We start from the raw sequence: 50322 nt of genomic DNA, 5'->3' as shown, positions 1-50322 counted from the left end.
CTTGCGTTGTGCAAACCGGTCGATTCCTCCCCTAACAAGCATAACCTGTTCTATAAAAACACGCTAGAGGTCGTACCGTATCCCATTTTGATATTTGGTGCAACGACGGTTCCGGTCGTAACTCATTATATTGAAATTTACAATGCAAAGCCGATGCACGCCTATACTGTGAGTACTGAAATATTTGACTCAGAAGGCAGGTCGATACGGAAAAAAACCAAACAGAGGACTTTCAAGCATAAGGATTCAATCGAAGTTGGTACAACCCCAGTTACTGCATACCAGTCTGGGAAATACAACTTTCGGTTTTCACTTTTGGATAGCAGTGGAAACGAAGTCATCAAGACCGATAAATACTTTTTCATCTACAATCCCCATTTGCATGCCTTATTGGATCCCCTGGCTCACAGCAAAGCAAGTTTTGACAGTTTATCCGATGAACAGTTGAATCATGAGTTTGAAGTGGCTCGTTATGTCGCTACGGAATTGGAGATGGAAATGTTCAAGCAGTTAGAATCAGTTGGAGCAAAGAGTAAGTTTATGTATGAATTTTGGCTTAGGACCGCTGAAGGACGCGGTGAATTTCCTCCGATTATGCGAAACGAATACCTGGCACGCGTGGAGGGCGCCAACGCGAGGTACCGCTCCATGGGCAAGGACGGCTGGCAAACGGACCGGGGGCGGATATTCTTAATCTATGCCCAACCGGACGAAATTGAACGCATTCCCAGCGAATCTGACAGCAAACCCTACGAAGTTTGGCGATATTTCAAGATCGAGAGTGGTGTGGAATTTGTCTTTGTTGATCGCGGGTACAGTGGATTAGAGTTGGTGCATTCGACCAAACGTGGCGAATTCATGGATGATGGCTGGCGGCGTTATCTTCAATAGTGAATTTACGTGTAAGTTTTAACTCCAACAAAGTTTAGAGGTAAGTTATGCAATCTAAATTATCACCACTCCTGTTTGTAATAAGTTCTGTTTTTCTTCTAACTTCAATTTCTTTATCTCAAATTAACCGGAAAGTCAATTTACAGAATATTACTATTTCCGGTCAGATTCGCGATGAAAATACATATAAAGAAGTTAGCAGAGTTAATATTACTATAGAAGGTACTCAAGTTGGCACTACCAGTAATCATGCCGGTAAATTTACTCTTACAATATCTTTACAATATTCAAAAAGCAACATCATTTTCCAACACATTGCATACAATAAAGTAATTTTATCAATGGATTCCCTTACAACCCTAAAGTTCGTTTATTTACAGCCCAGGGTCATTCAACTACAGGGAGTAGCAATTGAAGAGGAAGGACCCAGGGGATTGGAAATTGCCAAGGATTTACCGCAACCCATAGCTATTATGAATTCTAAAGCGTTCGAAATCCGTGGTTATGTAGATGCTGGTGATTTATTACGGACTGATCATAGTATCCAGGTTGAAGAAGAACTCAGCGGCAGGAAAACAATTTCAATTCGTGGCGGCAATTCGGATGAAGTGATTGTTCTTTATAATGGCATTAAAATGAATAGCAATTATGATAACATTTTCGATTTATCTCTCATTGATCTTGAGGACATAGATCGTTTTGAAATTATAAAAGGCAGCAATACAGCCCTTTATGGGCCGGAAGCTTTTTCCGGGGTTATTAATATTGTACCTAAAATCCAACAAGATTATACAATCAGGTTTCAGCAACGGTTGGGAACATATCGGTCCGGCAATTGGGGGTTACATCTGTATCAAAAATACAATAATTTGCAAGGAGGCTACAGTTTTAAACAAGGCGGCGCCAAAAGGGAATTTGTTGATCGTGAAGGGGATGATGATAGTGGTCTTGAGAATAAATCAACGCACCACACAGCAAACTTAAGTTACAGCTTTGCAGAGCATGCAGATGGTAGACCAGCAAGCTTATTGAGTTTTATGTGGATTTCAAGTTCTCTCGATTATGAAAATTTACGAGATAGTGAGTTTCTGGACAACAATCATCAAATGGGTTCATTAAAATATACGCAACAAACCGGGAAATTAAAAGGACTCGATATCTCTGCATCCTATCGTAAACTTGATGAAAACCAGGTTCTATTTGTTCAAGGAGAATTAGAGCGCTCCATAGATGATCAGTCAATCTATTTCGATATTGAGAAGGGAACTAAATTTGGTCTGGTTGAATTTCTTTCTGCCTATCAATTTCGAATCGCTAATCTCGATTTTACAGATAAAATCGATTCCCCGAATTTGCAGCAGATTGGCCTGGAATCTGCAGATCTAAAAAGACAACATCATGGATTTGTATCGATTCTAAAATTACATGACGAATTAAAATCTGGTTTCCTCAAAACTTTTAATATGGATGTAAGTTTTCGACACGATCGTGTAAGAGATGAACAAGAGAACCCGATATTTAGAGGAGAAGACAATTCACAAGAAGATGAAATCGGTCAATTTAATGGAAATAAATGGAATGAAAATGTTTTTAAATTTTCTATCGCTTTGTCCGGATATGAAGATTTTCTGTCTTTTGATAGTTATTTAAATGTTGGTTCTAATGTCAAATTTCCGACACTTTTTCAACAGATCAGTTCACCCCTGTCCTTAACTTCAGCTAGGTTTCAACCAAGCCTTGAACCGGAAAAAAATCGGAGTATTGAAGTGGGATTCAATGTGGCAAGAGAATTTCGAGGTTTGCCGGTTATCTATGGCTGGAATATATCCGGTAATTATTTCAGTAATAATTATGAAAATAAATTTCGATTGTCAGTAACACCGGGAATTCCAGTTACTTTTTATGATAACGTTAAAAATGCAGATATTTCAGGTCTTGAGGCTGAAGCCAGTGTTTACATGTATAAAAAGAAAATTACATTGCAGTACGGTTTATCTAAATATAAGATTTCTGAAAAGGCAGCTTTTCCATTTAAATCGGATTTTAAACACACTTTTAATTTAATTATAGACCATATGGGCTATTCTTTTCAATTGCATTGGTTTAAAGAGGGGGAACAAATTGGGTGGTTGCGGCTATCGACCAGCGCTCAACCTGCTGATCCAAATCAACCGGGATTTGGTGAAATCGCTTTACCCTCAAATTCAAACTTAGATCTGCATTTGAGTAAACAATTTGAAATTGCCAAATTGAAGTTGTTTGTTAATGCAAGTGGCCGGAATTTATTGAATAGTGAAGATGTTATTTTAGAAGGATTGGCAATTCGTGATCGGCGCTTCTATGTCACGATGGGAATGCAATATTAGGTTTTTTCATAAAAAACTTCTTAAATGCTATTGATAAACTTAAAAAACATTCCAAAGAATTAGTCCTTATTATAGGCAGATTTTGTTAGAATATGTCACAAACCATGAATCGAAAATATCATAAAACATATTTTTTGCTTTTTCTATGGATGGCTATTTGGATTTTAAGTTGTTCGGACAGCCCATTTGGTGAAGAAATTAAAGAGAATTCATCCGAGACGGTAGAAGGAATTGTAAAACTATCGGAAAATGAAAATCCAGGTGGAGTTTATATTTGGCTTGAAGATACTCAATTAAATACTTTTACTGATGGAAATGGAGAGTTTAAACTCATATTGCCGCAGTCAAACTCATTAGAAAATGGGATTTTCAGACTATTTTATTATGTTGCTAATTATAAATTATCTTCATCAAGTCTTGTTGTGAATAAAGGAAAATTTATATTATCCAGGGGCGATTTAGATAATAAAGGCAAGTTAGTTGGAACCAAATCTTTAGTAAAGTTACTTAGAATTAAAACTGATGTAAACCCGGATACTGTTGACAGAAATTATGAAGGTCCTATCCAGGTTTTAGTAACTCTTCAAGCAATGCAAGATTCGGTACAAGTGGTTTTACCAAAATCAATAGAGGGATCGCGTAGTGCAATCATTTTTAGTCGCGATGGTCAAGTTAATCCGATTGTATTAAATAATAATAATAGTTTTGTGTTATCAAACCATAAAATTGGGAATGAGGAAGAAATCTTGAAATATGGATTTACCCTTTCATCAGGGTTACTACCCAATGGTACTTATCAAATTATACCTTATTTTTTAATTATTCAGGATGAATTACCGGTGGAATTAATTGCGAGTATTGATTCAGCAGCTGAAACATTTGGCCCGAACTTTCTTAAAATACCCTTCAAAAGAGAAGGAGGCATGTTTGTAATTATTCAGGAATTGTAGTAGATTTACCGATTATAAGCAATAACATTTATAGGTGTTGTTATGAAATTTGATAGACTATTTCTAGGGGTTTTGATCATTGGGTTAGTTTTTAGCTATCAATTAAGTTGTACGAAGTCACCCTTTGAGGCTGATATAGCACCCGAACCTAGAATTATTAGAGGATCAGTAGATTTATTGAACACATCGCCTGATGATAATATATTTGTTTGGTTAGAAGGTTTTGATTTAAGCACCAGAACTGATGAGTCGGGGGTTTTTAGTATTGAGATACCAAAAGAATTAAGTGAATCTACATCAAGTTTAAATGGGATATTTAAACTTTATTTTTATGTAGCTAATTATGAAATAAAAACTGTCAGCATACCTGTAAGAAATGGATTGTTTTTATATGGCGAGGGAGACTTAAATAATCAGGGTTCTTTAACACATACAATTCAAATGCATAAGATTTTGGATATATTGACTTTGGTAGAACCGCAATGGGTGCCTAATTGGTATGAGGGACAGATTGATGTGCAAGTCACTCTACAAGCAACTTTCGATTCAGTGACTGTAATTTACCCCAAATCAATTGGAGGTTTGTTGGGTGCAGTCCTATTAAGGAATCGGGAAACTCAAGAAATTTTTGTTGATATTCCGGATATTGGTGCATCAACCAGGGCATACGATGTTATTGGAACTGAGCCTGAAAGCCGTCGGATGATTTTTCAACTTAATGGTACTAACTTTAGAGAATTATTTTTACCTCTTGGGGCTTATGAAGTCATTCCGTATTTTTTGATAGAGCACGATAATTTACCACAAGAATTAATTAAGACGATTGCGGTCGACGCTGAAGTTATCGGAAAGAATTTTTTGAAAATACCTTACAGGCGAGTGGGTGGCGATTTTCGAGTCCTTGATTATCCAAAAAAAGACTAACGAATAATTAGTGTTTGAGCGAAAACTCCTTGCGTATGCCACATACTGTCATTTCGATCCCGCTAGACGGGAGAGATATCTTATAAGTTTCTATAATTCTGATGTCTTAACATGTTTTTAAAGAAAAGATTTTTCCTTGTGGAGTTTATCCTGAACGCAGCCCAAGGGCTTTGTCGAAATGACAAATGATGAATTTTCGTTCAGACACTCATTAACCTGACCTATTCATAAACCTTATAACTGTTATCTGATAAAAGATCATTTCACCCTATTCTCATGATTAACATTCTGCTTTTTCATATGTATGGAAATGGATCCCGTCGAGCGACGGGATGACATAATTGGAAGTTTTAAGCTTAAAAATATGATTCATGAATTATCCAGGTTAATTTACATTTAAACGATTTGCTACCAGGTTATTTAGAAAATCAATAATTGTTGGATCATTTGGAATGAGTTCCAACCCCAATTTTAATTTTTCGATTGCAGATTCCATATCTCCTGAGTTCAGATAAGCCCGGGCTAAAGAAATATGAGTTTCAGGATTCACTGGTTTAACATCGGTTGCTTTTTGAAATGCATCAAATGCTTTTTCTTTTTTCCCCTTTCGTTGATAAGCGGATCCCAGGTTAATTAAAGCGGTTTCATAATCGGGTTTAATTTCTGACGCCTTAATAAAACAGTTGATTGCTCTGTTTAGTAATCCCCTGTTGCCGTAAGAATTGCCCAGGTTCACCCAAATAAAGGGATCATCCGGGGTAATTTCCAACGCTTTTTTATGCATTTGGATGGCTTTGTCAAATTGGTTTTTTTGAGCATACACGGATCCGAGGTAATCCATAGCTAATGCCCAACGAGCCCTAACAGCATGCTCTTGCCCAGTTTGATTTTTTAATTGATCTTTTAGATAATTTCGTATTTCCGGTTTAAAACCGCTCGTCATATGCAGAATCATTAATGCAAGAGATTTAATATCCAAATCCTTATTATCAACCAATTTCTTGAGTCTATCAATAATTTCATTCTCAAGGTGCGGCATATCGGGAGAAAGAAATGTTTTTACAAAATAACTAAGGCCGATAGTTTGTGCCATTCGGTGATTCCCATTTACAAATAGCAGCTTTTCAGCACCTTTTTTTCGGTCGTTAATTGTATCCAAATCGAATAAATTTGCAATAGATTCTTTGTGAGGTTTTAGCTCGCCATACCACTCATCTACCTTTGCTTGAAGCCAATCGATACTTTTATCCTTATGACATTGATGACATGCATCTTCAATACCTATACTATTATCAAAAGAAGGCCTCGGAATAGGTATTGTATGATCCGATCTCGTAAAAGTAATATGCTCGCCAACATTTTTATGCTGAAGAAAAGGCATATGGCAAGTAACACACAAATTTCCTTTTGAGTCAGGCTTGTGTCGTGAGTGAGCCTCTTGTTTTTCTGTTTTGCTTGGATGGCAGGATAAACACTGGCCATTAGCGAATTTTCCGATAAGCTTTTGACCATTTATGTCACGATACTGATTAGAATGTGGACTATGGCAATCCACACATGTCATCGAACCATTGAGATAGCAATCGCTGAATAAATGATTCTGTTGGTATGCAAAACGCCGTACACGCCCATCTTCAAAATAAGGATTTGACGCAAGGATAGGCAGTTTTAATGAGTAATATTCCTCCAGGGCTTTTCCCGGTAAATAATTTGGTTTGATGGGATCTTTGACGGCATGGCACTGAAAACAAATGTTTAAGGACTCGTCCTTTGTGATGGTTTTCAAAGATTCCAATCCGATATCTTCAAGCTCATTCGCAGTTTTTGAATTCATCAAGTCAATATGCCTTTTACCGGGACCGTGGCAAGATTCGCAATTGATTTTGAGGCTTGTGAACTTTGTTTCATATTTTTTCTTTTTCAGATTGTAGTTTACCATAATTTGGCTGCCATGGCAATTTTGACAATTAGTGAAGCTGTTTTCGGTTCCCAGAATGCGCTGTGGTGGCCAGTCACTCAATTCAGCAAGAAAGAGCTCGCCATTGACCGGAAACCAATTGTTATTTCTCCTGATCTGGCTGAACCAGAGGTCTTCCTGCTTGCTAAAATCGAACGGAAGGAATCTGTAGCTGCCATCCGGGAATTTTGAAAAATAGCTTTGGGTACCTCCTCCTACCATATGACCACCACCGATTACTGCATCAATATTATATTCTATTCTCTGACCGTTGCTTAGTTCTATCGTGAATTTATGGTCTTGTTCGTTGGAAGGAGTAACGATTGCGTCACCATAGGTTAAGGTTGTATCAAATGAGCTAATGATTTTTACTTTATCTGGCGTTCCTCCCGCTTTACCATGAGTGGAATTATACCATAAATTATACTGTTCCTTGTGGCATTTCATACAAGACTCTGCTCCGGTAAAATCTTCAAACCTGGGTCCTTTTGTTTTTGAAGTTTTTTGCGGATCTGGAAAATAATTTAAATCATCTAAACCGGCAATTGAATTGCCAAATTCACCTGTGATTAATCTTTTTAAATTAGAAAAGTCAGAAATTAAAAAAGCAGAAATAACGATTATGATAATCACACCGACGATTATTGTCGTTTTTTTTAGATTAGTTAGTTTAACCTTTGGTTTTACTTCCCGGGGTTGAACTTTTTTAGACTGAACTAACTCTTTGGATTTTTTGTGCCGTATTCTATTTTTTTTCATTTCCTAATTTGACTTGTTTTGTATTAACTTGATCTTACAGGATTCTCGTCACTCATCTTCATATGTAAAAAAAAATAATAGTTAATTTCTTGTTTTAAAACAATAAAATTAGTAGACTTATTGACTTACGAAAATAAGGAAAATTAATTATACTGGTTTTTATCTTGATTCTGGCCTCGGATAGTTAGCATTTTATGACAATACATTTGTTACTCCTTTGAGAAAAATTGGAAATTAAAAGCTATAAGATTATGGATTATTGATATGCCTATTTATGAATATAAATGTGTAGAATGCCAAAAAGAATTCGAGATATTTCACACATCTTCCGGCTTGGATTCGGTTGAATGTCCGAAGTGCAGATCAAAAGAGACGAAGAAGCTTTTTTCAACATTTGCTTCTACATCTTATGAGTCAGCCAGCGTTGCTGGTAATGGTTCGCAAGGATGCTGTGGCGGCAGTTGCGGTTGTAATTAATTTACCGATTGATCAAATATTTACACCCACCAGTTTCAAATTAATTAATTCGGAAATTTCGTTTCTATTCAAAGTTGTTAGGATCAAGGAATTTTATCCTATGCCTACGCTTAGCCGCGGCCTCCTTGCAACTTGATATCGAAATTCATATAATTCATAAGCTTTTAGTCAACCAATCATTTGAAAATTAGACAGATGATAGAGATCATAACAAAATCACTGCGAGAAAGCCTGGAAATCAGCCTATATATATTTTTAATGATGGTTGTTTTGGATTTGATTAATATTCGCTCCCGGGGAACCTTGCATAATATGATTCAAAAGAAAGCATGGAGGCCATACGTATTTACTTCAATGCTTGGCGTAATTCCCGGTTGTTTTGGCGGCTTTATGTCTGTATCTATGTATATCCATGGGATTGTTGGAATTGGCGCTTTGACTACTGCTTTGATCGCTTCAAGTGGTGATGCTGCTTTAGTTATGATCGTCAAATTCCCTTATGCTGCCCTGGTTTTATTTTTTTGTTTGATTATTATCGGGTTATTGGGCGGCGGGTTAATTCAATGGATCATTACTCGTTTGAAATTGCCAATTCAAACTGAATGCCAACTACAAGAAGTACATGAAGATGAAAGAAGTGTTAAACATTATTTTTTCGATCATATTTGGCATCATATCGTAAAAAGACATCTATTCAGAATTTTTATCTGGATGTTGGGTGCATTTTTATTCCTTAATTTTGCTTTTCATTTCTGGGATGTCGATTTGTTTGTGAGGGAGAATAAGCTTTGGGTTTTATTCCTGGCATCATTAATCGGTCTTATTCCTGATTCCGGACCTCAATTCATTTTTGTTTTTCTTTTTGCGGATAGTACTATCCCGTTTTCCGTTTTGCTTGCCAATACAATAAGCCAGGAAGGGCATGGCATTTTACCGCTTGTGTCTTACTCTATTCGAGATGCGTCTTTAATCAAACTGTACAAATTTATTTTGAGCATAATTATTGGTGGCTCTGTTTATTTGTTTGGACTATAATTGAATATGGTTTCATAAGTTATTTTAATAAAATTAATCAGCAAAATTATGAGGATGTAATGAATATTGGTATTTGTTGTTACCCTACCCATGGTGGAAGTGGAGTATTGGCCACAGAATTAGGAATTGCACTTGCGAACGAAGACCACCATGTTCACATTATAAGTTATTCAGTCCCATTCAGACTCAGACAATTCCATCCAAATCTATTTTTCCATGAAGTGAATTTGATATCTTATCCTTTATTCAAGCATCCACCTTATGAGCTTGGATTGATCAATAAAATTGCGGAAGTTGCGAAATCAGCAAAATTGGATATTGTTCACTCGCATTATGCAATTCCACATGCATTTTCCGCCTATGTGGCCAAGCAAATGCTAATGCCTAATGAACCTAAAATAATAACAACCCTTCATGGAACAGATATCACTTTAGTGGGAACTGACAGTTCATATTATGATCTTGTTAAATTCAGTATCGAAGCTAGCGATGGAATAACGGTAGTTTCTAATTTCCTAAAGGAAAAAACAATAGAACAATTTAAGATTCAACATCCAATCGAAGTCATCTATAACTTTGTGGATACTGAAAGATTTTCGCCCAATTCGGAAAATCATTGCCAATGTTACACTCCAAATAAGGAAAAAATAATAGTCCATATATCAAATTTTCGTCCACTAAAACGATTGCCGGATGTGATTCGTACCTTTGCTATGATTCAGAAGAAAATACCATCCGTATTACTCCTTGTCGGGGAAGGACAAGATCGCAATGCGGCAAATGATGTTGCCATACAGTTAGGCGTCCAAGACAAAGTTCACTTTCTAGGAAACCAGGATTATGTAGAAAGCATTTTGGCAGATGCCTGTTTGTTTTTGCTCACGAGTGAAAAAGAAAGTTTTGGTCTGGTTGCTTTAGAGGCTATGAGTTGTGGAGTCCCGGTAGTCGGAACAAATGTCGAAGGAATCCCCGAAGTGGTTGAACATGGAAAGACAGGATTTCTTCATCGGGTGGGAGATATCGAAGCCATGGCGGAAAGTGCCATTCGCTTACTCGAAAATACGGAATTACATCAACAATTTAGTCGAAATGCTCGAAAGGTTGTCATAGAAAAATTTTCCTCAAAAACTCACATTTCACATTACCTGCAGTACTATGAAAGAATTCTGTCAGGTAAGGAATAGGATTTTTATCCTATTTTAAAAATCTAATTGAGGTAAATGGTTTTAAGGATGTCCCGAGGGGTATTAACAGGCATTTTAGCATCAAAATAAACTTTTTTCATGTAATTTATGCCGCTGGAATATTGTTCGAAATTTGTATGAAGTTGTTCGAAAATGCCGGCTTTGGGTTTTGAAATACTTTTATCAAATTCGTATACTTGCTTGTAAGAATTCCTACCTTCGTGAAAGTATAAATCTAAAATTCCGATTTTTTCAATATATTCTCTGAAAATGCCGGTCATAAACAATGTATAATCTGCTACATGTTTACGGATATTTCTTTCTCCAAATGGATCAAAGCCCGGTTCTGATGGTTGACTTTTGTCCTCGGCCTGGATTAGCATTTCGACAATAGTATTTGATTTCAATTGTTGTAAATTCTGAATTTTATGGAGTATTTCAGAATTGGCAAAATGACCCAATATTTCTGCTATGTATAAAACAGCATTTCTATCAAATATTTGAACATCTGAAAAAGCTTCTGTTAGCCAACGGGTAAAAAAACTTGTCAGCATTTCATTAGGATCTTTATTTTCCCTAAACATCGCCACTTCCTCTTTTTATCCAATACAAGATCATTATAGTTTTATATTCGTCATTTGTGTGTATTTCGTTTAATACCATTTTTTCATCTGGAAAAGTTTTCTACTGTTTATCAAACTCATTTTTGTTTTTGATTGAATAGGCCTTGTCAAAATTCGTCTAATTCGTTAATTTAATGAGGCTATTAAAAAACCATTGAATAAAAGGAAATTGAGCTGGTATCAAATTTGACAACTGAAAATACGGTCTTTGAAAAACTTGATGATCAAAGACTTATATCTCTTACTAAGTCAGGGAACAAACAGGCTTTTGGTATAATAGTGAAAAGATATATGCAGCGAGCTTATTATGTTGCACTGGGATTTGTCGGATCTCATGAAGATGCATTAGATATGTCTCAAGAAGCATTTGTAAGAGCTTTCCGGGCAATAAAACGTTTTGAGTCCGGGAAGCAATTTTTTACCTGGTATTATCAAATTCTACGCAATCTTTGTTTCAATTTATTGAGAAACCGTAAGAAAACGGCTTATAGTTTCTCCGAATTACCAGAACATGAAATTACCTATATGAGTGATGACAAACTTGGCCGTCCGGATGAAGTTTATGAACAAAAGGAGTTAAAAGAGTATCTTTGGAGCGCAATTTATAACTTATCGGAAATGGATAGGGAAATTATAATTTTAAGAGAATTCCAAAACAATAGTTATCAAGAAATTGCAGAGTTGCTTAATTGCCCGGTTGGGACAGTCATGTCTAGATTATATTATGCCAGAAAAAAATTAGCAGAAGAAATGCGCGGTAAACTATGAATGAAAAAAATATTGATGAAAAAGAAAAGTGTCGGCTCCTAATGATGGCGTTAGTCGATGGAGAATTTACTACTGAAGAAAAAATAGAGTTAGACACCCTCATCAATAAATATCCGGATTTACAGAAAGAATATAAAGAATTCTTGATATTAAAGGAGGTGACGCAAACCATGAAATTAAAAGAACCTGATCAAGAAATTTGGCTAACTTATTGGCAAAGTATTTATAATAGAATTGAGCGTAACTTTGCTTGGCTACTTTTTGGAATAGGAGCATCAGTACTATTGACATATGGACTATATGCCTTAATTATTAATATTTGGGAAGCCACCGAAATTCCACTTTTGATAAAATTCGGTATTTATGTAGTGATGCTAGGAATGGTCTTGTTATTTATTTCAATAATTAGAGAAAAGCTATTCCTATGGCGAAATGAACGATATAAGGAGGTGTTGAAATGATTTGTTCTACCACACATTCAATTGACACTAAAAAGATTGTCAAACATTTAGGGTTAGTGCAAGGGAATACAATACGTGCTCGTCATATTGGTAGGGACATTGCGGCTGTCTTCAAAAATATAATCGGTGGAGAAATCGAAGATTATACAAAAATGATGGCTGAGGCCCGTGAGCAATCGCTGGATCGCATGTTTGAACAAGCCAGAGAATTAGGTGCAAACGCAATTGTTGGAATTCGCTTTGCAACGAGTTATATGATGTCAAGTGCTTCTGAGATAATGGTATATGGTACTGCAGTTGTGGTAGAGTAAGGGGGTATTTCCCTTTATGAGATATTAATAAGGTTTGTGAGAATCTTTCTTGGTAGATAGTGGTATAAAATATAATATTTTCATATAAATCGTTTGCGTTCTAAATCTAATAAAGGTATAAGAACCTGAAACTATCTTAATGAAAAATTACCTCACATCTATTCAGACATACCTCTTATTCTGTTTGATCATTTTGTGTCATCAGAGTTTTATTGTCACAAGTTTATACTCTCAGGATATTATCCCTGGAACTAATCAATCCGAACAAGATTCGGTTATCATACAATCTAGTTACGAAAATTTATTATACAGATTGTACCTGGCCAAATTTGATTTATTGAAAACCATGCAGAATCAATCAGACCTTGGTTTGAAATTTAATACCAAGGCACTTTATTTAAAGCAGTATGAAGCGTTATATCCTATCTTTCCTGAGCTTTATAAATCGAAGTTGGAAAAGTCGTTAGACTTAAGATCAGGCGGTGGCAGTCAGAATTTGTTGATTTCTCCTGCACAGATTTTATCACAATTTCAAAAAACTTCCGATTGGGAAAAAAAACAAGGCTTCCGCTATAATTTGATCCCAAGTAATTTGCAGCTAGAAGTTCTAAAGAAGCTTTGGGGAGAATCAACGGCAACAAACCTGAAGTTATATGCTTCTCTTGATTCAACATACTTAGTTACAGCTGAAAACTTTGGCCGGCAATTGAGTAGGATGGTAAATTTGGGGATGGTTGAAAGAAAGATAATTTCTCCTCAAAATTTGTTTTCATTTATAACGCCATTCAATGTATTTCAAATTGAAATGAGTGGTTTAAACAGAAGGAACAAAGTTTACCTCTACAGAACCAAAGTAGATAAAGAAAAAATATTGCAGATATTACTTGTTAAATCTTATCAACTTAGAAATGATGAAGTCGGAAGTGAATCTGAGGTAAAAAGAATTAATAAAAAACTTAATATTGTATTATCGGGTTCTTAGTAAAGTTTATTGTAATATTTATAGCCATCCATTCTCCTTATACCAATCTACAGTTATTGCAATCGCCTGTTTAGTCGTTAATACGGGTCTATACCCCAATTCTTTGGTTGCTTTTTGACTGCTTACCACCCAACGAGTTTGCTTCATTTCCTTTAATTTCTCCTTATTCAGTAACACAGCTTTCTTAAATATCTTGCTATAGACTTCATTTATACCGACCATAATAATAACTATCCAATTCGGGATTTTTATTTTTATTGGCTTTTTATTAAGCTGATCAGCAATCATTGAGGAGAACTGGTCCCATGTGTAATCTCCTTCATCCGTTATGAAATAGCACTCAAGATTTTTATTTTGTTTATGAATCGATATTAAGATTCCCTTTACGAGGTTTTGAATAGAAACCACACTAAATGTATTTTCCTGACCGATTACAGGTTGAATACCTTTGTTAATGATTCTAAAGTATTCATAAATATCTTTTTCCCGGGGGCCAAAAATCGCCGGTGGACGAATAATCGTTATTGGGATTTTATTAGAATATTCCTGACATATTTCTTCTGCACGCGCTTTACTCCTGCCATAAGCGGTTATGGGTCTTTTGGGAATGGACTCATCTAATGGTTCGCTAGATGATGTTGGACCTACTGCAGCCTGACTACTGATTAGGATAAATCGTCGAATTTTTGGATTAAATTGGAGGATCGCATTTAGTATATTTTTTGTGCCATTGGCATTGACCTCCATATATTCCGATTCATTTTTGGCCTTTGTCAAACCGGCATTATGAATTATTATATTTTGATTTCGGACAAACCTGGAAAGTGCATTCTCATCGTTAATGTCACCTGTTACTCTGGTATAAATCAAATCACGTATGAAAGTTGTATCACTTGTTTTTCTTAATAAGCAAGTTAGTTGAAATTCTTCTTTAAGGCAGGATTCAGCAATATGGCTTCCTACAAAACCATTGGCGCCAGTTAATCCTATTGTTAAACTCGACATAATAAGTATTAATTTTGTAACCTTGCCATGGACTATCTACTGTACATAATGATATACGTGATTTGTGAGTTGATTTTAAGTTATCATTTTGTTAAATTTATGCAATTTATTTTTTCGAAAATATTATCCTTAATCTCAGGAGATAGCCTTGGATATTTTCAGCAAGTGTTTTAATTATCTTGATGCCAGGAAAGCGAGAAAAGAAGGCTATTATCCTTACTTTCAGCCTATTAACTCAGGTGCCGCTAATACAGTGGAAATAAATGGTAAACATTTAATCATGATCGGATCGAATAATTACTTAGGTTTAACCCAACATGAACATGTCATCGAGGCATCGATTAAGGCAGTAGAAAAATATGGAAGTGGTTGTACCGGATCCCGGTTTCTAAATGGAACGCTTGATATCCATGAAGAGCTTGAGGACAGGCTTGCAAAATTTATGCGGAGAGAGGCTGCACTAATTTTTTCAACCGGTTTTCAAACCAATTTAGGTGTGATCTCCCCCCTTGGCAGCAAACGTGATACGATCGTATTTGATAGAGAAAACCATGCCAGTCTTTTAGAAGGCTGCCGATTGTCGTTCAGTAAAATACTTAAGTATAAACATAATGATATGACTGATCTGGAGAGAATACTGGCTAATATAGCCAATTCGAATGTCGGAAAATTAATTGTAACGGATGGGGTCTTTAGCATGGGCGGTGATATCGTTGACTTGCCTCGCATCTGTAAATTAGCCAAAAAATATGATGCAAGAATTATGGTGGATGATGCTCATTCCATAGGTGTTTTTGGGGAATCAGGTCGAGGAACGGCTTCTCATTTCGGCCTGGATGATGAAGTTGATTTAATCACAGGTACATTCAGCAAATCTTTTGCATCAATTGGTGGATTTGTAGCAGGTGATAAACTGGTTTTGGATTATATTAAACACCACTCGCGTGCCCTTATTTATTCAGCTAGTATGCCTCCGGCTGCTGTAGCTGCAACCATTGCAGCGCTGGATATTATTGAATCTGAACCCGAAAGACGTGAAAGACTCTGGGAAAATGTCAAAATAATGAAAGAGGGATTTACACGACTTGGATTCAATATTGGAAATACTGAAACCCCTATCATTCCGGTAATTATTGGCGATGACGCCAACACATTCGCTTTTTGGCGGTTACTTTTTGACAATGGTATTTTTGTAAATCCGGTTGTTAGCCCGGCGGTACCCTCTGGAAAGGCGCTTCTTAGGACAAGTTATATGGCAACACACACAAAAGATGAATTGCATCAAGTACTCGAAGTATTTTCTCAAATTGGTTCACAACTTGGCATAATTAAAGAACTTGATATGACTAATGTTTCGTAAACAGTGTTACCTGACTAGCGTATAGCAAGTAAGAAAATTCCAGTTTAATTAATATCTTATTCACGTTAAACCAATTCCGATAATGCCAGAAAGTATAATCGTAAAGCCCGTCAGTAGCAAGGTTGATAAAAGGAAGTTTATCTTATTACCCTGGGATATTTACAAAGACGATTCAAATTGGGTCGCGCCTCTAATTATGGATCAAAAGAAGTTATTAGACACCAATAAGAATCCCTTTTATCAACATGCCCAAATCCAATGCTTCCTAGCGTACAAAAGTAATGAAATTGTTGGTAGAATTGCTGCAATAATAAACGACAATCACAATAATTTTCACCAGGAAAATACCGGATTCTTTGGATTTTTCGAATCTCGCAATGATCCCAATATTTCCAAAGCTTTGTTTGAAGCTGCAGAATCATGGATTCGTGAAAAGGGGATGGTTCGAATGCGGGGACCGGTTAATCCATCGATAAACGATACATGTGGCTTGCTTGTGGATGCGTTTGATTCACCTCCGGTTGTGATGATGACATACAATCCATCATATTACTCGCAACTTTTTGAATCATTCGGATTACAAAAATCTAAAGACCTGTTGGCTTATTATTTAAGTAAAACTAATATAGAATTGGGAAAAATTAAGCGGGTCGTCAGTATTATCAAGAAAAAATATAACATTGAATTGCGCTCTATTGATATGAAACATTTCAAACGGGATGTAAATATAGTGAAAGATGTTTATAATGAAGCATGGGAAAAAAATTGGGGTTTTGTGCCCATGACAGATGCGGAAATGGATCATATGGCCAAAGAACTGAAGCCGATAATCATACCTGAACTTGCCTTGTTTGCGTTTATTAACGATCAACCTGTTGGATTCTCTTTGTCTTTGCCGGATTTAAACCAGGCGCTTGCTAAAATTAATGGCAGGCTAATACCTTTCGGACTTCCTAAAATACTTTGGTATTCCCGTAAAATTGATATGATCCGGGTGATAATTTTGGGGATTCGAAAGAAATTCAGGAAAAGTGGTATAGACTCACTTTTTTATTTAGAAACATATTCCAGAGGTGTAAACATTGGAATGTCACGAGGAGAATTCTCCTGGATTTTGGAAGACAACTATCCTATGCGTCACACATTGGAAAAAATTGGTTCTAAAATTTACAAAACTTATCGAATCTTTGACAAAGAATTCTGATTTCTTAATCGAGCCAATAAAGAATCCGGCCACAATTTTCACAAGAAAAAACAACAATATTCTCCTTACCTCTGGTTGTTATCGAGGTTGGAAGTTTTACAAAGCAGCCTAAGCAAACATTATTTTTGACAGGGACTACTCCACGGCGATATTTTTTGTGTAGTCTTTCATAGGCTCTTAACATGGAAGGGTTAATTTGTTGGCCAACTTCTTCTCTTATCTTTTGTAGCTTGTTAATGCCTTTTGTTTTAAATCCCAGCTTTTTTTCATTTTCACTTTCTAAAATCATGTTGTCGATGTCCTGAAGAGCCACAAGACAGCGAAGTTGTTTGTCGTCCATTAAAACCCTCCTGCAAGAGCTAGTGTGAATTCCTCAAAAGTGTTTGCATTGATTAATTCTTTCCGTACTTTTTTTGAATTCAAAATATCAACCAATTTGCCTAAAAACGGGAGATAAGTATTTGATTGTTCCTGGGGGGGTGCAATAATCATAAATACCATGTTCACTGGCTTTTTGTCGATCGCATCAAATTCAATGCTATTAGCAGACTTTCCATAAACAGTTATCAAATCTGGTACTGAGATAGTTCGCCCATGCGGAATGGCAATTCCATGCCCTATTCCAGTACTGCCGATTTCTTCCCTTCTTTTTAACATTTCCAAAATCAATGTACTATCTTTTAGAGTGCTTTGGTCAGCAATATGGTTGACCATTTCCTCTAATATATCATTTTTTGATTTCGATTTTAAATCTTTAATAAAAAATTCTTCTTTAAAATAGCCAAGAAACTCATCTATGTTCATTCAACTTCCTTTTGTTAAAAGTGTGGATTACTCAAAAATTCTCGGATTACAGGCCGAATAAACAAATCTTCAAGATTAACGTGCAGTAAATCATTCCTAAATATTTGTAATTTTTGATCGAGTGATAAATTCTTATTTATAATGAAATAGGCCTTTTCATTGTAAAAACAGAGCCCGCCTTTAAAATTTCCTTTTTCATAACGCAAGGGAATTGTAAGCCTTTCCAGAAGTTCTTCCAATTCTTGCAGTAGAATTTGTTTTTGATTTTTTGATCGACGCATATTAACCCTACAAATATTGATCGAGTTCTTTGCGTTTTATTTTATCTACCAATTCTTTAACGTCTTGAGTTTTGTCTTTTTTGCAAATCAGGATTGAATTTTCCGATTTTACCACAACCAGGTCATCAACCCCTAAAACGGCGATTAAATCGGAATCAGAATCTATATAGCAGTTTTTACAATCCATTGTTAATCCATTTTCAATGATTGTATTCCCGTTTTTATCTTTGGGCGAAAGATTGTAAACTTCATCCCAACTACCAACATCATTCCAGCCAAATTCGCATTTAAGAACGGATACATTTTTTGCATATTCCATTACACCATAATCAATTGAAATACTTCTTATTTGGCGGTAAATCTTTTCAAGATGTGTGTAATAATTGTTCGAATTTATGTGGGTCTCTAATTTTTCCATTGAAGAGTAGAGTTCCGGTAATAAATTTTGAATTACTTTTAGTATAGTAGAAACTTTCCAAATGAATATGCCGCTGTTCCATAAAAAATCGCCGCTTTGCAAAAATTGTTTGGCAGTTTCATATTGTGGTTTTTCTGCAAAAGTTTTAACTTTATAAATCGAAACCCCGGAAACCTCTTTGATCTTTTCGTTGCATTGAATATATCCGTACCCGGTCGCTGGGTAGTCGGGTTTTATTCCTAATGTCACCAAAGAATCATATTCAATCGCTATCTTTTCAGCGATTAACAACGATTCTCGAAATCTTTCTTCATCCTTAATGAAATGATCTGCTGGGAGAACTATCATAACGTCATCGGGATTCTTTTGTTTTAAGTGGATCGCCGCTAATCCAATGCATGGCGCTGTATTTTTTCCGGTAGGTTCCAGGATTATATTTTTATCCGGAATATTGCTTATTTGCTCCAGTAGAACATCTTTTTGCTGGTAATTTAATACATAATAAATATCATCAGAGTCTACAAGCGGAATTAACCGTTCCACTGTTGATTGGATCATGGTTTTTGAATCGAGTATGGGTAAAAATTGTTTGGGTTTCGCTTCTTTACTTTTAGGCCAAAACCTCTTTCCGCTTCCCCCCGCCATAATTACAATAAACATTCTTTCTCCCTCAATAGATGAAATGTGATTTGCTAAATATTAGTACAATTCCGTTTCTAGGAAAACGTGACTTGAGAAATAAAGGTGTGAAAAATGAAAAAGGGAAAAAATTAATAATTGGATTCATTATCGATCATAACATAAGGGGAAAATAGAATTTAATCAAGGGGTTTTTAGTAAAATCTCCTAGCCAGGCATTTTTAAAAGTCAAGGGCAATGTTATAAATTCCAAATTAAGAAAATTATTCATTAAGATTAAAGAAGTATTTCATTCACAACAAAAATATTGATGGATAATTTTGGGAAAAACCAATACTGTAAATAATAAATATTAAATCAATGATTTTCATGAAAAACTCTGTTCGATATTGATAATCAAAACCATGTGACATTACGAAAAAGGACCTACTTTTATTGGTATTATTTAAGCTTAAGAAATATCTGCAAAAATATAAGAAGGAATACGCTTTTGGCTTTTTTGTCCTTTTAATGCACGCAATTACTTCAGCTGCAGTTCCATACTTACTAAAAGATCCTATCGATATTCTGAATGAGGTCGGGGCTGATCAATCTTTTTACAATTCAATACTCAAATTCATCTCCGTTGCCACTCTGGCCAGTATTTTTCTTTTTTATAAAAGAAAAGTCCTAATCGAAATCTCCAGGAAAATTGAGTATGATATCAGGAATGATTATTTTTCTCACCTGCAAAAGCTTTCTCTTGAATTCTACCACCGAAGCCGTACCGGGGATATCATGGCCCGTGGCACTAATGATATCAATGCGGTGAGGAATGTTTTGGGACCGGGAATCATGTATTCCTCATTTACTATCTTATTTACGACTTTCGCAGTAATCATGATGATTAGCATCGACTTAAAGCTAACTTTAATTGCTCTCACACCATTTCCGATTGTTGCATTTGCAGTCAATCGCATTGTAAAAAAAATGTTTCGCTTATCTGATCGTGTTCAATCAATTTTCTCAGATGTTACGGCAAAAGTAGAAGAAAATTTTTCCGGGATTCGGGTGATCAAGGCATATCGCCAGGAAAAATATCAAATCAAACAATTTAATAAAATTAATCAGGAATATTTGAGAAACAATCTGCAACTCTCCAAATGGAGAGGATTGATGTTCGCGAGTATTACCTTGCTGACGGGATCTGCATTCGCAATCATAATTTATTTTGGCGGAAGGAGTGTCATATCTCAACAGATTACTTTGGGAGAGTTTGTTGCGTTTTATACTTATCTGACTTCCTTGATATGGCCGATGATAGCAATTGGTTGGGTAATGAATATCTTTCAAATGGGCGCTGCATCTTTAGTCAGGATAAATAGAATTATGGCAGAAGAACCCGGGATAAAAGATACAGAAGAAACCAATCAACAAATTACCACAATACCCGGTTCAATTTCGTTTCAACATGTATCCTTCAAATACGAAAACAGCGAAAATGATGCCATAAGTGATATTCATTTCAAGATAAAGGAAGGTTCTCTCGTTGCCATAGTTGGCGGCACCGGTTCCGGGAAATCAACACTTGTTAATTTAATTGCACGATTATACGATCCGGGAAAAGGCAAAATTCTTTTTGGTGATCACGAAATCCGAAGCGTTCCTCTTAACATCCTGCGAGAAAATATAGGATTAGTGCCCCAGGAAGATTTCCTTTTTTCCGAAACCATTGCAGCTAATATTGCTTTTGGCAATGGCGAAAAGACAAGTAGAGAATTAGAGGAAATAGCTAAATCTGTTCATATCGCACATGAAATTGATACGTTCACAGACCAATACGATACATTGCTGGGTGAGCGTGGTATTAATCTCTCCGGTGGACAGAAACAAAGAGTTGCCATTGCCAGGGCTGCGTTGGGTCGTCCAAAAATATTAATTTTGGATGATGCTCTTTCAGCTGTGGACACAATTACCGAGAGAAAAATTCTGAATAATCTCAAGACTCAATTTTTCGGTGTTACTAAAATCATCGTATCCCATCGGGTGACTACTTTAACAGATTCGGACTTAATTTTAGTACTGGATGAGGGTAGGATTATCGAAAGTGGAGATCATAAATCCCTTTTAGCACTGGATGGAAAATATGCGGATCTTTATTACAAACAATTGATTGAGGAGGAATTAGAAAGAATTGCGTAAGGGTGGTGCAAAAGGCTTTTCAATAGCCGAAGACGAAATTACAGGGAAAGTATACGACAGTCGCTTAATGAAGCGTTTAATGGTCTATCTACAACCTTACAAGCTGCATATGGTTCTGGCTGTGATTCTGCTTCTACTATCTGCGGCAACTCGTTTGGTCGGTCCTTACTTTACCAAAATTGCAATTGATAATTATATCCTTCCGGGTAATTATTCCGGATTATTGGATATCATGCTTTATTTCATGGCGATATTAGTGTTACAATTCTTTGTCATTTACGGACAAACTTATCTAATGCAATGGATTGGTCAGCATCTTATGTTTGATATTCGCAAACATTTGATTACTCATTTGCAAAATCTTTCTATTCGCTTTTATGATCGCAATCCGGTAGGGCGGTTGGTTACCCGGGTTACTACCGATGTTGAATCTTTGAATGAAGTGCTAACATCCGGAGTAGTTGCGATTTTTGGAGATTTATTCACATTAATTGGCATTGTCATCGTAATGCTGACAATTAATATGAAGCTGGCGCTCATTACATTCAGTGTTATTCCTCTACTCATTTTCGTTACATTTTTGTTCAGAAAAAAAGTACGGGAGAGTTTTCGAAATATTCGTAAACGAATAGCGAGAATTAACGCTTATTTGCAAGAAAATATTAGCGGTATGTATATTGTCCAGTTGTTTTCTCGGGAGGATAAAAACTTTCGTCAATTTTCCAGGTTGAATCAAGCTCACCTGGATGCTTATATAAAAACAATTTTTTATTTCTCGTTATTTTACCCCATTGTTGAGTTTATCGGATACCTGGCAATGGGAACAACGATTGCTTATGGTGGTTGGAAAACAGCCAGCGCTTCCATAACACTTGGTGTTCTCGTCGCATTTATTCAATATGCCCAACAATTTTTTAGACCCATTAGCGATCTTGCCGAAAAATACAATATTCTCCAGGGAGCGATGGCATCTGCCGAGAGAATTTTTAAAATATTAGATGAAAAACCAACGGTTTTATCAGCAAGTTCCCCGGTTGAATTAGCTGCGATGAATAAAAAAATAGAATTCAACTCGGTTACCTTTGCTTACGATGAAGAAAATTACGTTCTGGAGAATATTTCTTTTGAAATTAAAAAAGGACAAAAAATTGCAATCGTTGGCCACACCGGGGCGGGCAAGACTTCCATCATCAATTTGTTGTGTCGATTTTACGATCCGCAAAAGGGCAAGATATGCATTGATGGTGTTGATATAAAGGATTTATCGTTGGAAAATCTCCGCAATCGAATTGCTATCGTTCAGCAGGATATTTTTATATTTGCCGGAACTGTGGCCCAAAATATTCGATTAGGAGAGGATTTTTCTAATGAACAGATACAAATTGCTGCAAACCAGGTTGCTGCTGAAGAATTCATACAACAATTGAGTGACGGGTATGATACGGATATACGTGAACGAGGCAGCTTAATTTCCACAGGGCAGAAACAATTGCTGGCATTCGCCCGGGCACTGGCTTTCGATCCGGAAATATTAATTCTTGATGAAGCGACTGCCAGCGTGGATCCGCACACGGAAAGTTTGATTCAGAAGGCGCTGGACAAGCTACTTGCCGATCGAACATCAATTGTTATTGCACATCGTTTATCAACGATTCAGAAAGCCGATCAAATCATTGTTCTGCATAAAGGCCATATCAAAGAAATGGGCAGTCATTCCGAATTAATGAAACTGGAAGGCATTTACAACAAATTGTATAAGATCCAGTATGAGGATCATATCCGTCTAAAAGAGAGTGGGGTAAGCCTGACCGCAGATTAATAGGATTAAAGGATTTTGCAGATTTGGTTATTTACAATCTGTGAAATCAGCATAATGGAGCGCGCTTTGTGTACGCTCGGCATTCCGTGAGATATCGAAATGAGTGTTCATGACGAGCATCCTACGACTCTCCCTGCATCAACATGTAGACTCCGACACATGAGAACCAGGCTAGGCCCGTAATCGAAGCCACGTCTATGAGTATTGTGGCCCAACCTTCAGTGAGGACAGAGACAACAAAGACACCAGAGACCATGCATGCCGTGGCACTAAAAAATCCTAACGATGAAATCCAACGCGGAAGCGTTGATGACTGAAATCCTGCCATGCTAAATCCGAAGATAACCACACCCCAAGCGACAATCTCAGCCGTGAATAGAACTCGAACGGTGCGGAACAGCAACCAAAACAGACTCGCCTCTTCAGAAAGAAGAGTGAAATCATAGAAGGCCATGATTTCAATGCCATTCGCAATCATTGCGTTCGTCACGTGTATCGCAGTCCCAAGCAAACCAACGACTCCCCAACCGGCCCCTAGTGCCCTGCGGCTGCGGCAAGTTCTCGAATACACCGCTGCTGCGAAGACGACAAGGCCAACGAGCGCCAAATATTTTAGCCCGTGAACAATTGCCCAAGTGCTGGCTTCAACTGTCAGATAGTCTTTAAGTTCTGGCAGCGATGGATTCTCGGGCGGAAATTTCTTGAGGAATCCGTTAACAAAAATGTGAATCGCGAGAGCCACTAGGACTGCAAGGCCGCCAATGCGAATCAGCCTATCTTCTTGTCGCCCCGTGGATTGGGTAGTTTCATCCATAGTACGCTCCTTCCTGCGGTCTAAAAAGGGGCTCACTGGTACTGCCAATCAGTGCCAGTGAAACTTTAAATCTTTAGAAGTCGTCATTGGTGTCCTCTGAAAAGCCGTATAAAAATCAAAGTAATCATATTATATAGGGAATGTGCCATATTAAACCGCTTGATTTATTGTGCATAATTTATATTTTTTGCATTAATGTAAAACATTTTATTATAATATCAAGCAAAAAATATTGCACAGGAGGCCATTGAGCGTAGCCATAGAACATTTATTTAAAATGAAACTTTTTTATAAATGTTACTTTGTGCAAAATTCCCCTGGTTAATCGCAAAAGCAATTTTATTCAACTGTTAAAATAGAAGACTTTAAGTTAGAAACAGGGCGACAATTGCTGCCAGATACGCGCCAGCTTGCAGTGCAAGTACCTTCAGCGTCTGTCGTGGAGCTTGTGGCAGCCATTTGATTGCGAAGAATACCACCACTGGTGTCTGTCCCACCATGAGTAGCTGAAAGATTTGGGCAGCCGACCCCTCATCGGCCTCGGGAAAATGCTGTATATTGCAGCGTGACCAAGCACCATGGCTAGTGCGGCGAGCGACATTACCAGTGGAAGGAAAGCGCTCGGTTGCTTTATCGATGGGACGTTCCTTGGAGTACCTCCAAAATAGGGTGTTATAACACTCATAATGATGAAAACTAGTATCCTCTTGCTGCGACCTTTCACTTAAGTTGCCTTTTTTTCGATATTTTCTTCAGGATTTACTCCTGAAAACCAATCAATCTTTCTGGTCAGATACATCACCACAGCTAATATAACAAACAGTCCAATGCCACCCATTAACAATGCAAAATCTTGCAGTTGTAGAACGATGTATAAGTAGCCGTAAAGAAGAACGAGTATCCCCAAAATTATACTTGTGTGAAGATTGCTTTTTAATACGCTCTTTGTGTATGTGGAAATCAAGGAAACAGTAGCAATACTTGCCAGGAAATAAGCATATTTAAATAACATATGTTCAGAAAACGATAGCAGAAGTGTATAAAATACAAGTAATGAAAATCCTATTAATAGATATTGAATAGGATGTATAATTTTTCTATTTAATAATTCTATCATAAAAAACGAAAGAAATGTAAGGCCGATAAACATGAACGAATATTTAGCTGTTCTCATATTTTTTTGATATTCATCGACAGGAAGCAATAGACTAACACCAAAAGAAGATGATTGAATCTTATATTTGTCGCCGAGCCATTTTTGCGGATAATTTCTGTTTAAGTGAAATATTTTCCACTTTGCATTAAACCCATCATTATCTATTTCTCTCGATTCAGGAAGGAATTCACCTATAAAACTTGGATTTGACCATTCTGAACTAATTTCAACACTGGTTTCTTTTCCAATTGGAGTGAACAGCAAGCCGCTGCTGCCATTTAATTTAAGATCGAAAGAAAATACAACATTTTGATTCGATTGTAGAATATCAATAATCCTGCTGATACCAGATTCCAGCACGTCATTTGTTTCAATTCCTGAATTGGCTAATAATTGAGTATCATTTATATTGAGAGTAACTAAATCCTTTATCCCCTTCATATCCGTTATACCTACTGAAATAAATGTGTCTTGCCAAATAATGTCTTTTTGAGGTACTTTTAAATCACTAAGATTGGGGTATCTAAAAATTCCTTCAAAATGCAAATCGGCATGATAGAGTACTACCTCATATATACCTCGATTCCTGACCTCAGGGAAAATTTTTCCGGAGATATGCAAATTCTCAGGCAAAAAATGTGCATACATGACTGTTGTTACAATCTCTCCCTTTTCGTTTTTAAAATGATAATTATAAGGAACAGATAATATGGGTCCTGTTAAGGTTTGTTCTTGACCCCATTTGGCACTCACTTCATTTATGGCTCCATCACGCCTTTCCTGTCTTTCACGAATTAGAGATTGAATCATGGCAGCAGGTATAAAAAAAACGATAATTAAAAATCCAATTATGAGTAGTCTCGCACCAATTGACTGTTTCATCCATTTGCCAAGCATAAGTTTTTCCTTCTCATTTTCAATATCACTATTATAAAAAAAGCTACTTAACTATATTAACAATACCCGCAAAAACGGGGTGTTATAACATTAACAATTTTAACGCAACATGTATATGACTTGCAAACCACACTGACTCCAATAACTATTTACGGCAGAATATACTATAATAACAAGAACTTTGCAATACAAAGTTTATAAAAAAATCAACGACTTTAATTACAAAATGATACTCTATTCCAATTCGTTATTAAAATGGAGCCCTAAGTAGTGTTTGACCGAAAACTTATCATTTGTATGGGCAAAGAGTTTCGTTCAGATACTAAGTATTAGTGTCAGCCAAGTAGCCGCGGCCAATTCGTCGAAAAGTGTTCTCAAATCGTTGGCATTTTTTCCTCATACATCAAGTCGAAAAACACAGCGTTTACGTGTTGGGCAAATTCGGCCGTGGTGGCGACGGTTGCACCCCGAGCGGCAATATCCCGGGGCACCGGCCCATCCTCCAGCGCCTGTGTTAATGCTTTACGCAGCAGGTTGGCAAACTCGGCCGTCGGGGGGAACCATTCGAAGGCAGCGGCCAGCGCCAGGTAGCCCCCTGTTGGATTCGCGATGCCCTTTCCGGCTATGTCGGGTGCTGTACCGTGTAGCGGTTCGAACAAACCGACACAACAACCATTTTTGGATACATGAGGGTTAACACTGGCCGAACTGCACAACGCGATAGAGCCGGCTTGGGCGGCGGCTAGGTCGCTCAGAATGTCGCCAAAAAGTCCTTCAGTCACCAGCACAGACTCTTTTAATCCACGTTTTCCCATCTCGTAGGCGCATTGGTCCACGTAGACGTGGCGACAGGCCAGTGCCCGTTCCTCGGTCACTTGTGTTGCAATCCTACGCCAAAGCCTACTGGTCGCCAACAGATTTGCCTTGTCCACAGAGACCAAACCACCTGTTTCAGTCACATAGTCGCACGCGATTTCGACGACCTCTTGGATTTGTTCCGGCGTCAAGCGAATTTGGTCCGTTGCGGGCTGACGGCCATCGCTCTCTTGACGGGTCTCGGCAGTCCCATAAGCCCCTCCTAATATATTACGCACAATAGTGAGGGGCGGTTGTTCCCCGCGCCAGATTTGGCGAATACTTATTCTTAGGTCGAAATGCTCTCGCAAGCGCAGCAGAGCCAGTTCGGGCCGATACTCCCGGGCATCAAAGCCGGGGTGGTCGCCAACAGCGCCGAAAAGAATAGCGTCGGCGGCCTCGCACGCCACCAGGGTCGCGGCGGGCAGACCTTCGCCGGTCTCCAGATAAGCCGAAGCACCCACGGGCCAGGGACCGGTGATTTCCACCCGACCATCTACAGCGAGCCTCTCTAATATTTCAATAGGACCTGCCAGCACCTCGCTTCCGATGCCGTCCCCCGGTAAAATTGCCAGTCGAATCATTAGCCGAGTAACTCCTGACCATTCCTGGTCATAATTTTTTCCAACTGTCTCTCGCCAACGATCGGTTCCACTCGTTCTATCCAATCTTTTATCCCGGCATGGTAGTCTGGAAATGAGGTGTGGCCCAGGTCGCTGCCGAACAGCAACAGTTCGTTAGGATAGTGGGATGCCAGGTATTCGGTGGGTGAAATCTCGGTCTCGGACAGATGGTCTGCCAGGACGCCGATTTCGATTCGCGCTCCAAGTCGGGAGAACTCGTCACCATGCTCATCTCGCCAGCCCAAAAAGGGCATCAGGGGATGGTTAATGAGCAAGCGCTTCACCCCCCTGGAGACCGCCGTCTTAAAAAGACAAAGGGTTTCATCCATGCTGACGTGCCCGGAACCGAGTACCAGGTCGTGGTCGGCGATGAGGTCCAACACCGGGAGCCATTCAGAGCCCAACTTGTCGTCATCGCAAACGGGTACTGGTGAAAATGCGAGTTTGCGATGAACGCTCAATGCAGCCTGGCTTTGCGCCGCGATGTGGGCGGCGGCGGATATTGTCGGCATCCACACCATGCGTCCCCCCAGTGAGGCTGCCACGGCAACGGCATCGGGATTTGCCCCGCCGGACGGGGGAATTCAACACGACCCCGCCCACCGTCTCCGGTCCGGCCAACGCCGCCCGCTCGACGGAGGAACCATGGTGGGCTTTTAACACCCATCGCACAACGCCTGCCGCTTTTGCAATCCGAGCCATCTCGGGGTCTGTGTAGCGCCTGGGCAATAAGCTGGGGGCCGCGTGAACGTGCACGTCAACGATACCTGTCATCATTTTCCTTGATACTTCCCAGGGCGTTTCTCAAAGAACGCCGCCAGCGCTTCCCGATGGTCGGCCGTGGGGTGCAGCAGCGATTGATAGGCGGCGCATGTGTCCAAATAGTCGGGCAGGGACTGTTCATATGCTTTGTTGAGCAGCCGTTTGCTCAGTTTTAATGCCAGAGGCGGTTTGCCCGCGATGACGGCGGCGATTTCCCGCGCGCGGGGCAGCAGTTGCTCGTCGTCTACCACTTCATTGACCAAACCCATCTGCAGCGCTTCCTCTGCGCCGACCAACCGCCCCGAAAAGATGAGGTCCGCCGCAATGTGACGCGGCACAGTCCGCGCCAAAAACCAGGCTCCACCGTCGCCGGGGATGATGCCCAAATTGACAAAACCCTGCCCAAAACGGGCGCTGCGGGCAGCGATACGTAAATCGCACATCAGAGCCAGGTCGCAACCGGCTCCAATCGCCGTGCCGTTAACGGCCGCCAGAGTAACCAGATCCAGTTGTGCCATTAGCCGGGTAATGCGTTGCACGCCTCCGCGATAATTCTCATACACTTCAATGGGTTCGCCGTTAAACATGCCGCTGTGGTCGCGCATGGCCTTCACGTTCCCACCTGCACTAAAAATCTTGCCGCTACCGGTCAGGATAAGAACCGATACATCGTTGGAAGCCTGCATAGCACCGATAGCGGTCTCTAATTCCTCAATTATTCGGGCGTCGGAAATCGTATTGCCGGATTCTGGCTTTTGCAGCGAGATGATAGCGACGCGGTCAGAGATCTCAACCTGAATATCTTGATAGTCCATATAGCCTCCTCCGTTTAAAGCTCAAATTTCTCACAGACCTTAGTCTTGCCAAGTTGACAACGGCTCACCTTGCCTACCCCGGCAATGCGCGGCAGAGATTCAACCCGCACAACCAACGAGGGCCGCATAAAGGGGGGTAAAGTCTGCGCTCTCGCAAGCAATTTTTCTTTCGGCAGCGCCTCTGGTACGACGACGTATAACACGACGCGGTGGTCCACCAGGACGCTGTTCTCCCGCCACAGCGCTAACTCGACAATTTCCTCGATTTCAGCAAACACGCCTTCGACATAGGGGATAGATACATACTCTCCCTTGACTCGAATAGACTCAGCCTGGCGCTCGATGAAAATCAAACGACCATGTTCGTCCCGTCGACCGAGGTCACCTGTATGAAACCAGCCATCCTCAGCCATCAGCGGAACCAGGCCGTCGGCCGTCTGATAGCCGGAGGACAGGATATGGTCTTGTTTTCCGCGCATCAGGATTTCGCCGTCGTCGCTCAAATTCCATTCGACGTCGTGGCGCGGGATGCCGGCATAGCGCGACATCCCCTCGGGGTGGGGACAAAGCTCGCCCAGACGCCAGCTCCAGATGTGACACAACCCGCCGGCCTCGGTGGAGCCGTAGCAAGAATAGCCCAGCGGTATTTGAAATTTGCTCATAAAGTCCTGGTCGGCGAAAAAAACACAGCGAATCTTGTGACCGGCGGCATCCTCGGGCGTGGTCGATTTTTTTAATATCTCTACGGGCGGGGCGTGCAAAAAGACGACCGTCACGTTGTTATCCTTGACCATTGACCAAAAACGACGGACGGAAAAGCGAGTCGTTCCCAGCACATTCGCACCACCCACTAGCCCACCCACCACGCCATAGCCCAATGGATTGATGTGGAACATGGACAGCGGCGCAAAGACCGTGTCTGACGGTGAGAGCGCCATAGAATCGGCGATAAAGCGCCCCAGGCTGAGAAAGTAACGCTGGGACTGGGCACAGAATTTGGGCAGCCCGGTGGTACCCGAGGTGTGCATATAACCTGCAATATCCGTTGCGTCTCGGGATAGACCACCCAGAGCCGTCTCCTCCCCGTCCGCCTCTAAAGAGACGATAGTTTTGGCTTCCTGATCGTATAGCAACAGTTGATGCTGGGCTAAGTGGGTGGCGTCTATGTGGCAAGCGTTCGGTTGAATGCTAGCCTGAGGCGTCCGACCAACCCAAACCACCCCATCCACCTGCAGATTGGACAGCATCTGCCGAATCAAATCATCGGGCAGCGTGGGGTTTATCATCGCCGTCTCTACGCCGGCCAGTTGCAGTGTTGTCCACGCCACCAGGTAGCTGGTGCTCGTGGAGCCTATCACCGCCACCCTCATTCCCGTAACCAGACCGGCGACGGCGAACTTGCTGACGCTCTCCCGGGCAATCGCTACAACGTCGGCCAACATTATAGGATGCTCGACGACGCCAAAAAGCGCATCCGGTCGTCGCTCTGCACGGTCAAGAATCAGTTGGGCCAGGTTTTTCATGCCAGTCCCTCGTAATCATCAGATCGAAGCACGCGGCGGGCGATATAGTTGCGCAGGATTTCCAGGGAACCACCTGCCACTCGCAGCACCTTCATATCGCTGAGGATTTGTTGAAACGGAGTACTCTCATACAAACCATAACCGCCAACGAGGCCAAAGGATTCGTTGACAGCGTATTCGGCAGCGTCTATGGCCAACTTTTTGGCTAACGTTGTTTCGAGGGCATGGTCTTGATCCAAATCCGCCAATCGTGCCGCCTGGTCTCGGGCCAGTGAGGACGCATACAGCTTGCTGTAAGCGTCGGCAACGGTCCATTGGATACCCTGGAAATCGGTTACCACTCCTTCGCCCACCTGCCGCTCTCGTGCATACGTTATCGCCTCCGCCAAGCGCCCGCCGGCCAAAGCCAATCAACTCTGAGGCGTTGCCTAGACGGCTGACGTTGAATGTTGAGAGCAAAGTCTTAATGCCCTGGCCTGGTTCTCCTAATCGGGCAGCATCGGGCACGCGCACGGACTCGAAGGCGACGTCGGCGGTGGGAATCAAACGCAAGCCGATGGGGGAGGTCTGTTTCGTAGTGATGCCATTCTCATTAGCGTCCACCAAAAAGGATGTTATTCCTTGCTCTGCCATCGCGTATACAATCATTACGTCGGCCTGATGACCCAGGTTGATATGGGTTTTGCGCCCGTTCAAAACCCAATCCCCACCATCGCGCTGGGCGGTGGTTTGCATTAACTTCAGCGAGGAGCCAACGTCCGGCTCCGAGATGGCTTCACAAAAGATGATTTTTCCATCAGCCATCCCCTTCAGGTAGCGTCGTTTCTGCTCGTTGCTGCCCCATATCTTCAGCCAAAGCTGACCCTGAATCGAGATTTGCGGCGAGACCAACCCCAGCCTGCCCACCTCTTCTTCGATGAGACAGTATTCAGGCACACCTGCGCCCAATCCGCCATATTTCGTCGACGTCATCGGCCCGACCCAACCCCGCCCGCCCATTTCCAGGTACAAGTCGCGGGGAAAACGAGTCGTCCGTGTACACTCATCCAGGTAGTTTCGGTGTTCTTCGGCAAACGCTGTCATCTGTGTGACAGTATCGTTTTGCCAACCTGGTTTGAAATACTTGCCTTGTATACATGGGTCTCCTTTTGCGCTTCACGCCGTCCGTATGCACAGGATTTCGCGGACTTTGTATAAGGTCGCCACTTCGCGTCCTGGAATCTTGGGCGGGCCGACAATCATGATTACCGATTTGGTAAAATGTGCTGTAGAACTATTAACTAGACCTGTGAAAACAAATGTTAAAACATTATAGTTATCAAAACTTATAGTCCGTTGAAGAAACCATATAAAACGCAAAAAAAGCGGTTTATACTGTGTTTGCAAAATATAAAACCAGTCAATTTATGGTGTAGAATTTATATCCTGGGGGTTTTTAAAACTAATATAAAATACTTTTCCCCAAAAGCAAGAATGAAATTTCAATTTAATGACGCTTGGTTTTCAGCTGCAATCGACCACTACAGTCTCCTCCCTTAAAGTTGTCTAAGTTCAATTTATTGCCGCCTCGCTGTCCCCACTGTATCCAAGTCTTGGTGCGTGTTTTTTATCTCAATAGATGAATGAAATCAGCTTGTTCGAGCTTCCCTATACTTCAGGTACAGCATCTCCCGAATTCTTCGATCAACATTTTCTCCTCGATCCTGATCCTGTTGAGGATTATTGCCATAATAAAATACCTTAACGCTAAGGTAGGGGCATGGTGCGCCCCCGTACCCCTAGGCTATTTTTAATTCCTTTCCTTCGATGTATTCCATCACAATGAACATTTCATAATCCTGTTCTTCAATGGCATGAATGGAATTGTATTTCCTATCATGGTGAAATAATCCAAAGTAAGTTTATGCAGGGTAGGTACCGTCTTCGCCAAGCTTTTCGTGGATTTTGTTTACCCTGTTGGGTAACAAATTTGTCTGAACTCGAATATCGACTTTTTTACTTAACCTTGGGGCGTTGGAACCCAAAAGCTCTGACTGTCTTATCCCACGGGGTAAATGAAGTATTTTTTGTCCAATCATATTCATTTGCCTGTAGGCGCTTTTCTCTTCACCTCATCAAACCAATTATTCACGACTTCCAGATGAGTTATATGCGTCTGCGGTTCTCCCTTTAGCATCAGGAACTGTTTACCGTCTTTTGATACTGAAAAAGAGATGTGATGATTTTGAGTTCTAAGTGCGTATTGGTCTCGAAACAGGGGCTTTGGGGGTGTGACGGAAAGCGTTTCGCCAGACTGAACTTTGACAGCCATGATGCTGCCTTCACCACGATAGAATAGCTCGCTGCCATCGTGACTCCATATCGCCTGGTTTCCGCCCCGTGTCGACACAAGTACCTTTTTACCCAATCCCGGAAAAGCCTGAATGTATATTTCCCATTGCCCCGATTCATCCGATTCGTAGGCAATCCAACGGCCATCCGGAGAGATTCTACCGTTGCTTTCTCTGTAAGGCGTCCGCAACAACGGCTGCGTAGAGGGTTCGCCCTCCAGGTTAAGGACCCACAAATCTTGCAATGTTGTTGGAGCGTCATCAGTTAAGATAATCGATTTGCCGTCGGCTGACCAGGAGTCCACGTGCATGTGATGGTCGCCGGTCCAAAGTAGTTCTTCCTCGCCGCTGCCATCAGAAAGTTTTCTGTAGATACTGCGAGGTTATCCAGCCCGAGATGAGGAGAAGGCTATCCACCGTCCATTAGACGACCAGAATGCGGTCTCGTCTTCGCCTGGATCATGCGTCAATCGGGACAGCGAGCCACGACTAAGGTCATAGACCCATATGTCATTGCCGGCATCCCGCGCATTCACCGCAACGCGGCGGCCATCCGGAGAAACCCGAGGGTCCCAATAAAGGTGAGACGCTGCCGGGACTTCAGTTTCTATGCCATTACGATCTACCCAGACCAGGTTGTTTCCGCCCTCTTGCACACTTTTGACAAAGAATAAAGAGCCTTCCTGAGAAAAACCGTAACGGTAAGCAAGATTATCCGGGTCTTGTCGGAGAGCTGGTCGAGCAGGCCGGGGATACTTTCCTGGCCATTGCCCTCCACTTTGGTGGAGAAAATTCGGTCGCCGGTTTGCGGGTCAATGACCTTGAAATCGACGGTGTAAAGCTGCCCGAATTTCCGAATCGTCGCCACCGCCAGGGCGCTCAAATTTGCTCGTTTGGCAATTTCACGGCCTGTCGTTTCATCGACAAAAGTCAGCTCGGGCCTGTCCATTTGTTTGAACTCGTCGTACATGCGCGTACGCGACATGACGTCCAGTCTTCTGGATTGTTCGAGTGGGGTAATCAACATGCCGGAAAGACCGTCGAGCTCAGGCTCATTGGTCTGGTTGACAAAATCTACGACTGCAATAGGTACGCGTTCCTTGGGCGCTTCATCTTCAGGCCCAAAGAGTAAAAAGCCGCCAAGGGATAATAGAATCAGGGCGGCAATTCCGCCATATAAAAATGTCCGTTTCCATAGAGGTGCATTGCGATGTGCCTCTACTTTTCCAGATTTCGAACCTGCGCCTACGGCAATTTTCTGTAAATCGGTCAGCAGGTCTTCGGTATTCTGGTACCGGTCTTTGGCTTCTTTCTGCAAACATTTATTGACGATGCTTTCGAGATCTTCCGGAAAATCGTTGCGCAATTCCGCAACCGGCTGCGGATCTTCATTCAAAATGGAATAAATCACCGCCTGTTCGTAGTCGCCTTTAAAAGGCAGTTGGCTGGTAAGCATCTCATACAAAACCACGCCGAATGACCAGATGTCACTGCGCTGATCTACCTCCTCGCCCCGTGCTTGCTCCGGTGACATGTAGGCAGCCGTGCCGAGGGTGGATTGGACTTTGGTTAACTGAGCCCCGCCAGCAATCTTAGCCAACCCGAAATCCATGATCTTGACCTGGCCTTTGTCGGTGATCATAATGTTGGCGGATTTGATGTCGCGATGTGTGATGCCTTTTTCGTGCGCGGTTTGCAGGCCGGAAGCGATTTGTATGGCGTAGGTGACAATATTTTCCAACTGTAGGGACGAAGCATTCTGCTCATTTATTTTTGAAATTGTATCTGCATGTACTCTTGAATGCTTCGCCCCTACAACATCTTTCAATTCACTTCCCTCAATGTATTCCATGACGATGAACATGTCACCTTCAATTTCTTCGATAGCATGGATCGTGGCGATGTTCGGGTGGTTCAATGCAGCCGCAGCCTGCGCTTCAATTTTGAAACGTTTACGATCTTCCTCGCTCGCCGCAATCTGGCGCGGCAGGAATTTGACGGCGACGTCGCGTTTGAGCTTGGTGTCCTCAGCCTTGTAAACGACGCCCATCCCGCCTTCATCCAAGCTTTTCGAGGATTTTGTAATGTAAAATTGTATTTCCTATCATTGTTATATCAGCCAAAGAAAGTTTGTGCGGGACGACTTGTCCCGATTCGTCGGGAAGTTCCCGCCTTCGCCAAGTTTTTCAAGAATTTCGTAATGAGGTATATTTTGTCCAATCATATTTTGGTTTCCAAGGAGTTTAATGTGCGGGACAGGTTCCCGCCTTCGCCAAGCTTTCCCAAAATCTTATGATGTGAAACGGTTCTACCTATCATCATTAACTCTTTGCTTTTTTCGGTGTCCTCAGTTTTTTACCTCATGGGATAACAAATTTAATATAATTATTAAAAACATTTGAATGGCAATTTAATTGTGGTGACTCGAAAAGTTCACAGCCTTTCTTATCAACCGAGTAAAGACGACGCCCATTTGGCTTTTGCGATTTGTGATTTCATGTTTTGCCAAAAAGCTTGTGCTCGAATGCTTTTATCGAGTTTGGCAGAATTAGACTTCTCAGGCACTAAACAACAATCTGCCAGATCATCATCGCGCCAACTCCGATTAATGCTATGGCCACCAAGCGTCTCAGCTGAACAATTGGCAAACGATGCGCAATTTGTGCGCCAATATATACACCGGCCGCTTGGGCGATTCCCAAGTGCAACCCCAATCCCAGGTCGATCTGACCATAGAGCCAAAAACCAATCACTGCAAAGACCGCAATCGGCAGTTGAATAGCCTGACTGATGCCGATTGATTTTAACGCCGGGTAATGCAGTGTTATCAGTATTGGCACCAAAAGAACCGGCCCTCCCGTCCCCGGTTAAGGATGAACCGAAGCCAACCAAAGCGCCTATAATAATCAACAACGGTTTTCTGAAATCGGGTATTACTCCGGATTCATTCTGACGATTGATAAACACATTTATCCCGGAAAAGGCGATCAATCCAGCCACGATCAAGACCAGTACGTCCGTATTGAGATTGGTATTTACAAGCGCCCCGAGTAGCGCTGCCGGAATAATCCCAACACTTAACCACAACACTTTTTCCCAGACAATTGATCTTTTATTGGCATAAGTGAGTGTACCAACGATGCCTGGAAACAAAAAACTCAAGCTGCTTGCCGACATGGCGATATGCAGATCGATCCCCAACACGAAACTGAGCAAGGGCACAAGAATAACACCTCCGATTCCAATCGTGCCAATAAGAATACCTGCCAATAAACCTATCAAAGTTAATAATAAAAACATGATTATTGAGTAGAATGTTTAAACTACATAATGCTCATTGGGGTAGGTCTTTTCTGAACAGTCATTATCTTAATTTTCACTTGATCAAGGATTTTACAAGTACGAAGATGATTGAGTTACACTATTGCGATATTTGTTCGGCTCCAATGAAAAAGAAACCTCGTTGAAATTACTATTCGGATGTATTAACAAGTATGTAAATTGATATAATGTGAGATGCAACTGTTTTTATGGCATGACTATGAAGGAAATATTTATGCTTGATCCCAACCAGAAGCTTATGGTTCGGGTTCGAGAAGTGGAGGGCGGGAGTGAAACCCGCCCTTACCCGATTATCCTAAATTTATGCAGCTTCAATTCGTCGAAGGCCACTCAGATCCACCCTGTCTTGTATTTTCCATAGGTCATATTGGAGTTGGAGTTTCAGCCATCCCTCCGGGGTCCGACCAAAAACTTTAGATAAGCGTAAAGACATTTCCGGAGTAATTCCTGCTCGACCATTTAATAATGCGGATAATGTTTTGCGCGTTACTCCTAAAGATTTCGCTGCATCGGTCACTGTCATATTAAGAGTATCCAGACAAAACTCACGAATGATTTCTCCTGGATGGGGGGGATTGTGCATTCTCATGAAACCTCCTTAATGATAATCTTCATAGTTGACATCGGTTACATTGGAATTTTGAAATTGAAAAGTTATCCTCCAATTACCGCTAACAGATACAGACCACGTCCCTTCTCGATTTCCTTTCAGGGGATGTAAACCTAATCCGGGTAAATCCATATCATCAGGAGATTCAGCGGTTTCAAGAAGTGCAAGAATCTTACGAAGCCTATTTGCGGATTCCGGTTGAATACCTGCAATACTTCCTGACTCGAAAAGCTTTTTGAGCCCTTTGTGTTTAATTTGACAATCATAATTCTTAACTGTAACTGATAACGTATCAGGTTTCAATATTAATTATGTGTTGTCGATTTTTAAAGAGGATAACATAGGTATGAAACGAGTCGCTCCAAAATGGTAATTTGTGAATTTAATTCTATAAAAACAAATAGTTAAACACATTTATTTTCTTTTCTTTTTCCAGTATAGAGGACTTGTCTAAACCGACCTGATGCCTAGCCGAAATTATTTTATACGATCCACCGGGCTGCGAACACCTCTACCACCCTGGTTCAAAACATGTGTGTAAACCATGGTGGTATCCAGGTTTTTGTGCCCAAGTAACCATCTTCTAGTAAGTGCGTAGCAAATGAATGCCTCAAAGTACGGCAGCTAACAGGTTTATAAATTCCCGTTTTCAAACGAGCTTCTTTTAGTGCGCGTTGATCATCCAGTTTCCCTGGTGATGCCGTCGCCTCACGCCGCTTCGGGAATCTGTAGAAATATTCGGGGCAGGAAATATCCACTGCCAGCCAAATTAAAATTCCTGCTCGGTTTTAGTACTATAATGCCTGGTCGGTCTCGCAACCTGAACCTGATCCAGCAATTTTGGCTTTTTAGATTCTGAAATTGTGTGGTCCACCGTGCTCATAGAGCCCCAAAAGTTTATTTATTTTGAATAGCTATACTTACATAGCTTTTTATTAAAAGTCAAGGGAAAAGATCGATGAACAAAAAATCAAGTCCATTTTTTCTGGTTTTCTGTATTTAAAAGTGAAGAGTAATTAAAGAAATGACACTGAGTTCAATTCTAATTAATCTGTGATATCTGTGTAATCAGTGTAATTTGCGGTCGCCCCCTAATTGAATATTCCACTCCGAGCCGGAACCAATCTTGTAACTTTGCGCAAAATTCCCCTGGTTAATCGCTAAAGCAATTTTATTCAGACTATTAAAGTAGATTAGTGAAACTCCGATGGGAACATCTGCAAAGGTGTTTACAAAAGGGATTTTTTCTTCAAATATAACTTTCTCGCCACGAGATATTTTTACCCGGATTTTGTCGCCTTTTGTTGCCTTGAGTCCGTTAAATATTTGTTTGTCTATATTAGTCCAGATGTTGCCAAAATTGACATCCAGTATTGGAATATTACCCACGACAATGCCGTTTTCAAATTTTGCTTTCTGGTAGGGGATGCTGAATACTTGGGCCGGTAAGACCGGTCCAACCTCTTCATAACCAATAATGTTGGCAGCCAGCCTTGCGCCTGTATAAGCGTAAACATCCCGGCCATGGAAGGTGTAAGATTCTTCGGAAGATTTCCTTCTGTTTATGGCTTCATCAATTTCTCGAACCGCTGCGATCCCTAATGAATTAGCCACGAAGGTCAATGTGCCATTATCCGGAGAGACAAAATAATGCCCGGAACTTGTTTTCAGTACAACTGATTTTCGCTCACTGCCCACTCCGGGATCCACAACTGAAACAAAGACAGTTCCGGCCGGCCAGTACCTGGCGGTTTGGTCTAATCGGTAGGCTGCTTCCCAAACATTAAACGGCGGGATTTCATGGGTCAGGTCAAATATATTTAAGTCCGGAGAAACGGAATAGGCCACCCCTTTCATCACCGCGACCGCCCCATCTTTGACACCAAAATCGGTTTGAAAAACCAAAGCATTTTGCGCAGAAATAGTGACAGGGAAAAGTGTAAATACAAATATCAATCTTAAGAAAAATTTAATCATACAACTCCTTGGGTTTGATTCACACTTTAATTTATGGCAATTCAACCTGGTAAATGTCGCTAGGAGGTCGGCCTTGCTCGGTTTCGCCTACAATTCCTGGCCGTTCCGAAGTGAAAAATAAATAATTTCCGTCAGGGCTCAGGCTTGGCGCGAAATCGGAGAATTGTGAATTGATGAAATCACCTAACTTTTTTGCTTTACCCCATTTGTCATCACGAAAACGGCTGATATACAAGTCTGAATTACCAGATCCATCCTGAGAAGTCGCAACAAAAACCAGGAAACTTTCATCAGGAGAAATACAGGGATTGCCAATATTATCCACTCCATCGATTGGTATCTCGATCTTTTCAGGATGCGTATAATTTCCATCCACATTTACAGATTTATATAGATTACTGCTGCCGTTAGAATCAAAGGAACTGAAATAAATGGTACCATTCCTTGTAATGGATACAAATATTTCATTAGCGTCTCTATTTAAAGGCGATCCGGGATTGATGGGTTCGCTCCAGCCATCTCCTCTGCGAGTGACATACCAGGTGTCAAAATCAGGTTTAGGCTCTGTGCCTGTAACAGGTCTGTTGGAGCTAAAATACAACCGCTCGCCATCCGGTGAAACGAATGGATCGACATCGCGATAGGTGCCATCAGAAAAGGGTAGATTCACAGGTTCGGTCCATTTACCGTCTGAATAGTTGGATTGGAGGATGAACAATTTGCTGCGGTCAGCTGAAGCCTGGTTAAAGTAAACGGTTTTGCCATCAGGCGAAAAGGTGGTGGCAAATTCCGGTAACTCGGTAGAAACAATTCCGGAAGCAAAGATTTTGGCTTGAAGAATTGGATCTGAACTAAAATATGGATGATTGCTTGATCCTGAATCACAAGAGAGAATGAATGCTACACTAACAAAAAGGTTTAATATCCTGCTAAAAGGAATTATTTTTTTCACCGAATGACTCACTAATTGATGGATTGAATTCTATTCATTCAAAATCGACACATTTGCTTTCCAGGGTCCAACCGCATCTTTATATTGTTTCGCCATGGTTCGTGCGATTTGGCGGATATGGCCTAAATCATGAACCGCCCAGGTTGCTATCAATTGTTCTATTGTTACCGGACCCAATTCAGGATGTGTTCCTTTTAAAGAGCATTCTTTGGATCCCAGGCTTAAGTCTGTCAAAAATTCAAGATTCTCTTCTCGTAATTTAGCAAAATTTTCTAAAAGATCATAGATGTTTTCGAAAAAGCAAATCGATCAAATGGGGCGAAGGGTTTGGATTCACCATGTTCCAGCATGATCTTTAACCGGGGGATCCAATCCGTCTCCTCGCCATGGATCAAATGTCCTAATACATCGAATGGGCTCCAGGTATCCGGGCCATCATTGTTATAAAGCCAAACATCGGATAAATTACCCAGCAGAGAATTTAGTGTAGCTGGGGTTTGTTTAAGAATTTCGATGGATTGATTGAATTGGAATTTCATACGAATCTGATCTTTTTTAAATTAGTTTCTGATGTCGTAAACCAAAATAGTCCTTCCCAGCGATAAGTAAAACTACTCTAGAACCTCATTTCGAACCAACACCATTCCAGGGAGACTACCAGTCCCTTTTCCACCATCAACTGTAAAATCACCATTTAACAGAACATATACAATCCCTTGTGGGTACAAATCCGGTTTCAGGATGGTTGCACGATCCTTAATTTTATCAAAATCGAAAATGACAATATCCGCTTTATAATTGGCGCGAATGTAACCGCGATCCGGCAAGCCAATGATTTGTGCAGCCAAACCGGTCGAAGAACGAATCGCAAAAGGCAAAGTGATGATTCCTTTTTCCTTTACATAATAAGCGATTTTACGAGGGAATGCCCCGTAATAGCGGGGATGCTGGCCTGGCCGGGAATTCATCGATACACCACCGTCAGTGCAGGTTGCAGTGTATTCTTGTTTCATATAATTCTCAACATCAAATGCAGAACCGGCAATAGGCCGAAAAAGCACGCCAGAACGAAGGGATTCATCGCTATACAGGGCAAAATCGATGAGTTTTTCCACCGGCGATTTCCCTTGCTCTTTGGCGACTTCTGCAAGGGTTTTACCAAATAGATGCTCTTCATTTGGAGAACGGATAATAATCAAACGATCTGCGCCGCCTTTTAAATCGATAATGTATTCAATATCTTTGATGAGGATATCCTTCGTTTCAGGATTTGCTAAATTCTGCCGTAGGTTCTTTTTATAATCAACAAATAATTCTCGATTACGCCATTGAGGATCGTCCATGCCACCGCTGCGATCTGTTCCCGGCGGTGCAAAGCCCCATTGCGGGATGATGCTCACCGGTCCACCACCAAATGTCTCGTAAGGGTATTGATCAAGATAAACCTGCACGCCATCTTTACGTGCACGGTCGATCATAATTATATCTATTGAAGATTGCCCCCATGTTGTTGGTCCTTTGGCTTTTATATGGCTGCCGACCACCCGAATGCCCGCTTCTTTGCCAATGCGAATCGTTTCTTTCATACCATCTGTACCAGTCAAACGCCAGCCGTCCACAATGGAGGGCGTCTGCCATCGAGGTAGGGGAGATTGACTTCGTTGATGCGCATAATAAAAGCCATTGAATTCAGAGACGACTTTTGCCAGTTCGATTATTTCTTCCGTGTTGCTGAAACGTCCCGGTCTGTATTCAGGCGCTGCTCCAATTCCCCAGGCCCCTTGCTGCATGCCTGCTCGGACAAGTTCCTTCATCTCGGCAACTTCTTCGGCTGTAGCCAGGCGTTCATAATCATCCCCCATAACTCGCCCACGTACTGTACCATGGCCGACCATGGGCACAACATTTAATGCTATTCCCAGTTTTCGATAGGCTGCGATTTCTTTGGAAATTGGCCACATCGGATTCCTGCCGTCCGGTCCGACGACCACTGTCGTGATACCTTGTGCAACCAGGTTGTGGGCTTTGCGTCGTTCGACATCATCGGAAACCAGCGCTCGGTCTGCATGGGAATGCATATCGATAAAACCTGGCACGACAAATAGTCCGTTGGCGTCGATAGTTCGTTTAGCAGTGGCATTATTTAAAGCACCAACAGCAACGATATGGTCACCGCGAATGCCAACGTCCGCTTTGAAATCAGGGCTTCCGGAACCATCCAAAACCCGGCCATTTAGAATGAGAATATCGAAGTCCTGGGCAGGGGAGGGTTTGATAGGTAATGTTAGGAATAAACCTACCAGGAAAAAAGTCATACAGAATGTGATTCCTGTTATTCTAGTCTTATTCATGATTATGCTCTTAAATAATAAATCCCATGACTGTTTAGTCACGACATAAATGTCGTGTTACACGTTGATTATTTTAGTAAAACTCTGTGTTCTCTGGTCCTCCGTGGCTTTTTTCACGTTTGCCGTTTGCCGTTTCACTTTTGACGTTTCTTACTTAACCACTCATCCACGCTGTATTTACCGGGTCCAATGATAAACAAACCGACAAAAACAAACAAAAATTTTACTGCATTTCCCGGGTTTCCCCGGCCACTGGCATAATGTGAGATTGTAGCCATCAACATGGTAAAGCCAAGTAAAAGACAAACCGGCCTGGTAAAGAGCCCCAATGCCAGCAAAAGGCCGCCAAGCGATTCTGTGATGGCAGCCATAAATCCCCAGAATACCGGCATGAAATCTATACCGATTCGTTTCATGGCGCCGCCCACATTTGTCCATCTTTCAGGTCCACCAACCAACGTGAACATTCAAAGGCACAAAGGCACAAAGGCACAAAGGCACAAAGGCACAAAGGCACAAAGTGACAAAGAAAATATTAATATCTCACTCCTTCATATATTTATTTTCCCATTCTCCATTTCACGTTTGCCGTTTGCCGTTTGCCGTTTCAAGTCTCACCTGGACAAAACCTCAACCTCATGTCCCGCCTGCAAAGCCTTATACTGGTTATTATACATTGCTTCCACTGTGGTTGGCGGCAGCACGAATTGACCGGTTGTTACAGCATTCATCTTAAGGACAAAATCCAAAACTTCACGGGTTTGATTTCGATTCCTGCGATTTCTGCGATTCCTGCTTCGTATGTTCCTGGGAAAATCGAAGAACCACATGACACGATCGTCCCGGATATCTAAATATTCTTCATAATTTAAATTCCAGTTCGACATCCAATTTGGCATGGTTTCTCCAGTGAGTCGGATGTTATCAACTTCCCAGCCAGCCGGCAGCAACTGTACCAGGGCAAGCTCCTCGATGGATACCTTGTTTGGATTTGCTACTTCATAATGAGCCCAAAATGAGCTGCCTTGCTGCAATGCCTTCGGATCGATTTTCATGCCGTCTTCATCCAACCAGGTGACCTGTAATCCAAGATTTTTGGATTCGTCCCTGGCTTCGCTAATTAGAGGAACTCCATCCCAACTCAGGGTTACAAAAGCCCTGGTTATCGTTGCATTATCGTTCAGGCGCACTTCAACCTGGTTTCCGAAACCCCTGGTAATTGTATGGGAAAATTCAAAATTCTGTGTATCAAAGTCGATTGTCTCACCATTGGGAAGACGAAATTCGCCAGTCATAGTGGGGATATCACTACCTTCGCCCTCAATTGTATAAAGATACTTGCCCAAGGCTAAGAGCATAAACCCGGTTGTTTGGGTTGAATACCAATCTCTTGCCGAAAGCACGCTGGCAATTTGTTGTGCCAGCTCATCCGCTTCATCCATTCTTTGAAAATTAATGAGTTGATCCAGGATGATCGCCCTATCCCGCCATCCGGAACCGTAGGTGCCTCCGAATTCATTATAGTCACTCACCGACTTCCCTGTTTCCCTGAGTATTTGCGTTGCAGTCCGATCGATGCCGGCCATTTTATAAGCGCTGGCCAACAGCCATTTCTCCACATCTCTCATATCTTTCAAGTTGTTTTCCTTGAGCAGATTCATGGGACCAATAGCCGGTTCACCTGCCAATGCCAGCAAATAAACCCCGTACACCCGGGTCATCAAATTGTCCCTGGTAACCAGCGCCTGGGATTTTTGGTAGCGCAGCCAATTTTTCATTAGACCCGCTGGAACACTATAACCCAAATTTTTGGCTTCAATCAGGAAATGGCCGGCGTAATTGGTCCCCCAACTGGATGGACTTGTACTTCCGGGCCAGTAGGTGAATCCCCCGGATGGAAGCTGAAACCTCCGTAATCGTTTGATTCCCTCATTGATGTTAAGATCGATTTCATCCTTTTCAGTCAGGGTTTGAGCCAGGATCGTTTTTAAATATAGTTGTGGAAAAACCGCCGAAATTGATTGCTCGATGCATCCATACGGATATCGAATAAGCCATTGCAAACGATTAGCAAAATTCATTTTGGGACGCCGGCGAATACTGATACTGGCATGATTGCTACCGGGGATTCCTTTGTCAGGTATAATAAATGAAACAGTTCTTCCTCGCGCGACCTCTTTTTCTGCTGATTCGTACAACCTGGGTGATGAGGTCCGAATATCCAATTCTGTTTGAAATTCACTGCGAATATTTTGACCCTCCACAGATATATTTATCGTGGCAATTCCCGTTGCCATATTGGCAGACAGGTCAAAAAACAGATCTTTTTCACCTTCCTCATTGAGTAGAATTGCCTTTGAAGAAACTCCACTGATAGTCACCGGCCCTTCGGTATTTATTGAAACGGTTACGGTTCCGATACTGTCCCGCATTGCAAAAACTGTTACTGGCACGACAATCTGATCGCCAACGCCGAGAGACCTCGGCAGTGATGGCAATACCATTAGGTCTGTTTTAACCGGTACTGTTTGATCGGCATGACCATACTTGCTGCCTTTCGCAGAAATGACCATCACTCGAACAGAGCCGATATAATCCGGCATTTCGAATTGAACCGAGGCCTTGCCATTTTCATCCGTAGAGAGCGGTCCTTTGAACAGGGCAACCGGCTCGAATCGTTTTGCTTTCTCGTCATCCATTTGTGAAGTTCGATATCTAGCAGCCAGATCACCACCGATTGAGAATACTTTAAAAACATCGCCTTTGTTGATGCCGATGATATAAGAATAAAGGTCGTAGGAATTCACATTTAAACTTTGTTTTGCAAAAAATAACTGCCAGGGATCCGGGGTTTGAAAATGGGTAAGATCGAGCAAGCCCTCATCAACAACAGCAATGGTAAACTGGGTTTCCGACTCATCGGATGTGGAAATATCGATGTCAAATAACTCTTTTGGCTTCAGGTTTTCGGCCATGTTTATGATAAGGGTTTCCCGGGTAGATTCCTCTTCGACGAACAGCGGTACAACACCATACATTCTAATTGGCCGGTCATTTTCGGTTTGACTTTGAGGTTGGATAATCGATACCGATACATAAACATTAGGCAGCATTTCCGCTGTGACAGGTATTTCAAGTGTGGTCTCGAAATCCTCAGGATTAGGATTTTGCCAGTAAGAATCAAGTATACTGGATGATTTTTCAATTGAAACCAAAATGCGGCCCTCTTTTGGGGTCGGGAAAGAAACGCTAGCGATGTCACCGGGTGCATACTTGTCCTTGTCTGATTTTAGAACCAATTCACCTGCATTGTCCACACTTGCCGGCGCCGAGCCCCAATGATAAGCGCTGAAGAAAAATGCTGCGGTATGCCCATTCAATCCGTCCGTGACCTCAACAAGATACTCACCTCGATCTTCCGGAGTAAATTGAAGGTGCACAGAATTGTGCTGAGAGATCAAATCGTCTTCTGTTAATAATTTGGTATGAGTATTACTTTTGAATCGAAAACGAAAATCGGAATGGGAACCATATTCCCACCACCAGTAACTTGTATTCTTGTAAATCCTGTAATGTAAATTTCGCCCGGAAACAGGATTCCCCCCCGGATCGACCAGAATTATCGGAACATCCATAGGCGCCCCAACCCTGGTATAGCCGTAATCAAACTCCGGAATTTGAATGCCAACATAATATTCGAAAGGATCGATGGGAATATCTTTGAAGTTGAAATTAGGTCGTCCACCTTTTTCGAATACCGTTGCTTTTACAATAGCATTGATTGCGGATGGAGAATATGAAAGATCCGGCAAAGTCCAGGAAACGGAACTTTCGCCATCCGAATTCAATTTGCCTTTAAAGATATTTTGTTTGATAGGTTTGAATTCAATCTGTCTATTTGAAAATTGGAATTTTCTATATTTTGAAAACCGTTTGGTGCTTGCATTCAAATTAACTTCAACTTCAGCTTCAAGGTTGGATGCCGGATTCCCAAACAAATAAGTGCTCTTCACAATTAGATTCAAAGCCTTATCATTCCAGGCAAGTCGGTCTTTTACGGGATCTATGTTCACTTTGAGGCGAAACGGCACTACTGTCTCGACCTTTAATGGATAATTAAATTTGCTCATTCCGGCAGTAACTTGCGCCCGCCAGTTGCCGGTTAAATCAGCCGGATGGGTTTCGATCCGGAAACTGTAAAATCCGTCTTTGCTTTCCCGGTTGATCTGTTCATACACCATCTGGTTTTTCGGATTGTAAACTTTCAACGTAACCGGATGATTCTCAGGAAAGGTATCATCGTCATTACGGGCGATTACTGATAGATAAATGGTATCTCCCGGTCGATAGACACCACGATCGCTATAAATAAAAGCGCGGGTAGCGCCGGGTTGGATTGTCTCGCCACCGGTATCAAATGTGGAGAGATTCCAGCTCATCTCGTTTAATTTGATCAAACTATGCTGACCGTCTTTTTCGGCTTCGACATAGAAAATATCCTTAGCAGGAACATCGAAAATCGCGCGCCCCTGGCCATCGGTTGTCTCACTTTGCATGATTTGATTCTGGTAGGTACGCAGATTGACCAAAACACCGCTTAAGGGTGTCGCGTCTTTAATATTCGAGGCATATACGATTTGTTGTTCATGCCCCTGTTTGTAAGTCAGTCCGATGTCACTGATAATAATGGGCTTGTAAATTTGTCCATAGCGATAAAGATAACCTTGGGAGTTCGGATTGGTATAATAATTCTCGCCAAAATAGCGTCTGCGTCTTGTGGGAGTGGATTGGTCATCCATATTATAGACCATACTGTTTTTATCAAAACTCAGCTTGATCAAGTGCAGGCCATTTTCATCCGGTTTGATAAGCTGTTGCAAATCCAGTTCGTGTTGCAGCCAAATGTTTTTTGTCTCCCCTATTTCTAATGTGTCATTAGCCACGATAACACCAACTCTTTCGACATAGTAATCATTGAAAGATTCATTGCGATCACTTCTACCCCCCAATTTCTCAGATTGCAGGAATTGACCCAAGTTGGATTCAAAGACTTTTTTGATTTCAACATGAACAGTTCGCAGGTTCAACGTTTGGAATCGAAGGGTTCGGTTATTCACAGTTGGTAAAAACACGCCGTCGCTGGAAAATTTCATTCCTGGTTTTAAATCTTCGAATTCTAATGTGTTCGTGAGTTGACTTATAATCGTCGTGCCCCATTTACTGCGGATTCCAGCATGAACTACTAGGGTATAACTTTCACCGTAATTGAAATTGCCTCGGATGGTGATGGTTTGTCCGGATTTAGAAAGTTTGCTTTCCATTGGCGGATCAAAGGTAATCAATCCTGTAATATCCTGGTTTGGATCCAACTCATCGGAGAATTTTACTTCAATCGCAGGTTGTTGCCCCAAATCCACTTTTCCAAAATCTATAACTGTCAAATTTGAAAGTGGGAAAAGTTTCGCTTCTTTTTCGTAATCTTGTGAAATTCCCAGGGGAACTTTGTTTAGTTTGAAAAACAATGTTTTTTCTTTTGTATCACGTTCCACCAGCTCACTTTCAAAGCGGAAATGACTGTTACCGCTACCACGGCTCCAACTGAGCTTGATGTTTATCTTATCAACTGTTAACTGCGATGCCCTGTTCACGGCTTCTATATCAATTTCTTCCGTGAACAAAACTTCTCCCTTGTAGAGCAGGCGACTGGGATCGTTTGGATTCACCAGCTCAAAATCAGCGGATATGGTATTAATCTCGCGGCCTGCAACGGAAAATTGAATTTGTAAAGGTTGCAAATCTGCGTCTTTATGTTCCGGAAAAAGAACCGCTAAATCCAGTTTGCCTTCATATTCAGCGCGTAATGGCAGTTTCCCATTGGGTGAGAATTTCAAGGTGCGTCGATCTTCCCATTCCGTAATTCCATCGATGGATGGCTCGAACTCGAAGACCTGTTTTTGCATGACAACACCCACGAGGTTCTCCTCGACCATCTCTGCGACAAATCGGACCCGAATAGCATCTTGTGAAGAAATCAAACCGACAGTTACCTGGCTGATCATTTTGGCGGTTTTTAACGGGTAGGCCAATTCATCTTTTTCTCGTTTGCTGCAATGAGTGAAAAATATTATGAACATCAACACAACCCATATGCGCCGAAAGCGGATATGGTTAGATTTTAGCTGTTTCATTAATCCTCCCTGGGATTATATTTAAAAACAATAATTTATTAATAATCTTCAAAATTTGAAACCCAAGCATTATTTTATTCCCCTGTTGATGATCTATTTGTTCGTTTTAAAGATAAAGATGCTATTGGTTAAAGGCAATTGGAAATGTTGTGACCATGACTTTCCTTCAATACAAATCAATCTTCACCAGGCGCCCATCAAGCCCGCCATTGGAGAGCGGCATTTTCCATGAAGCTTTTAAACCAATATTTTTGATATATTTTCTCTCACCGAAATAAATATAGGCGATGGAACCGGTACAACGTTGCTTCAGAAAATCCCCAAAAGTTTTGTAAAAATGGCATAGGTCTTCATTTTTACTCATCCGGATTCCATATGGAGGATTGCAGACGATGATTTTATTTTCGAGTTTCTGAATATTAAAAACATCTATTTGTTTGATCTCGATAGCCTTATTGGGATCGATCAACGAACTATTATAGATGGAAGCTTTCACAGCTTCTCCGGAGATATCGCTGCCTGAGATGAATCCCTTCAATAAAGGTTTTATTTTTCCCAAACTTTCCTTTTTGACCTTTTGCCAAAGTGAAGAATCAAAATCGGGAAGTTTTTCGAATCCGAACTTTTTGCGTAGAAAAGCGGCCGGTGTTTTCGTCGCTTGTAAATAGGCTTCACAAAGCAAGGTTCCGGACCCACAAAAGGGATCGACGAGAGGCATGTCTCCATTCCATTCCGTATGTTTTATTATAGCTGCCGCCAACGTCTCAACCATGGGTGCCTCAATTGTATTTTTGCGGTAGCCACGCCTGTGAAGAGAACCACCTGAAGTATCCAAACTAATTATCGCCTCATTGTTTTCAATATGCAGGTTAATCCAAACATCCGGATTTTTTGTGTCTATGGAAGGGCGTTCACCAGTGCTTTCCCGGAATCTGTCGACAATCGCATCTTTCAAACGGAGGGCGGCAAATTTAGAATGTTTGATGGAGCTGTGAGACACGGTTGCAAATACAGCGAAAGTTTGCGAAGAGTCCAGAAAATCTTCCCATTGCACTTGTGATGATGTTTTGTATAAATATCGATCGGAGTGACATTCAAATGAAATTAATGGGGCTAGGACACGATTGATCAACCTGCAATTAAAATTGATTGCATAAAGCGCTTTTTGTGTTGCGGTAAAATAAATACCCCGGTATGCTGTTTTTGTATTCTCAGCGCCAAAAGATTGAAGTTCTTCTTCGGCAATGTCCTTAATATCATCTGCTACCTGGGCAAAATAGCGACTGGTATTTTGGTAATTATAAATCATCAATTAAACAGTAATTATATAAAATTGGAATCTAAATATGAACTTGAAATATTTTCATTTCACGCCTAAAATATTAAAACTATTTTTTTTGATATTTTGATTCAGTGGGCAAAAATAGGGTTCTAATTTTAGTTTTAGATAAATACTAATTCAATCATGAGTTTTTCCCCTTGACAAACACCCAATATTTATACAAATTAAATTAAATTCCCATCTGGTATTTTGATACCATTCTGCAACACAAAATAATGCAATGGAGGCTTTATGCGTTTTCTAGTTATCCTGGCCTGGACGTTAACCCTGGCGTGGCAAACCCAGGCTCAAAACGATCCTTATGAATTACCGATTCGCGAGCACATTTTCGAAAACGGTCTGCGCTTGCTGGTTCTGGAGCGACACGGCGACCACCGGGTTGCCTG

The 50322-nt window shown here is 41.1% G+C and carries 42 protein-coding genes and 4 pseudogenes; 16 read left to right on the top strand and 30 right to left on the bottom strand.

All coding sequences use genetic code 11. From position 1 onward, the window contains the following. The 4 genes from IIC38_04710 to IIC38_04695 all read left to right on the top strand — a co-directional run. Positions 1-891, top strand: an 891-nt coding sequence (locus IIC38_04710; protein MCH8125244.1) for a GWxTD domain-containing protein, incomplete at its 5' end; no start/stop codon positions are given. Between the two features lie 47 nt (positions 892-938). Beyond that, positions 939-3257 carry a TonB-dependent receptor plug domain-containing protein gene (locus IIC38_04705; GenBank protein ID MCH8125243.1) on the top strand — a complete coding sequence of 773 codons (2319 nt, stop codon included), beginning with the start codon at positions 939-941 and terminating at the stop codon, positions 3255-3257. Between the two features lie 92 nt (positions 3258-3349). Further along, positions 3350-4207, top strand: a complete 858-nt coding sequence (locus IIC38_04700; protein ID MCH8125242.1) for a hypothetical protein — start codon at positions 3350-3352, stop codon at positions 4205-4207. 42 nt (positions 4208-4249) lie between these two features. Beyond that, a complete protein-coding gene (locus IIC38_04695) occupies positions 4250-5131 on the top strand; it encodes a hypothetical protein (protein ID MCH8125241.1) in 882 nt (293 codons plus the stop codon). A gap of 385 nt (positions 5132-5516) precedes the next feature. Here the strand turns inward: IIC38_04695 and IIC38_04690 are convergent, their stop codons facing one another. Further along, positions 5517-7847: an ammonia-forming cytochrome c nitrite reductase subunit c552 gene (locus IIC38_04690; protein ID MCH8125240.1), complete on the bottom strand. Its 2331-nt coding sequence runs from the start codon at positions 7845-7847 to the stop codon at positions 5517-5519. 264 nt (positions 7848-8111) lie between these two features. Between IIC38_04690 and IIC38_04685 the strand changes: the two genes are divergently transcribed. The 3 genes from IIC38_04685 to bshA all read left to right on the top strand — a co-directional run bounded on the left by IIC38_04685 (position 8112) and on the right by bshA (position 10543). Then, positions 8112-8324 (top strand): zinc ribbon domain-containing protein, encoded by a 213-nt coding sequence (locus tag IIC38_04685; protein MCH8125239.1) that lies wholly within the window; start codon positions 8112-8114, stop codon positions 8322-8324. 195 nt (positions 8325-8519) lie between these two features. After that, positions 8520-9359: an arsenic efflux protein gene (locus IIC38_04680; protein MCH8125238.1), complete on the top strand. Its 840-nt coding sequence runs from the start codon at positions 8520-8522 to the stop codon at positions 9357-9359. Between the two features lie 59 nt (positions 9360-9418). Further along, positions 9419-10543 carry an N-acetyl-alpha-D-glucosaminyl L-malate synthase BshA gene (gene bshA / locus IIC38_04675; protein ID MCH8125237.1) on the top strand — a complete coding sequence of 375 codons (1125 nt, stop codon included), beginning with the start codon at positions 9419-9421 and terminating at the stop codon, positions 10541-10543. A gap of 23 nt (positions 10544-10566) precedes the next feature. Here bshA and IIC38_04670 read toward each other — a convergent pair whose 3' ends face one another. Next, the gene (locus IIC38_04670) at positions 10567-11127 is read right to left on the bottom strand and encodes a hypothetical protein (protein MCH8125236.1); all 561 of its coding nucleotides are present in this window, start codon (positions 11125-11127) and stop codon (positions 10567-10569) included. A 225-nt stretch (positions 11128-11352) separates the two neighbouring features. Here IIC38_04670 and IIC38_04665 point away from each other — a divergent pair, with 225 nt between their 5' ends. From IIC38_04665 to IIC38_04650, 4 genes are all read left to right on the top strand, one after another. Then, the gene (locus IIC38_04665; protein ID MCH8125235.1) at positions 11353-11934 is read left to right on the top strand and encodes a sigma-70 family RNA polymerase sigma factor; all 582 of its coding nucleotides are present in this window, start codon (positions 11353-11355) and stop codon (positions 11932-11934) included. Next, positions 11931-12395 carry a hypothetical protein gene (locus IIC38_04660; protein MCH8125234.1) on the top strand — a complete coding sequence of 155 codons (465 nt, stop codon included), beginning with the start codon at positions 11931-11933 and terminating at the stop codon, positions 12393-12395. The genes IIC38_04665 and IIC38_04660 overlap by 4 nt, the downstream gene beginning before the upstream one ends. Then, on the top strand, positions 12392-12706 hold the full coding sequence (locus IIC38_04655; GenBank protein MCH8125233.1) for a YbjQ family protein: 315 nt from the start codon (positions 12392-12394) through the stop codon (positions 12704-12706). Before IIC38_04660 ends, IIC38_04655 begins: the two co-directional genes overlap by 4 nt. Positions 12707-13052: 346 nt before the next feature. Further along, the gene (locus tag IIC38_04650) at positions 13053-13688 is read left to right on the top strand and encodes a hypothetical protein (protein MCH8125232.1); all 636 of its coding nucleotides are present in this window, start codon (positions 13053-13055) and stop codon (positions 13686-13688) included. Positions 13689-13706: 18 nt separating this feature from the next. On the opposite strand, the gene IIC38_04645 is transcribed toward IIC38_04650, so the two are convergent. Further along, entirely contained in the window at positions 13707-14693 is a 987-nt protein-coding gene (locus IIC38_04645) for an NAD-dependent epimerase/dehydratase family protein (protein MCH8125231.1), read from the bottom strand. Positions 14694-14841: 148 nt separating this feature from the next. Here IIC38_04645 and IIC38_04640 point away from each other — a divergent pair, with 148 nt between their 5' ends. Both IIC38_04640 and IIC38_04635 read left to right on the top strand, forming a co-directional pair. After that, the gene (locus IIC38_04640; protein ID MCH8125230.1) at positions 14842-16053 is read left to right on the top strand and encodes an aminotransferase class I/II-fold pyridoxal phosphate-dependent enzyme; all 1212 of its coding nucleotides are present in this window, start codon (positions 14842-14844) and stop codon (positions 16051-16053) included. 82 nt (positions 16054-16135) lie between these two features. Continuing rightward, the gene (locus IIC38_04635; protein MCH8125229.1) at positions 16136-17257 is read left to right on the top strand and encodes an N-acetyltransferase; all 1122 of its coding nucleotides are present in this window, start codon (positions 16136-16138) and stop codon (positions 17255-17257) included. Positions 17258-17261: 4 nt separating this feature from the next. Here the strand turns inward: IIC38_04635 and IIC38_04630 are convergent, their stop codons facing one another. The 4 genes from IIC38_04630 to IIC38_04615 are packed head-to-tail and all read right to left on the bottom strand — an operon-like array spanning position 17262 to position 19420. After that, positions 17262-17597: a hypothetical protein gene (locus tag IIC38_04630; GenBank protein ID MCH8125228.1), complete on the bottom strand. Its 336-nt coding sequence runs from the start codon at positions 17595-17597 to the stop codon at positions 17262-17264. Then, positions 17597-18061 carry a PTS sugar transporter subunit IIA gene (locus tag IIC38_04625; protein ID MCH8125227.1) on the bottom strand — a complete coding sequence of 155 codons (465 nt, stop codon included), beginning with the start codon at positions 18059-18061 and terminating at the stop codon, positions 17597-17599. Before IIC38_04625 ends, IIC38_04630 begins: the two co-directional genes overlap by 1 nt. A gap of 14 nt (positions 18062-18075) precedes the next feature. Further along, the gene (locus tag IIC38_04620; protein ID MCH8125226.1) at positions 18076-18342 is read right to left on the bottom strand and encodes a hypothetical protein; all 267 of its coding nucleotides are present in this window, start codon (positions 18340-18342) and stop codon (positions 18076-18078) included. A gap of 7 nt (positions 18343-18349) precedes the next feature. After that, positions 18350-19420, bottom strand: a complete 1071-nt coding sequence (locus tag IIC38_04615; GenBank protein ID MCH8125225.1) for a mannose-1-phosphate guanylyltransferase — start codon at positions 19418-19420, stop codon at positions 18350-18352. Positions 19421-19834: 414 nt separating this feature from the next. Between IIC38_04615 and IIC38_04610 the strand changes: the two genes are divergently transcribed. Continuing rightward, complete coding sequence (locus tag IIC38_04610; protein MCH8125224.1) at positions 19835-21580, top strand: ABC transporter ATP-binding protein; 1746 nt, start codon at positions 19835-19837, stop codon at positions 21578-21580. Between the two features lie 67 nt (positions 21581-21647). Further along, a complete protein-coding gene (locus IIC38_04605) occupies positions 21648-23399 on the top strand; it encodes an ABC transporter ATP-binding protein (protein MCH8125223.1) in 1752 nt (583 codons plus the stop codon). A 121-nt stretch (positions 23400-23520) separates the two neighbouring features. Here the strand turns inward: IIC38_04605 and IIC38_04600 are convergent, their stop codons facing one another. From IIC38_04600 to IIC38_04490, 23 genes and pseudogenes are all read right to left on the bottom strand, one after another. Next, on the bottom strand, positions 23521-23889 hold the full coding sequence (locus IIC38_04600; protein ID MCH8125222.1) for a hypothetical protein: 369 nt from the start codon (positions 23887-23889) through the stop codon (positions 23521-23523). A 1048-nt stretch (positions 23890-24937) separates the two neighbouring features. Next, positions 24938-26266, bottom strand: coding sequence for a cell envelope integrity protein CreD (creD, locus tag IIC38_04595; protein MCH8125221.1), 1329 nt, complete (start codon positions 26264-26266; stop codon positions 24938-24940). Between the two features lie 374 nt (positions 26267-26640). Next, complete coding sequence (locus IIC38_04590) at positions 26641-27705, bottom strand: hypothetical protein (protein ID MCH8125220.1); 1065 nt, start codon at positions 27703-27705, stop codon at positions 26641-26643. Further along, positions 27705-28521, bottom strand: a pseudogene (locus IIC38_04585) (hypothetical protein). The gene IIC38_04590 and the pseudogene IIC38_04585 overlap by 1 nt, the downstream one beginning before the upstream one ends. Then, positions 28518-29321 (bottom strand): enoyl-CoA hydratase/isomerase family protein, encoded by an 804-nt coding sequence (locus tag IIC38_04580; protein ID MCH8125219.1) that lies wholly within the window; start codon positions 29319-29321, stop codon positions 28518-28520. The pseudogene IIC38_04585 and the gene IIC38_04580 overlap by 4 nt, the downstream one beginning before the upstream one ends. Positions 29322-29335: 14 nt before the next feature. Next, positions 29336-30844 (bottom strand): acyl--CoA ligase, encoded by a 1509-nt coding sequence (locus tag IIC38_04575; protein ID MCH8125218.1) that lies wholly within the window; start codon positions 30842-30844, stop codon positions 29336-29338. Beyond that, on the bottom strand, positions 30841-31233 hold the full coding sequence (locus IIC38_04570; protein MCH8125217.1) for a hypothetical protein: 393 nt from the start codon (positions 31231-31233) through the stop codon (positions 30841-30843). The genes IIC38_04575 and IIC38_04570 overlap by 4 nt, the downstream gene beginning before the upstream one ends. A 121-nt stretch (positions 31234-31354) precedes the next feature. Continuing rightward, positions 31355-31648: pseudogene (locus IIC38_04565) on the bottom strand (acyl-CoA dehydrogenase family protein). Further along, a pseudogene (locus IIC38_04560) lies at positions 31634-31927 on the bottom strand (acyl-CoA dehydrogenase family protein). Before IIC38_04560 ends, IIC38_04565 begins: the two co-directional pseudogenes overlap by 15 nt. Before the next feature lie 818 nt (positions 31928-32745). Then, positions 32746-32922, bottom strand: coding sequence for a hypothetical protein (locus tag IIC38_04555; protein MCH8125216.1), 177 nt, complete (start codon positions 32920-32922; stop codon positions 32746-32748). 2 nt (positions 32923-32924) lie between these two features. Then, positions 32925-33479 carry a PD40 domain-containing protein gene (locus tag IIC38_04550; GenBank protein ID MCH8125215.1) on the bottom strand — a complete coding sequence of 185 codons (555 nt, stop codon included), beginning with the start codon at positions 33477-33479 and terminating at the stop codon, positions 32925-32927. Positions 33480-33557: 78 nt separating this feature from the next. Continuing rightward, positions 33558-33710, bottom strand: a complete 153-nt coding sequence (locus tag IIC38_04545) for a PD40 domain-containing protein (GenBank protein MCH8125214.1) — start codon at positions 33708-33710, stop codon at positions 33558-33560. An 86-nt stretch (positions 33711-33796) separates the two neighbouring features. Beyond that, positions 33797-35224, bottom strand: coding sequence for a protein kinase (locus IIC38_04540; protein MCH8125213.1), 1428 nt, complete (start codon positions 35222-35224; stop codon positions 33797-33799). A gap of 398 nt (positions 35225-35622) precedes the next feature. Then, on the bottom strand, positions 35623-36474 hold the full coding sequence (locus IIC38_04535; GenBank protein ID MCH8125212.1) for a sulfite exporter TauE/SafE family protein: 852 nt from the start codon (positions 36472-36474) through the stop codon (positions 35623-35625). Between the two features lie 343 nt (positions 36475-36817). Then, positions 36818-37105: a HigA family addiction module antidote protein gene (locus IIC38_04530; protein MCH8125211.1), complete on the bottom strand. Its 288-nt coding sequence runs from the start codon at positions 37103-37105 to the stop codon at positions 36818-36820. A 9-nt stretch (positions 37106-37114) separates the two neighbouring features. Beyond that, a complete protein-coding gene (locus IIC38_04525) occupies positions 37115-37429 on the bottom strand; it encodes a type II toxin-antitoxin system RelE/ParE family toxin (protein ID MCH8125210.1) in 315 nt (104 codons plus the stop codon). A 765-nt stretch (positions 37430-38194) separates the two neighbouring features. Then, entirely contained in the window at positions 38195-39103 is a 909-nt protein-coding gene (locus IIC38_04520) for an S-adenosyl-l-methionine hydroxide adenosyltransferase family protein (protein MCH8125209.1), read from the bottom strand. 31 nt (positions 39104-39134) lie between these two features. Beyond that, on the bottom strand, positions 39135-40055 hold the full coding sequence (locus IIC38_04515) for a PD40 domain-containing protein (GenBank protein ID MCH8125208.1): 921 nt from the start codon (positions 40053-40055) through the stop codon (positions 39135-39137). Between the two features lie 30 nt (positions 40056-40085). Then, positions 40086-40594, bottom strand: a pseudogene (locus IIC38_04510) (DinB family protein). A 72-nt stretch (positions 40595-40666) separates the two neighbouring features. Beyond that, the gene (locus IIC38_04505) at positions 40667-42406 is read right to left on the bottom strand and encodes an amidohydrolase family protein (GenBank protein MCH8125207.1); all 1740 of its coding nucleotides are present in this window, start codon (positions 42404-42406) and stop codon (positions 40667-40669) included. Positions 42407-42540: 134 nt separating this feature from the next. Further along, complete coding sequence (locus tag IIC38_04500; GenBank protein MCH8125206.1) at positions 42541-42873, bottom strand: DoxX family protein; 333 nt, start codon at positions 42871-42873, stop codon at positions 42541-42543. 147 nt (positions 42874-43020) lie between these two features. Further along, positions 43021-48594 carry an alpha-2-macroglobulin family protein gene (locus IIC38_04495; protein MCH8125205.1) on the bottom strand — a complete coding sequence of 1858 codons (5574 nt, stop codon included), beginning with the start codon at positions 48592-48594 and terminating at the stop codon, positions 43021-43023. A gap of 166 nt (positions 48595-48760) precedes the next feature. Further along, a complete protein-coding gene (locus IIC38_04490; GenBank protein ID MCH8125204.1) occupies positions 48761-49900 on the bottom strand; it encodes a class I SAM-dependent RNA methyltransferase in 1140 nt (379 codons plus the stop codon). Between the two features lie 267 nt (positions 49901-50167). Here IIC38_04490 and IIC38_04485 point away from each other — a divergent pair. Continuing rightward, a partial coding sequence (locus tag IIC38_04485) for a hypothetical protein (protein MCH8125203.1) occupies positions 50168-50322 on the top strand: 155 nt, incomplete at its 3' end.

The organism is candidate division KSB1 bacterium, assembly GCA_022566355.1.
Lineage (GTDB): Bacteria > Zhuqueibacterota > JdFR-76 > JdFR-76 > DREG01 > JADFJB01.
Note: the sequence above shows the minus strand (reverse complement) of the source record. Positions and strands in the feature narration are given on the sequence as shown.

Bases quoted from the DNA above. Each gene is read 5' to 3' on its own strand.
- IIC38_04705 (MCH8125243.1), top strand. From the start codon at position 939: ATGCAATCTAAATTATCACCACTCCTGTTTGTAATAAGTTCTGTTTTT.
- IIC38_04700 (MCH8125242.1), top strand. From the start codon at position 3,350: ATGTCACAAACCATGAATCGAAAATATCATAAAACATATTTTTTGCTT.
- IIC38_04695 (MCH8125241.1), top strand. From the start codon at position 4,250: ATGAAATTTGATAGACTATTTCTAGGGGTTTTGATCATTGGGTTAGTT.
- IIC38_04690 (MCH8125240.1), bottom strand. From the start codon at position 7,847: ATGAAAAAAAATAGAATACGGCACAAAAAATCCAAAGAGTTAGTTCAG.
- IIC38_04685 (MCH8125239.1), top strand. From the start codon at position 8,112: ATGCCTATTTATGAATATAAATGTGTAGAATGCCAAAAAGAATTCGAG.
- IIC38_04680 (MCH8125238.1), top strand. From the start codon at position 8,520: ATGATAGAGATCATAACAAAATCACTGCGAGAAAGCCTGGAAATCAGC.
- bshA (MCH8125237.1), top strand. From the start codon at position 9,419: ATGAATATTGGTATTTGTTGTTACCCTACCCATGGTGGAAGTGGAGTA.
- IIC38_04670 (MCH8125236.1), bottom strand. From the start codon at position 11,127: ATGTTTAGGGAAAATAAAGATCCTAATGAAATGCTGACAAGTTTTTTT.
- IIC38_04660 (MCH8125234.1), top strand. From the start codon at position 11,931: ATGAATGAAAAAAATATTGATGAAAAAGAAAAGTGTCGGCTCCTAATG.
- IIC38_04655 (MCH8125233.1), top strand. From the start codon at position 12,392: ATGATTTGTTCTACCACACATTCAATTGACACTAAAAAGATTGTCAAA.
- IIC38_04650 (MCH8125232.1), top strand. From the start codon at position 13,053: ATGCAGAATCAATCAGACCTTGGTTTGAAATTTAATACCAAGGCACTT.
- IIC38_04645 (MCH8125231.1), bottom strand. From the start codon at position 14,693: ATGTCGAGTTTAACAATAGGATTAACTGGCGCCAATGGTTTTGTAGGA.
- IIC38_04635 (MCH8125229.1), top strand. From the start codon at position 16,136: ATGCCAGAAAGTATAATCGTAAAGCCCGTCAGTAGCAAGGTTGATAAA.
- IIC38_04630 (MCH8125228.1), bottom strand. From the start codon at position 17,597: ATGGACGACAAACAACTTCGCTGTCTTGTGGCTCTTCAGGACATCGAC.
- IIC38_04625 (MCH8125227.1), bottom strand. From the start codon at position 18,061: ATGAACATAGATGAGTTTCTTGGCTATTTTAAAGAAGAATTTTTTATT.
- IIC38_04620 (MCH8125226.1), bottom strand. From the start codon at position 18,342: ATGCGTCGATCAAAAAATCAAAAACAAATTCTACTGCAAGAATTGGAA.
- IIC38_04615 (MCH8125225.1), bottom strand. From the start codon at position 19,420: ATGTTTATTGTAATTATGGCGGGGGGAAGCGGAAAGAGGTTTTGGCCT.
- IIC38_04605 (MCH8125223.1), top strand. From the start codon at position 21,648: ATGAAGCGTTTAATGGTCTATCTACAACCTTACAAGCTGCATATGGTT.
- creD (MCH8125221.1), bottom strand. From the start codon at position 26,266: ATGCTTGGCAAATGGATGAAACAGTCAATTGGTGCGAGACTACTCATA.
- IIC38_04590 (MCH8125220.1), bottom strand. From the start codon at position 27,705: ATGATTCGACTGGCAATTTTACCGGGGGACGGCATCGGAAGCGAGGTG.
- IIC38_04580 (MCH8125219.1), bottom strand. From the start codon at position 29,321: ATGGACTATCAAGATATTCAGGTTGAGATCTCTGACCGCGTCGCTATC.
- IIC38_04575 (MCH8125218.1), bottom strand. From the start codon at position 30,844: ATGAAAAACCTGGCCCAACTGATTCTTGACCGTGCAGAGCGACGACCG.
- IIC38_04555 (MCH8125216.1), bottom strand. From the start codon at position 32,922: ATGATTGGACAAAAAATACTTCATTTACCCCGTGGGATAAGACAGTCA.
- IIC38_04540 (MCH8125213.1), bottom strand. From the start codon at position 35,224: ATGGGCGTCGTTTACAAGGCTGAGGACACCAAGCTCAAACGCGACGTC.
- IIC38_04535 (MCH8125212.1), bottom strand. From the start codon at position 36,474: ATGTTTTTATTATTAACTTTGATAGGTTTATTGGCAGGTATTCTTATT.
- IIC38_04530 (MCH8125211.1), bottom strand. From the start codon at position 37,105: ATGAGAATGCACAATCCCCCCCATCCAGGAGAAATCATTCGTGAGTTT.
- IIC38_04520 (MCH8125209.1), bottom strand. From the start codon at position 39,103: ATGATTAAATTTTTCTTAAGATTGATATTTGTATTTACACTTTTCCCT.
- IIC38_04505 (MCH8125207.1), bottom strand. From the start codon at position 42,406: ATGAATAAGACTAGAATAACAGGAATCACATTCTGTATGACTTTTTTC.
- IIC38_04500 (MCH8125206.1), bottom strand. From the start codon at position 42,873: ATGTTCACGTTGGTTGGTGGACCTGAAAGATGGACAAATGTGGGCGGC.
- IIC38_04495 (MCH8125205.1), bottom strand. From the start codon at position 48,594: ATGAAACAGCTAAAATCTAACCATATCCGCTTTCGGCGCATATGGGTT.